This is a genomic window from Pseudomonas fluorescens, assembly GCF_000730425.1.
Taxonomy (GTDB): Bacteria; Pseudomonadota; Gammaproteobacteria; order Pseudomonadales; family Pseudomonadaceae; genus Aquipseudomonas; species Aquipseudomonas fluorescens_X.
Map to the genome: position 1 here is coordinate 344804 of NZ_CP008896.1, position 52293 is coordinate 397096.

General features: G+C 57.2%; 75 protein-coding genes and 2 pseudogenes (2 of these 77 only partly in view). 51 read left to right on the plus strand and 26 right to left on the minus strand.

The window, feature by feature from the left end; translation table 11 throughout:
- The 24 genes from HZ99_RS01240 to HZ99_RS01340 form a co-directional block, all read right to left on the minus strand.
- Positions 1-400: the 5' portion of a hypothetical protein gene (locus tag HZ99_RS01240; protein WP_038440753.1), read on the minus strand. Its footprint begins 23 nt before the window's first position; only the first 400 of its 423 coding nucleotides appear in the window; it begins with the start codon at positions 398-400; its stop codon lies beyond the left edge, outside the window.
- Positions 401-500: 100 nt separating this feature from the next.
- Positions 501-821 carry a hypothetical protein gene (locus HZ99_RS01245; RefSeq protein WP_038440756.1) on the minus strand — a complete coding sequence of 107 codons (321 nt, stop codon included), beginning with the start codon at positions 819-821 and terminating at the stop codon, positions 501-503.
- Positions 814-1320 (minus strand): hypothetical protein, encoded by a 507-nt coding sequence (locus tag HZ99_RS01250; RefSeq protein WP_038440759.1) that lies wholly within the window; start codon positions 1318-1320, stop codon positions 814-816. Before HZ99_RS01250 ends, HZ99_RS01245 begins: the two co-directional genes overlap by 8 nt.
- Positions 1321-1511: 191 nt before the next feature.
- Positions 1512-3146, minus strand: a complete 1635-nt coding sequence (locus tag HZ99_RS01255) for a class I SAM-dependent methyltransferase (protein WP_038440761.1) — start codon at positions 3144-3146, stop codon at positions 1512-1514.
- A gap of 58 nt (positions 3147-3204) precedes the next feature.
- Complete coding sequence (locus HZ99_RS01260) at positions 3205-3516, minus strand: hypothetical protein (RefSeq protein WP_038440762.1); 312 nt, start codon at positions 3514-3516, stop codon at positions 3205-3207.
- A gap of 69 nt (positions 3517-3585) precedes the next feature.
- A complete protein-coding gene (locus HZ99_RS01265) occupies positions 3586-4056 on the minus strand; it encodes a hypothetical protein (RefSeq protein ID WP_038440764.1) in 471 nt (156 codons plus the stop codon).
- Positions 4053-4295, minus strand: coding sequence for a hypothetical protein (locus HZ99_RS01270; protein WP_038440766.1), 243 nt, complete (start codon positions 4293-4295; stop codon positions 4053-4055). Before HZ99_RS01270 ends, HZ99_RS01265 begins: the two co-directional genes overlap by 4 nt.
- Entirely contained in the window at positions 4292-4936 is a 645-nt protein-coding gene (locus tag HZ99_RS01275; protein ID WP_038440767.1) for a lambda exonuclease family protein, read from the minus strand. The genes HZ99_RS01270 and HZ99_RS01275 overlap by 4 nt, the downstream gene beginning before the upstream one ends.
- The gene (locus HZ99_RS01280) at positions 4933-5853 is read right to left on the minus strand and encodes a hypothetical protein (RefSeq protein ID WP_038440768.1); all 921 of its coding nucleotides are present in this window, start codon (positions 5851-5853) and stop codon (positions 4933-4935) included. The genes HZ99_RS01275 and HZ99_RS01280 overlap by 4 nt, the downstream gene beginning before the upstream one ends.
- Positions 5854-5860: 7 nt before the next feature.
- Complete coding sequence (locus tag HZ99_RS01285; protein ID WP_038440769.1) at positions 5861-7057, minus strand: hypothetical protein; 1197 nt, start codon at positions 7055-7057, stop codon at positions 5861-5863.
- Positions 7058-7269: 212 nt separating this feature from the next.
- On the minus strand, positions 7270-7404 hold the full coding sequence (locus tag HZ99_RS29360; RefSeq protein ID WP_268745954.1) for a hypothetical protein: 135 nt from the start codon (positions 7402-7404) through the stop codon (positions 7270-7272).
- Entirely contained in the window at positions 7401-7775 is a 375-nt protein-coding gene (locus HZ99_RS27320; RefSeq protein WP_051902974.1) for a hypothetical protein, read from the minus strand. The genes HZ99_RS29360 and HZ99_RS27320 overlap by 4 nt, the downstream gene beginning before the upstream one ends.
- A complete protein-coding gene (locus HZ99_RS01295) occupies positions 7772-7969 on the minus strand; it encodes a hypothetical protein (RefSeq protein WP_038440770.1) in 198 nt (65 codons plus the stop codon). The genes HZ99_RS27320 and HZ99_RS01295 overlap by 4 nt, the downstream gene beginning before the upstream one ends.
- Positions 7966-8511, minus strand: a complete 546-nt coding sequence (locus HZ99_RS01300; protein ID WP_038440771.1) for a hypothetical protein — start codon at positions 8509-8511, stop codon at positions 7966-7968. Before HZ99_RS01300 ends, HZ99_RS01295 begins: the two co-directional genes overlap by 4 nt.
- Positions 8508-8657 carry a hypothetical protein gene (locus HZ99_RS28920; protein WP_164485197.1) on the minus strand — a complete coding sequence of 50 codons (150 nt, stop codon included), beginning with the start codon at positions 8655-8657 and terminating at the stop codon, positions 8508-8510. The genes HZ99_RS01300 and HZ99_RS28920 overlap by 4 nt, the downstream gene beginning before the upstream one ends.
- Positions 8654-8890, minus strand: a complete 237-nt coding sequence (locus tag HZ99_RS01305) for a hypothetical protein (protein WP_038440773.1) — start codon at positions 8888-8890, stop codon at positions 8654-8656. Before HZ99_RS01305 ends, HZ99_RS28920 begins: the two co-directional genes overlap by 4 nt.
- Complete coding sequence (locus tag HZ99_RS01310; protein ID WP_038440775.1) at positions 8887-9174, minus strand: hypothetical protein; 288 nt, start codon at positions 9172-9174, stop codon at positions 8887-8889. Before HZ99_RS01310 ends, HZ99_RS01305 begins: the two co-directional genes overlap by 4 nt.
- Before the next feature lie 21 nt (positions 9175-9195).
- Positions 9196-9456 carry a hypothetical protein gene (locus HZ99_RS01315; protein ID WP_038440777.1) on the minus strand — a complete coding sequence of 87 codons (261 nt, stop codon included), beginning with the start codon at positions 9454-9456 and terminating at the stop codon, positions 9196-9198.
- A 19-nt stretch (positions 9457-9475) separates the two neighbouring features.
- Positions 9476-9721 carry a DUF551 domain-containing protein gene (locus HZ99_RS01320; RefSeq protein ID WP_034135948.1) on the minus strand — a complete coding sequence of 82 codons (246 nt, stop codon included), beginning with the start codon at positions 9719-9721 and terminating at the stop codon, positions 9476-9478.
- 21 nt (positions 9722-9742) lie between these two features.
- Positions 9743-9988, minus strand: a complete 246-nt coding sequence (locus tag HZ99_RS01325) for a hypothetical protein (protein WP_051902976.1) — start codon at positions 9986-9988, stop codon at positions 9743-9745.
- Between the two features lie 28 nt (positions 9989-10016).
- The gene (locus tag HZ99_RS27490) at positions 10017-10208 is read right to left on the minus strand and encodes a hypothetical protein (RefSeq protein ID WP_080727642.1); all 192 of its coding nucleotides are present in this window, start codon (positions 10206-10208) and stop codon (positions 10017-10019) included.
- 410 nt (positions 10209-10618) lie between these two features.
- Positions 10619-10825: a hypothetical protein gene (locus tag HZ99_RS01330; protein ID WP_038440781.1), complete on the minus strand. Its 207-nt coding sequence runs from the start codon at positions 10823-10825 to the stop codon at positions 10619-10621.
- A gap of 4 nt (positions 10826-10829) precedes the next feature.
- Complete coding sequence (locus tag HZ99_RS01335; RefSeq protein WP_038440783.1) at positions 10830-11042, minus strand: hypothetical protein; 213 nt, start codon at positions 11040-11042, stop codon at positions 10830-10832.
- Between the two features lie 498 nt (positions 11043-11540).
- A complete protein-coding gene (locus tag HZ99_RS01340) occupies positions 11541-12266 on the minus strand; it encodes a LexA family transcriptional regulator (RefSeq protein ID WP_038440785.1) in 726 nt (241 codons plus the stop codon).
- Between the two features lie 109 nt (positions 12267-12375).
- Here HZ99_RS01340 and HZ99_RS01345 point away from each other — a divergent pair, with 109 nt between their 5' ends.
- The 48 genes and pseudogenes from HZ99_RS01345 to HZ99_RS01580 all read left to right on the plus strand — a co-directional run bounded on the left by HZ99_RS01345 (position 12376) and on the right by HZ99_RS01580 (position 48376).
- Entirely contained in the window at positions 12376-12603 is a 228-nt protein-coding gene (locus tag HZ99_RS01345; RefSeq protein ID WP_038440786.1) for a helix-turn-helix transcriptional regulator, read from the plus strand.
- 29 nt (positions 12604-12632) lie between these two features.
- Entirely contained in the window at positions 12633-12821 is a 189-nt protein-coding gene (locus HZ99_RS01350; protein WP_038440788.1) for a hypothetical protein, read from the plus strand.
- Positions 12822-13155: 334 nt separating this feature from the next.
- Positions 13156-14004 carry a hypothetical protein gene (locus HZ99_RS01360; protein ID WP_038440792.1) on the plus strand — a complete coding sequence of 283 codons (849 nt, stop codon included), beginning with the start codon at positions 13156-13158 and terminating at the stop codon, positions 14002-14004.
- Positions 14001-14324 (plus strand): hypothetical protein, encoded by a 324-nt coding sequence (locus HZ99_RS01365; RefSeq protein WP_038440793.1) that lies wholly within the window; start codon positions 14001-14003, stop codon positions 14322-14324. The genes HZ99_RS01360 and HZ99_RS01365 overlap by 4 nt, the downstream gene beginning before the upstream one ends.
- A gap of 5 nt (positions 14325-14329) precedes the next feature.
- Positions 14330-14767 carry a hypothetical protein gene (locus tag HZ99_RS01370; protein ID WP_144243139.1) on the plus strand — a complete coding sequence of 146 codons (438 nt, stop codon included), beginning with the start codon at positions 14330-14332 and terminating at the stop codon, positions 14765-14767.
- Positions 14764-15546 carry a YdaU family protein gene (locus HZ99_RS01375; RefSeq protein ID WP_419178140.1) on the plus strand — a complete coding sequence of 261 codons (783 nt, stop codon included), beginning with the start codon at positions 14764-14766 and terminating at the stop codon, positions 15544-15546. The genes HZ99_RS01370 and HZ99_RS01375 overlap by 4 nt, the downstream gene beginning before the upstream one ends.
- Entirely contained in the window at positions 15527-16300 is a 774-nt protein-coding gene (locus HZ99_RS01380) for an ATP-binding protein (RefSeq protein ID WP_010568085.1), read from the plus strand. Before HZ99_RS01375 ends, HZ99_RS01380 begins: the two co-directional genes overlap by 20 nt.
- Positions 16300-16488: a DUF1382 family protein gene (locus HZ99_RS01385; RefSeq protein ID WP_038440797.1), complete on the plus strand. Its 189-nt coding sequence runs from the start codon at positions 16300-16302 to the stop codon at positions 16486-16488. The genes HZ99_RS01380 and HZ99_RS01385 overlap by 1 nt, the downstream gene beginning before the upstream one ends.
- Positions 16485-16646 carry a hypothetical protein gene (locus tag HZ99_RS28870; RefSeq protein ID WP_158484039.1) on the plus strand — a complete coding sequence of 54 codons (162 nt, stop codon included), beginning with the start codon at positions 16485-16487 and terminating at the stop codon, positions 16644-16646. The genes HZ99_RS01385 and HZ99_RS28870 overlap by 4 nt, the downstream gene beginning before the upstream one ends.
- Positions 16643-16930 carry a hypothetical protein gene (locus HZ99_RS01390; RefSeq protein ID WP_038440799.1) on the plus strand — a complete coding sequence of 96 codons (288 nt, stop codon included), beginning with the start codon at positions 16643-16645 and terminating at the stop codon, positions 16928-16930. Before HZ99_RS28870 ends, HZ99_RS01390 begins: the two co-directional genes overlap by 4 nt.
- Positions 16927-17856 carry a hypothetical protein gene (locus HZ99_RS27325; protein WP_051902978.1) on the plus strand — a complete coding sequence of 310 codons (930 nt, stop codon included), beginning with the start codon at positions 16927-16929 and terminating at the stop codon, positions 17854-17856. Before HZ99_RS01390 ends, HZ99_RS27325 begins: the two co-directional genes overlap by 4 nt.
- The gene (locus tag HZ99_RS01400; RefSeq protein WP_051902981.1) at positions 17853-18329 is read left to right on the plus strand and encodes a hypothetical protein; all 477 of its coding nucleotides are present in this window, start codon (positions 17853-17855) and stop codon (positions 18327-18329) included. The genes HZ99_RS27325 and HZ99_RS01400 overlap by 4 nt, the downstream gene beginning before the upstream one ends.
- Complete coding sequence (locus tag HZ99_RS01405; RefSeq protein ID WP_038440801.1) at positions 18326-18742, plus strand: recombination protein NinB; 417 nt, start codon at positions 18326-18328, stop codon at positions 18740-18742. The genes HZ99_RS01400 and HZ99_RS01405 overlap by 4 nt, the downstream gene beginning before the upstream one ends.
- Positions 18743-18744: 2 nt before the next feature.
- A complete protein-coding gene (locus HZ99_RS27330) occupies positions 18745-19422 on the plus strand; it encodes a hypothetical protein (RefSeq protein WP_051902982.1) in 678 nt (225 codons plus the stop codon).
- Entirely contained in the window at positions 19419-20006 is a 588-nt protein-coding gene (locus HZ99_RS01415; RefSeq protein ID WP_038440803.1) for a recombination protein NinG, read from the plus strand. Before HZ99_RS27330 ends, HZ99_RS01415 begins: the two co-directional genes overlap by 4 nt.
- On the plus strand, positions 20003-20680 hold the full coding sequence (locus tag HZ99_RS01420) for a hypothetical protein (RefSeq protein WP_038440804.1): 678 nt from the start codon (positions 20003-20005) through the stop codon (positions 20678-20680). The genes HZ99_RS01415 and HZ99_RS01420 overlap by 4 nt, the downstream gene beginning before the upstream one ends.
- A 134-nt stretch (positions 20681-20814) precedes the next feature.
- Positions 20815-20979 carry a hypothetical protein gene (locus HZ99_RS28875; protein ID WP_154220638.1) on the plus strand — a complete coding sequence of 55 codons (165 nt, stop codon included), beginning with the start codon at positions 20815-20817 and terminating at the stop codon, positions 20977-20979.
- A 351-nt stretch (positions 20980-21330) separates the two neighbouring features.
- The gene (locus HZ99_RS01425; protein WP_038440806.1) at positions 21331-21660 is read left to right on the plus strand and encodes a phage holin, lambda family; all 330 of its coding nucleotides are present in this window, start codon (positions 21331-21333) and stop codon (positions 21658-21660) included.
- A gap of 3 nt (positions 21661-21663) precedes the next feature.
- Positions 21664-22284, plus strand: coding sequence for a glycoside hydrolase family 19 protein (locus HZ99_RS01430; protein WP_235205547.1), 621 nt, complete (start codon positions 21664-21666; stop codon positions 22282-22284).
- 26 nt (positions 22285-22310) lie between these two features.
- Entirely contained in the window at positions 22311-22538 is a 228-nt protein-coding gene (locus tag HZ99_RS01435) for a hypothetical protein (protein WP_038440808.1), read from the plus strand.
- Positions 22539-22549: 11 nt separating this feature from the next.
- A complete protein-coding gene (locus HZ99_RS27335; protein WP_051902985.1) occupies positions 22550-23029 on the plus strand; it encodes a DUF2514 family protein in 480 nt (159 codons plus the stop codon).
- 53 nt (positions 23030-23082) lie between these two features.
- Positions 23083-23274 carry a hypothetical protein gene (locus tag HZ99_RS01445; protein ID WP_038440810.1) on the plus strand — a complete coding sequence of 64 codons (192 nt, stop codon included), beginning with the start codon at positions 23083-23085 and terminating at the stop codon, positions 23272-23274.
- Complete coding sequence (locus HZ99_RS01450) at positions 23271-23459, plus strand: hypothetical protein (protein WP_038440811.1); 189 nt, start codon at positions 23271-23273, stop codon at positions 23457-23459. Before HZ99_RS01445 ends, HZ99_RS01450 begins: the two co-directional genes overlap by 4 nt.
- Positions 23456-23929 carry a proteasome subunit beta gene (locus HZ99_RS01455; protein ID WP_038440812.1) on the plus strand — a complete coding sequence of 158 codons (474 nt, stop codon included), beginning with the start codon at positions 23456-23458 and terminating at the stop codon, positions 23927-23929. The genes HZ99_RS01450 and HZ99_RS01455 overlap by 4 nt, the downstream gene beginning before the upstream one ends.
- On the plus strand, positions 23895-24518 hold the full coding sequence (locus HZ99_RS01460) for a putative metallopeptidase (RefSeq protein WP_038440813.1): 624 nt from the start codon (positions 23895-23897) through the stop codon (positions 24516-24518). The genes HZ99_RS01455 and HZ99_RS01460 overlap by 35 nt, the downstream gene beginning before the upstream one ends.
- 31 nt (positions 24519-24549) lie before the next feature.
- Positions 24550-25026: a DUF2280 domain-containing protein gene (locus HZ99_RS01465; RefSeq protein WP_038440814.1), complete on the plus strand. Its 477-nt coding sequence runs from the start codon at positions 24550-24552 to the stop codon at positions 25024-25026.
- Positions 25027-25807: 781 nt separating this feature from the next.
- A pseudogene (locus HZ99_RS29465) lies at positions 25808-26224 on the plus strand (terminase); the annotation flags it as partial.
- 224 nt (positions 26225-26448) lie between these two features.
- Complete coding sequence (locus HZ99_RS29470; RefSeq protein WP_080727763.1) at positions 26449-27105, plus strand: HNH endonuclease signature motif containing protein; 657 nt, start codon at positions 26449-26451, stop codon at positions 27103-27105.
- A 129-nt stretch (positions 27106-27234) separates the two neighbouring features.
- Positions 27235-28611: a DUF4055 domain-containing protein gene (locus HZ99_RS01480; protein WP_038440816.1), complete on the plus strand. Its 1377-nt coding sequence runs from the start codon at positions 27235-27237 to the stop codon at positions 28609-28611.
- Complete coding sequence (locus tag HZ99_RS01485) at positions 28612-29727, plus strand: hypothetical protein (protein ID WP_038440818.1); 1116 nt, start codon at positions 28612-28614, stop codon at positions 29725-29727.
- Positions 29728-29881: 154 nt separating this feature from the next.
- Complete coding sequence (locus HZ99_RS01490) at positions 29882-30619, plus strand: DUF6651 domain-containing protein (protein ID WP_038440820.1); 738 nt, start codon at positions 29882-29884, stop codon at positions 30617-30619.
- A gap of 9 nt (positions 30620-30628) precedes the next feature.
- Complete coding sequence (locus HZ99_RS01495; RefSeq protein ID WP_038440822.1) at positions 30629-31597, plus strand: major capsid protein; 969 nt, start codon at positions 30629-30631, stop codon at positions 31595-31597.
- Positions 31598-31646: 49 nt separating this feature from the next.
- Positions 31647-31946 (plus strand): hypothetical protein, encoded by a 300-nt coding sequence (locus HZ99_RS01500; protein WP_038440824.1) that lies wholly within the window; start codon positions 31647-31649, stop codon positions 31944-31946.
- Positions 31946-32320, plus strand: coding sequence for a hypothetical protein (locus HZ99_RS01505; protein ID WP_038440825.1), 375 nt, complete (start codon positions 31946-31948; stop codon positions 32318-32320). Before HZ99_RS01500 ends, HZ99_RS01505 begins: the two co-directional genes overlap by 1 nt.
- Position 32321: 1 nt before the next feature.
- Entirely contained in the window at positions 32322-32708 is a 387-nt protein-coding gene (locus tag HZ99_RS01510) for a hypothetical protein (protein WP_038440826.1), read from the plus strand.
- A 95-nt stretch (positions 32709-32803) separates the two neighbouring features.
- On the plus strand, positions 32804-33097 hold the full coding sequence (locus tag HZ99_RS01515; protein WP_371913999.1) for an HK97 gp10 family phage protein: 294 nt from the start codon (positions 32804-32806) through the stop codon (positions 33095-33097).
- Positions 33097-33501, plus strand: coding sequence for a phage tail terminator-like protein (locus HZ99_RS01520; RefSeq protein WP_038440828.1), 405 nt, complete (start codon positions 33097-33099; stop codon positions 33499-33501). The genes HZ99_RS01515 and HZ99_RS01520 overlap by 1 nt, the downstream gene beginning before the upstream one ends.
- A gap of 61 nt (positions 33502-33562) precedes the next feature.
- Complete coding sequence (locus HZ99_RS01525; RefSeq protein ID WP_038440829.1) at positions 33563-34732, plus strand: phage tail tube protein; 1170 nt, start codon at positions 33563-33565, stop codon at positions 34730-34732.
- 57 nt (positions 34733-34789) lie between these two features.
- Entirely contained in the window at positions 34790-35305 is a 516-nt protein-coding gene (locus HZ99_RS01530; protein WP_051902987.1) for a hypothetical protein, read from the plus strand.
- A gap of 311 nt (positions 35306-35616) precedes the next feature.
- The gene (locus tag HZ99_RS01540) at positions 35617-39735 is read left to right on the plus strand and encodes a tape measure protein (protein ID WP_038440833.1); all 4119 of its coding nucleotides are present in this window, start codon (positions 35617-35619) and stop codon (positions 39733-39735) included.
- Positions 39732-40187 (plus strand): hypothetical protein, encoded by a 456-nt coding sequence (locus HZ99_RS01545; RefSeq protein ID WP_038440835.1) that lies wholly within the window; start codon positions 39732-39734, stop codon positions 40185-40187. Before HZ99_RS01540 ends, HZ99_RS01545 begins: the two co-directional genes overlap by 4 nt.
- Complete coding sequence (locus tag HZ99_RS01550; RefSeq protein WP_051902991.1) at positions 40184-40711, plus strand: DUF1833 family protein; 528 nt, start codon at positions 40184-40186, stop codon at positions 40709-40711. Before HZ99_RS01545 ends, HZ99_RS01550 begins: the two co-directional genes overlap by 4 nt.
- 10 nt (positions 40712-40721) lie before the next feature.
- Entirely contained in the window at positions 40722-41117 is a 396-nt protein-coding gene (locus HZ99_RS01555) for a hypothetical protein (RefSeq protein ID WP_038440836.1), read from the plus strand.
- A complete protein-coding gene (locus tag HZ99_RS01560) occupies positions 41114-43822 on the plus strand; it encodes a host specificity factor TipJ family phage tail protein (protein ID WP_038440837.1) in 2709 nt (902 codons plus the stop codon). The genes HZ99_RS01555 and HZ99_RS01560 overlap by 4 nt, the downstream gene beginning before the upstream one ends.
- Positions 43823-43878: 56 nt before the next feature.
- Positions 43879-45681 carry a hypothetical protein gene (locus HZ99_RS01565; RefSeq protein ID WP_038440838.1) on the plus strand — a complete coding sequence of 601 codons (1803 nt, stop codon included), beginning with the start codon at positions 43879-43881 and terminating at the stop codon, positions 45679-45681.
- A gap of 147 nt (positions 45682-45828) precedes the next feature.
- Complete coding sequence (locus HZ99_RS01570; RefSeq protein WP_038440839.1) at positions 45829-46992, plus strand: O-antigen polymerase; 1164 nt, start codon at positions 45829-45831, stop codon at positions 46990-46992.
- Between the two features lie 323 nt (positions 46993-47315).
- A complete protein-coding gene (locus HZ99_RS01575; RefSeq protein WP_038440841.1) occupies positions 47316-47867 on the plus strand; it encodes a glycoside hydrolase family 19 protein in 552 nt (183 codons plus the stop codon).
- On the plus strand, positions 47864-48376 hold the full coding sequence (locus HZ99_RS01580; RefSeq protein WP_038440843.1) for a DUF2514 family protein: 513 nt from the start codon (positions 47864-47866) through the stop codon (positions 48374-48376). The genes HZ99_RS01575 and HZ99_RS01580 overlap by 4 nt, the downstream gene beginning before the upstream one ends.
- 295 nt (positions 48377-48671) lie before the next feature.
- Here HZ99_RS01580 and HZ99_RS29105 read toward each other — a convergent pair.
- A pseudogene (locus HZ99_RS29105) lies at positions 48672-48839 on the minus strand (integrase); the annotation flags it as partial.
- A gap of 260 nt (positions 48840-49099) precedes the next feature.
- On the opposite strand from HZ99_RS29105, the gene HZ99_RS01585 reads away from it, so the two are divergent.
- On the plus strand, positions 49100-49600 hold the full coding sequence (locus HZ99_RS01585) for a MarR family winged helix-turn-helix transcriptional regulator (RefSeq protein ID WP_235205549.1): 501 nt from the start codon (positions 49100-49102) through the stop codon (positions 49598-49600).
- Between the two features lie 401 nt (positions 49601-50001).
- On the opposite strand, the gene HZ99_RS01590 is transcribed toward HZ99_RS01585, so the two are convergent.
- Positions 50002-51033, minus strand: a complete 1032-nt coding sequence (locus tag HZ99_RS01590; RefSeq protein WP_080727643.1) for an alcohol dehydrogenase catalytic domain-containing protein — start codon at positions 51031-51033, stop codon at positions 50002-50004.
- A 157-nt stretch (positions 51034-51190) separates the two neighbouring features.
- Between HZ99_RS01590 and HZ99_RS01595 the strand changes: the two genes are divergently transcribed.
- A complete protein-coding gene (locus tag HZ99_RS01595) occupies positions 51191-52102 on the plus strand; it encodes a LysR family transcriptional regulator (protein WP_038440846.1) in 912 nt (303 codons plus the stop codon).
- On the plus strand, positions 52093-52293 hold the 5' portion of the coding sequence (locus HZ99_RS28250; RefSeq protein ID WP_144243140.1) for a fimbrial protein. Its footprint extends 165 nt past the window's final position; the window shows 201 of its 366 coding nt (coding positions 1-201); the start codon lies at positions 52093-52095; the stop codon falls past the right edge of the window. The genes HZ99_RS01595 and HZ99_RS28250 overlap by 10 nt, the downstream gene beginning before the upstream one ends.

A 52293-nucleotide genomic window follows, 5' to 3' on the forward strand; every position in this document is an offset into this window, starting at 1 on the left:
CAAGAAATTTAGCGCGGGCGTAAAGTCCGTCAGGGATGTCCTTTGCCTGCTTAAGAATTTGCAGGGTCACTTCTGCAAGGCCTGAATCGGCTGGCGGCGCCAAGTAAAGAGCTGCGCCATCAGGCAATGAGCTTGCCTCATAAAGCGTTGCAACTCTTGGCGCGCCAACCAGCCAGGTTTTAGCAATGACAGTACCGACCTGATCTTTAATACCCTTGGCACGCCGCTCAAGCAGACTCCACACAGTCTCGTATTCCGGCCAATCCGCCTCAACCACCACCGCCTTCACGGTCGGGATGCCTTCGCCGAATATGCAGTTCTTCAGGTATTGAATTTGGCTTTCGGTCAATTGGTTGTGCTTGATGACCGTGTAACGAATTTCTCTTTTGAACTCACGCATAAATCACCTCAGCAAATCAGTTGTGCCAGTGCCAGCAGGCACCAGCAGTAGGCGGGGAGTTGGGCGCGCATCACAGGTTCTCCATGCATTCGCCGTTGCATCAGCGAACAAAATATGCAGAGCAAACAGGGTCGATTTCGTGGTATGTTTCTGCCGTCTGCAAGTCATGTGTTACCTGGCCAGGTTGTGCTGCAAACGCACCTGGCTTTCTTTTGCGCAGCGTCTCCATAAAGCGAAACCTTTCTGCCAGGGAGCGCACCCTGAGCATTGCCTTGGTCGCCTTGCTCACATCACCCCAAGCCCCAAGCCACATTGAGCCGCTGGGCATTCGCTTTGCGCTGCCCGCGTCTTTGAGCATCATTGAAACAGCAATTGCCAGATGCTTTTCCGCTTCATCAAGGTGCTTAGAAATATCACTCATCGCCACCACCCTCTACTGGTTTGTACAGCTTGGCCGTGCAGCCAATCAGGTCCGGGTAGCCGCCAGGTTTGCCCATGCGGTGAGCGCCATTCACAACTGGAATACCAGCCTGGCAGCCATCACACTGGTTGAGCTGTCCCTCTGCTGGCTTGAGTGCGGCGTCGATCTCCAGCCACACATACACGTCGTGCGCCACGTCATTGGTGAATGGGTGGGCCTTGCGCAACAACTCCACACGCGCGTCAGCTGCGGTCAGGCGATGTTGAAGGTCGATAACCTGGCCCTTGTAGGTATTTCGCTGCCCTACGGCAACCTGCAATCGCTGCAATTGCTTCTGAAATTTTCTCTTTCCTCTTTCAGCATTAACTATCAACTTGGCCTCACGCCCCAGCGCCGCGTCACGCTCGGCGGTTACCCGGTCGAAATCGGACGCCAGAACAAATCCGCCGTAGTCATTTTCCTCAGCCAATTCTGCATAAAACCGCTTCACTTCACTCATGACCCACCTCCAAATAATCAGAAATCACAACCGACGGCCTCTGTAGGCAACCGGCATAAACACAAATTGCCTCGGGCATCTTGAATGACCGTCCACTCAGCATTGGTCAGTCGAGCCATTAGCTCGCTGAATCGGTATTGGCGGATCATGGGGTTCTCCAGGCGCTGCTAGGCGGCGCATCAGAGTTGGATTTACATGGATGAGGCGGCGAGGATCACAACTGACACGCTGGTGCCGGCGAATTCGTTGTTGTAGATCTGTGACCATTCATGCTTCAGGCCTGGCAGCACGTCTTTGCCTTTCGCGCTGGCCGGCAAAACTGCGACTAACCTTCCACCGAGCTTGAGCATGGATGCTGCACGCTCAATGTGAGCCTGCCAGCGACCTTCGCTGTATGGCGGGTTCATAACGATACGGTCGTACTTTCCGGCGATCTGCCATTTCAGGAAATCGGCGCACTCGACGTAGTAGCCCTTGGCTTTCAATACTTCGCAGTGAAGCTCGCTGATTTCAACGCAAACGGTTTTGGCTTTCGGCATCAGGTCGGCAAGTCCACCCATGCCGGCGCTAGGCTCAAGGCAGTTGTGATCAGGATCGATGTGTGCCAGCTCCACCGCGGCTTCCGCAACGGTTTCAGGTGTCGGGTAGAACTGGTGAGCCCTCTGGTCGGGAATACAACCGCTCGAGATAATTTCGTCCAAAGCTGAGCGCGGGTTGAAGTCGAACTCGAACCAAGAGTGCCCGACGGCTGTGCGCTTAACTCCGCCGATCATAGCTAGTACCTTCTCCGCTTCTGCCTGGGTGATCGCGCTGTGTCTGTCATAGGCAAACTGCAGGGCGTTGACGTTATCTGTCAGCGGCTCGCGCGGCGGGCTCCAACGATCTACCTGCACCGGCTTGCAAGGCTGCTGCTTCATCCCTGCCAGTGCATTGACTACGGTGAAGGGCAAAGGGCGGCCAACCATCTGGAACTCTTTGGTTCTGCGCGCAGGTTTCGTGCGGAAGCTGGCAGGAATGGCGGAAGGGTAGATGCTGGCCAATACAGAATTTAGGCGCCAGGCCATCTCCGGGTGAATCTCAATGTGCGCTGTGCCTTTCTTGTAAAGCCGGATCTTCATTGCGTGACCATCGACCGAATGCCACTGGCCGGTGTTTCGGCGCAGAATCTCCAGAAGTGGTCCTGTGCTGTTGTGCCCAGGCTCATCCCGACCCATGAACTTTGCAATGATGCAACGCAAGTCATTCAGATAACCCGCACGGTCGTGGTCCACAGTGTCGTAGTAGGTCAGCATACGGGCGACGATCATTCGCTTACCGAAAGCCGAGGGTGAGTTCGTTACGTGCTCGCCTGAAAGCGCCTGGAATATCCCGTCTACCCGTTCAGCAAAGAACTTAGCTCGGGCTGCAAGCAATTCGCTCAGTGTTGCCCGCACCGTGCTTTCTTCAAAGTCTGGTGCTTTGTGCTCGCGAATCTGCTCGTTCCATTCGTTGCGGCGCTTTTGAGGCATTGCGTCGTAAACATCTGTCAGAGCCAGGGCTTCGCCCCAATATGACGAGTTGAGCGATGCTATCGCGCCTGGAAGCTGGAATAAGCGTTCTACCGATATTGTTCCGTGTCTCCCGTTGTCGCCATTGCCGTCGAGAAAGTAGTTCAGCGCACCAGCTTTCCCGCCAGCTATCACGAAATCATGAAGCGCTTCGATGTTCCTCCGGGCTGAGTCGTAGCGACCCAGCAGGCCGTCAATTGCATCGCCAGCCATCGGCGCGAAGAACTCAGCGACATCCTCGACAATCTCCCCGTATGCCGGGGTAGCTATTGCGTGCATGGATTATCTCCAGTCAGGCGCCGCCCTCCGCGTTACCGGATGCAGCGAGTAGGGTGGGTTATTCGTCTACACAGATGCGCAGTGCTTCGCGGTTGTAGGCGAGCTGCAGTTTTGCCGACACGTTTTCACTGATGGTTATTTCGTGTCGCGGCGGTGAGAGAAACTGAGCCGATCCAGCCGGGCCCAGGCCGTGCAGGTGGTGAATCATCAAGGTCATGGCCTCGCCCTGTTCCTCGATGCCGTGCCAGGCCATCAGGTCAGCCAAGGCTTGGCGGGTGCCGGCCATGGTGTGGAGTCGCAATTCTTCCTCGCCGCGAGTCTTTCGCCTCGCCGCAGTCTTTGCTGATCGTTCTTTCTGCGCGGCAGCCATGGCCTACCTCTTCTATTCCGCTGGCCGGCAGTGCGAGCCAGGTTTGACGTTTGCGTTGCTGGGTGCGGGCTATGCGGCGCATGAATCGACCTTTACCTGATGCCAGGCGCCGACGGCTTCAAAGATCCGCGCGGCGTGCGCCTCATCCAGCGAAATCGATTCGGGTATGGCGATCCAGCCCGAAGCCACCATCTGGCTTTTATTGGCCTCAGCGCGCAGCTTCATGTAGCAATGCTCAATCACGTCTTCCAGGTGGTCGGAGAGGTAGACGCCATCGGGCGCAACCTCCACTGACTTGCTGTAGCGGTCGCCGCGGGTGTCGATGCAGAGCGCGCTGAGGTAGATCGTCCATCGGTGGGGGATACCGCAGACGGCCTGGCCAATCTTTCCCGGCGCGATGTTCTTCAGCGATTTGTAGTTGATCATGCCCTGGCGCCCGCTGGGGTCGATGTTGACCACTGCGACGTGGTTGGCGGCCAGCAGCGAGCGGCACGACCGCGCGATTCGCGCCTGCAGGTTATGCGCCTTGCGCTTGCTCATAATGCCTCCGCGAGTTTGCGCAGCGCGTTACGCTCGGCCCAGGTGATGGGCGGCTTGCGGCGCTTGAGAATGGTTGCCGGGTCGATGAATTCCGAACGCTTTGCCGGGTCTGGATTGATCGCCGGACTATCGCCGATGGTGAGTTTTCCGCCAGCGGCAAGGTGCCGTTGTACCTGACTGGAAAGCTCCAGCGCTTTCTCGCGCCGGAACTCGATGTCTGATTTCAGGTTACTGATCATGCTGCTTTGCTCCGCAGTTTCTCCTCGTATCCGTCCACCAGCAGCTTGAACTCCCAAAGCTCCTCTTCAAGCTTGTCGATGTAGTTGTCGTCGCGCTTGAATTCCTGCCACCACAACTGTCGTCCGACCGATTCAAGGGCAGGGCAGTACATCCCGATGTGCCACCACTTGCGACCGGTGATCCACATGCACCCCTGTACCTGGTCCATGATCTCACTGGCGTCATTGTCGATGTGGAACGACCGAAGTTTTTCAGGGGCAAGGAAGCACTTGTACTCCGAGCCGCCATCTTCGCCGATGAAGCCATCTGCACTGGCGCCAAATGCGCCGTCGTCGGTTTTGACCAGTCCGACCTGGGTGATAATCAAGCCGGTTTGAGCTTCATGCTCCATGCGGGCCTGTGGTTCGAGTTCATGCCCGCGGCGCATTTGCCAGGTCTCAAAACCGCCATCAAGGGGCTTGCCGCTGATCCGCTCCACAGCCAGTCGGAATGCATAATCCTGGGCCTTGGCGGTTGGTTCGCCCTTGTTCGGGCCTGACTTCAGTTTGGCTCGAGCATCGCCAAACATGCTGGCGGTGATAACTCCGGCTCGCTCCTGGTGCCACTCTTCCGACCCCTGCGCGCAATTCACGATGATCATTCTGGGACCTCCTCAAATTCAACTTCTTCGTCGGCTGGTGGTTCGGGCTGCTGGTCTGCGACGTCCTCGCTTTCCGGCTTGGCCTCTTCGGCGGCCTTGAGCTTCACTCCGCACGCCACCACCGCAGCCTTGAACAGGTCGTAGGCTGTTGTGTCCTTGGCGTCATTGATGACAGCCACCCCGGCCTTCCAAACTTCTGTCAGCGCGTCGGGCGTGATTGCAGCTTCGGCCTGTGTAATCCAGTGAGCGGACAGGGCAGGATCATGGGGGACTTGTGCGGCCTTCTGGCTTTGCGTCTGAGCCTGAGCCTGCTCCTGTGGCCGCAGCTCCTCGGGTAGATCTTCGATGTCCTGCGTGAAGATGTCCGATGCCGCAGTGACGTTGAGCGTCATGGCGATCATGGCCCGCTTGCAGGCCATCTTGAGGATGGTGTTGGCCAGGTCTGCTGGTTCGGTGCGGATCTGGTCGGCCGTATTGCCGTTTTTGTAATATTTCTTCCGGCGCAGATTCTCCGGAGTGGCGTCCAATTCCGCTTTGCAGATGACGCCGCGCCACTTGTACTTCTCTTCGCTGGACGAGCATTCGCCTACGCCTTCGCCGAGAGCAACACCGGTCATCTGGTGACGACCAACACAAGTGACCCGGTAGCGCGCTACACCTGGGCCGGAAAGATCTTCAATTCGGTATTCCTGCGCAACCCGGAAGGTCACACAAAGCACTTCAGCACCCGGCTTGTATAGGGTTGGTTTCTGGGTGCCTGGGATGGTGCCGTAGTGCGTTTCCCGCTTCATGATGCCCTGCATCACTTCCTGCACCAGGTTAACGCGCTGGCGAATCTCTACGGCCGAGAAACGGTGAACCTCGGCAGCAGTAAGGCCGGCGCTTTCGCGTGCCGGCATTTGAATGATCTCGTTCATGACGACCTCAGTAAGTGATGGCGATGGCTGGAATCTTGCGCTGAGCAATCAAGGTGACTGCCTGTTTCGCGCACTCCACGGGCATACCGCCGGCGATAAATGCGTCCAGCGCGGCGCGGTTGATCTTTGCTTTGTGCGCCTTGTCCGCTTCCCGCGCGGCGGCTTGGCGGTTGATCTCGTCGGCAGCGGCATTTGCCCGGGCGATCTCTGCGAGTCTCGCTCGCTCAGCGGCTTCAGCTTGGCGGCGCTCCGAGTCAATGCGCTCTTGTTCTGCACGCTGCTCAGCAGCTACTCGATCTGCTTCGGCCTGAGCCATCGCTTGCTTATGTCGCTGCTCGTCTTCGATCTTCTGTTGCGCGGCGCGCTGCTCCGATTCGATCTTGTCCCGCGCTGCCTGGGCGGCGGCGCGCTCCGATTGCTCAGCAGCCAGCTTCAACTCCAGCTCGCGGCGATCAGCGGCGGCTTTTGCTTCGGCTTCACGCTTGGCGGCGGCATCACGCTCTGCCTGTGCACGCTGCTCGGCTTCGCGGCGGGCACGATCCTCTGCTTCACGGGCGATCTGGGCGTCGCGCTCGCGCTGGGCCTGCGCTTCTGTTTCGGCGCGCAGCCTGACCAGTTCCGCCTGTTCGGTTTCATATTTCTGGCGGGCGGCGAGGGTGGTGCGCAACTTGTCCAGAACCTGATCCTTGGTGCGGGCAGCATCAGCCTCGAACTCTTCCCAGTGCTCGCCCATCTTCACCGCCTCAACCGAGGCGATAGACTCAAGAAGTTGCGCGGCGGTGACGTCCGACAGATCCAAGGCAAAATCCGCAATTGCCTGTACGGCATCGACGTGCCGATCCTTGCGAGCCTGCTCGGCGGCTTCCCAGTCAGTCAGCGGCTTGCGAACTTCCTCTTGCCACGTGCTCAGCAGCTCACGAACGCGCTTGCGCTCGGCGTCGATCTTTTTCGGTACATCCTTCAGTTCTGCGACGAGCTCTTTGCCCAGGCTGTCGAGTTTCGTTTTTGATCCCGCCAGGCTGTAAGCAATCGAGCGATACGCGTCTTGGCCCTTTTTGGTTTTCACGTCAGGTGCCGAGGCGTTGAACTTGTCGATTTCTTCACGGACGCTCTGAAGGTATGGGTCCAGGCCGTTAGGGGCGCTGAATACTGCCAGGGCTACTTCTTTGGCTGGCAGGATCGCCAGTTGTTGTTCTGCGGACATGGGGAATCCTTGCCGCGATGCTCGCAGCGATTGAAGGTTTGGGGTTTATTCGGTTATCAGGCCGCCGATAGCGGGGCCCAGGAACAGGACGGCGTAGAAGATCAGGCCGGTGATGAAGAAGGCCCAGCGGATGGCGCGGCGCCGGTGCCGCTGGTGGGTGGTCATAGCTTCGGCTCCCAGCCAAAGAACTTCATGATGTTGATGCAGCGCTTTCAGGTGACCTGATCTCGATTCGTTGTCAGTTGCGGATCGCCACTCTCCGTACCGCAAAACAGGGTGTCGGGATGATCCGCATCAGACTCGGTGCCGCCGTCCGAGTCGTAGTAGTGCAGCTTTGGCTTGCTCACGGCTTTTCTCCCATACCCATGAGTTGGTCCACAACCCCTAGCCAGTTATCGCCATAGATGCGCTCAAGGCTAGACTCGGCGTCCTGCGCGATGAACTGGAAGCGAGCGGCGTCGATGCGCAGCGTCTCTAGCTCGTCCTTGATCTTGTCTAACTCGGAGGAACTGGCCGGACGCCGATCTACCCGAGTGTTCCAGTCGTGCAGCAGCAGCGGTAACTGGTCATCGGACTGAGGGCAGTCAAGCTGGAAGTCTTCAAGCGGGCAGCCTGTTACGTGATCTGCTGCGATTCGATACCAGTCGCGAGCGACTTTTGAGAGGCTTGCATGCCCGCCGCAGTACGGGCACGGCTCCAATTCTCTGTGTTCGCTCATAGCGCACCCTCGAAGTCTTCCAGCAGGCCACGGTTATCCTCAGTGAGTCGTGCGCACTCTTTGCGCAGCGCTTCAATCTCTGCATTAACGCTTGCCCTAGAATCCCGCCAGAACTGGAAGTAAATATTGCGCGGCTTGATGAGCTGCTTGTCGCAATACGCCTGGAATTCTTCCAGCAGTTGGTGATCGCTCATTCCGAAACCTGCTTGCGGTAGCCCGCGTCGTAGAGAAGCCTGCAAATAACAAATGCCGTTGTAGTGCCGTCGCTTTGATCGCAGCCACAGCCGCCATACACCATTTCGGCGATGGCTTTCTCACGCTCTTCCGCCGCGATCTGCTCGGGCGTGCGGATGAGGCGGACTTGCGACTCGCCGACAGGGTCGTACATGTGGGCTTCATGCTCGAGTGAGTACCGGAAGACGATTGCCATTTCGCGATGGTGGGCAAGTACCGTCGATTCCTCCCATGTGCCGTCGACGTTAGTTTCACACACCGTCCCAACAGGCGGCAGGCCTTCGCCGGTCCAGAGGGCGGGACGCAACTGCTCAAAATGAAACTCAGACCGGCGCGGGTTGTGACGGTGATCGCTGTTACCGCCGCCGTAGGGAAACGGTTTGGGCTGATCAAGCCTTTGGTATTGATGCTCGCCGACCCACACTTCACGAATTTCACCGCCGAACGCATGCAGCGCATGGCCGACCGCCCAGGCTGGCGCCTTGCTCCAATCAATGTTCATGCCTTCACCTCATAAGCGACAGTCCACTCACCGCACAGGCAGGCCCGGCGGCTCCAGGCGTGGACGTTTTCGATACCAGCGTCATAGGCCAGCGACAGGGCGCCGAGCCAGGACTTGTGGGTAAATGCCAGGGTCATGGTGTTCATTGCGCAGACCTCGCTCGGATATCCGCAAGAAACGCTTCAGCCTGGGTTTGATACAGGCGGTTGTAGCGTTCCTTGTAGTGGAAGAATTCGCCGTCATCGATGGCGCCCAACGCGTAGGCCATTTCCATGGCCATGCTGGTTTCGGCGAACAACTGAGACGACGTGTCGCCGTTGCGGATGCATTCGAAGCGAGCATCGATCATGCCCACCGCGATAACGTTTGCACGGCTCATGCTGCCCACCGTTGCCGGCGCTTGATGGCGTCGATCTCAACCCACAGCGCCAGCGTGATCTGCGGCCCGTACTGGTGGGCCAGCACCGGCAGTTGATAGTCCGGCACATCCATCCGCACGCCGTCTTCGTCGTAGCAGATGCCCGAAACAAGCTTGAATTCCAGCTCGCGACAGCCATGGGCATCCCAGTCGCTGTTCCAGCTGCCATGGCAGGGCGGTTCATTCACGCAATGGGTCACCCCCACCTGGAGGACAAACCCCTCAACAACTATTTCGTGTTCCATGGATGCCTCCAGAGTTGCGGGTTAGTCGTAGTAGTCTTGATCGGCAAGGTATTCGGAATGCTCATTCACAAGCCATTCCTCCATTGAGGCGATCTCGGGTTCAGTCATGAAGCTGGTGTCGTCTTTCGACTCCCACTCGATTTCGCAATGACCGAAGTACTCCTCAGGATCAGCAGCCCGGCAGCTAAAATTCCCTTTCGACTGAGAAAAGGAAACAACGCTCAGGTTGATGGCAATGTCTTCGCCGTCCTTGATCGTCCAATATTCGTAAGTGCTGGCCATAGATACCTCCAAGGTGGCGTTATTCGGTGGGCGGGGCGGGGAGTGGCTGCCAGTGGGTTACTTTTTTGATGCATTCCCGGATAGCGAACTTTTGAACCTGCCCAAGCTGGTAAAACACACCAGCGCCGCGCCAGATTCCGTCCGGATGAAGAATTGCCAAGCCCGTATCCAGGCATGGCTCGCCATCAGCGTCGGAGTGGTAAGCCACGATTACCTCAATCGGAAACCCCGGAAGCCTGTCTTCAACCTTGATCCAATCGCTCATGGCGACCTCCAGTGTTTGGGGTTAGGCGGAACGGGCGGCGAGCATGGCGTCGGCCACGATGTATGCGAGTTTTGCTCTACTGTCAGCATCGGCCTCTGTGAAAAAATTAGTTCCAATGTCGCTGTAAGCAGGCTCAATAAGCGCCGTTATCGCCTTGGCTGCGAAGTAGTCGCGCAGGCTCATGCCGGTGTATCCGTCAGCTTTGCCGTAATGCTCCATTGACGCTTCTGGAGCCGGAAACGCTGGCTCGCTGTTGTCTTTGCTCATGACTCTCTCCATTCGTTGGTTCACCCGGTTAGGCGGTAGCGATGACTGCTTCACGAAAGCGTGAAGGGCTCCAGTCGCAAGATTCGTCAGCTGGGATGTGGCCGAACATCAGCGTGCAGCGGCGGCAATGCACGCAGTCACCGCAGGTCTTGCCCTCGGGTAGGTTCATCTGGTCAGCGTTGTCGACCGACCGTGGGAAAGGGGCTCGTTGCTCGCTCATGAATGTCTCCGTGGATTTGGTTCACCTGTATTCGTCAACACTCATGCCTCCCGCTGGTTGCCGATGGGCGCGGGGGAGGAGTGCTGACGTAATAGAGGCGGGGAAGGGTGCAGGCGCCCGGCACTGCCCGGGATGTGTCGAGTCTGGCCAGCTATGCCCTCGGACTCGCCTGCGGTGTTCTTCGTCATTTGGGTTGGGCCTACCTTTCGGATGATGCGCGGTGACATCGACGACCCTGCTTTCCGCTGCCTGTTAGGGTGTTGGGCGAAGCCTTCAGGCTTGCTACGCCACGCAGGTGAATCGTTGATCTACTTCATGGCGATCACTCCTAACGTTCGCTCACTGGGAAGGCAGTGGCCACCTATGATTTCCCATCTGGCCCTGATCAGAAGGCCAGCCAGTGAAATCGGTTATGCATGCATTTGCACAGTGACGAAGCCATTGCTCTCCACTCTGTGCGTCCAGCGGTTGAACCAGACACCGTCGCCGAACTTCTTCATCGCCGCTCGGCGAACCTCGATGACGATGCTGTCGGCGGTGTCGCCCTTGTCAGGTGCTACGAGCCAGTCGAGGCGTTTACCGTTGCTCAGGCTGCTGTCGATATAGAAACGCGCCATTTGCTTATCCCTCAATACCAAAGTGGCGGCGAACTACCTGCTCGCCGATTTCGTCAAGCAGCGCCTCAACACCAAAGTGATTGACGACTTGCTCAACTTCGAAGTTTTCCAGCACCGTTGCGCCGTCTGCATCGAATGCCGAGACAGCCATAAACGTGCGACTAGTCGGGTTGACGTCGATCTTGCCGGCGTCGAAATTCAAAACTGAGATATTCATTCCTTTCCCCTTTCAATGATTTTCCGGATGACCCTGTCGCCAAGGTCATCGAGGAAATCTGTTTTCTCCACCACGCAACACTTCCGAGTCGTCTCTCACCGGCGTCGCACATTTCGTGTTCGATGCTGTTCCGGTTTGGAAGCGTGGTTTCGCGTACTCACATGTGGGAGTACGGCAGCTACCAGAGGCTGCATGGACGACGGTTTAGCTTTCTCACCACCGGGGTTGCCGGTACGTCGTTGGGTCACGTCAAGTTGTAAAAGAGCGTTCGGCGTCTGCCTGGCATCGCTGCCTGTGTTGCGGCGGGTCTTGGTAGGCCCTGGCGAGTCCCTGTTGGGTGACTCGATGGAGTGAACATTACGCGCTGTAATAATCATCGTCAATACTCGATGTAATAAATTTTTGAGGTTCCGTAATAAATTATGCCGGGGCAGGATTGCCGCCGAATCGCGGGCATAAAAAAGCCCGCTCAGTGGCGGGCCTATTTGGCGGTTTGGTCTACTTCTTTTTGGGGGATCGGCGGACGGTTGACCACCAGAAGACCCGGCCAAGCATCTTGATCTCTTCGCGGTATTGCTCCGAGGTCATTATCTCGTCGGGGAATTCATCGGCGTTCTCGCTGCGTATCCTTATAGCGCCACCAGGGAGCCGGTACAGATATTTTACGCGAAGCATGCCTTCGTGGTTGAAGGCATAGATCTCGCCGTCGATGACCGATGTGTCGGCGCGGTCGAAGCCGATAGCCGCGCCATCCAAGATCAGTTTTTCCATGCTTTTGCCGCGAACCCTGGCCACCGCCGCGTTCTCACACTCAACACCTGCTGCTCTCAAGGTGGCGCTGCTGAAACGAAGCGTCCTGTCTGCAACCTCCATCACAACTGTCATACCGTCTCCGCCGGCAAATTCGACTTCTGCATAGTAGGGGACTGCACACTCATCCTCTTCCAGAGGATCGCCATCACTCCATACCGCCATATCCCCCAGGTACTCAGCATTCGCCTCAACGGGTCGTTGCGCGGGCGAGGGGGCGCCGTTCTCGCGGAACACAGAGGCAAGTCCCAGATATTCCAAAAGGGCGCTGATCTTTTCAAGTGATGGTTCTCTGCGACCGCCAAGCCAATGAGCGACCGCACCCTGGGTGACGCCCATCTGTTCGGCGACCTGATCCTGGGTGATCTCGAGTTCCTTCATTCTGGCCTTTGCCAGTTCGTACCATTTCTTCATCTGCACATCATTACGCCCTGTATACCCTCGCGCCAGTCACAGCGCGTAATGCCGCTTGCGCAATAAAATTACAGAAAGTAATATCTGCTCAAGAATACGGAGAAACCCTATGTCCAACATGAAGACGATTCGCGAAAAGGTCGGCGTCACCCAGGCCGCACTGGCCAAAACGGTAGGCCTGACCCAAGGCGCTATCGCTCATTACGAGAACGACCGCCGCAAGCCAGGACTTGAAGAGTGCCGACGCATTGTCGACGCCCTCAATGCCAGCGGGGCCGCCGTGACCCTGGATGACGTTTTCCCGCCACTGAATATCCCGGCCCTTACAGCCGCTTAATTACTTTTTAAGCCAGGAGCGACACACACATGCACTTCGACCCAAGCCACATGCACGACAAGCCCACAAAGGTCCGCCTCGACGAGGTGGCCGACGATCTGCTCACTGCCATGGCCCGTTTCCAGCGCACACAGAAAGCCGTTCTTGCCCGAGAAATCCTTGAGCGTGGACTGAACCAGATGATGGAAGAGTTTAACGCGAAGACTGATGTGGCCTGAAGTGGCCCAGGAGGCCCTGTGCCTGAAAGAAAACCGCTGGAAATCCAGCTCGATTGGCAGGGAGTCGCTGATCTGGAGTTGTTGGCCAGACGCAACGGAGTAACCCCCGAAGAGCTGGCCGCAACAATTATGAACCGGGCGCTTGATCGAATGACCCGGCCACCAAAGAGCCGGAGCAACGTCGCTTCCATAGGACGCAAGGGCTGATAAGTCCCCCAGGGACTATTGAGGATCTGCCAGTGAAACAACCAAGCAGTAAATCGGACGCACAAAAAAGCCACCGGGCAATGGTGGCTTTTCGTGCAGCACATTCAAAAACGTTCTGGAGCGAATAATGCCTATTCCCCAATCAATCGTCAACACCAACGAATCCGCGCCACGTTTTCTGCAATCGCAAAACGTGGCGCGGACAGTTTCCATGACCAGTCTCGAGCTGGTGGATTTCATAAACTCAACCAAAGAGGACGGGCAGCCTGATCTTCGTCACGATCACTTCATGGCGAAAGTGCCTCGGGTCATCGGGAAAGCAGCTCCCAATTTTTTGGGAACTGACTCCTACGCCAACGGTAGCGGCGGCCGGGTAATTCGTCGCATCTACACCTTCCCAAAACGCGAAGCCTGTCTGATGGCTATGTCGTACAGCTATGAGCTTCAAGCTCTGGTGTTCGACAAGATGACAGCACTTGAAGAGTCTATTTCTTCCGGGGTCTTTTCAGTCCCTAAAACGCGGGCTGATGCACTGCGCCTGGCTGCCGACCTTGAAGAGCAGAACGCCGCCCTCGCTATCGAGAACCACCAGCAGGCCGAGAAGATCGCCAGCCTTGAATCAATCTTCCAGGTGGGCATGACCCCTACGCAGTTCTGCAAGCGCCTGAATGGTGTGAACTGCCAGCAGGTCAACAACGCGCTACTGGCCCGAAAGTGGATCTTCAACTCGGAGCGAGACGAAAAGCGCTCGGTCAAGTTCCGGGTCGGCTCAATCGCCCGCGACAAGTACCTCACCGAGAAAGTTACCAATATCTCGAACGAGGGCATGGATACCTTCGCCAAGTACACACCGATCCTGCTGAAAGAGGGGGCCAAGCGCCTGCACGACCTCTACATGGCACAGAAGCTCCCTATGAAGAAAACGTGGGACGGCCAGTTCTGCCACTGCAAGGCGACCGAGGAGGACCTGGCATGAAAGCCCCTACCTACCAGCAACTGATCGAGCGCGCAGCCCTGACAGCCCTTGAGCTGTTCCAGGCGCAGACCACTAAAAAGGCCCTCAAGGCTGAATTGCGCTCGCTGTACGACACCTACTTCCGAGCCCATGGCCGACCTGATGGGAAGTTCGCCCCCTACAACGACGCCTTCCTTCCTGTGATGGATTTCACCGAGGCGCAGTTCCAGCGTGTTCGCGCTGCCAAGAAGGCCGAGTACAACGCCCAGCGCCGTCACCACACTGCGTTGCGAGCCCTTGACGCATCCAGCCATGCCAAGGCTATGCGGGGTGCCGCATGAGCTACATGAGCGAAATGCAAGACGAGTTCAGCCGTGGCGAGTACCGACAGCTCAAAGCTGCGGCTCTCTCATCGCTTGAATGCCAGCTGCCACAACATCAAGAGGGTTTCGATCAGGCCTTCGCTGAAGCGGCAACCCCTGGCGTTATCTGGAAGCTGGTGGAAAAACATCAGGCGCTGATCGCCGAAAACGAGCGACTGCAAAAAACGAGGATCCCTGCTGGCTTTTATCGCGAGCTGGCCGCTCTCCGCGAGCTTCGCGACCAGGCCAAGAAGTACGTCGATTCCTATCTGCTGGACGAAGTGGAAGACGCTGAATTCTGCGTATCCGAAGACCAACACCTCTGCGCTACTGCCCTTAGTGAATGCCTTATGGATGCCTTCGAAGCGCACTGGGATTCGGCCATGGCCAGCGCCTCAACGAATGCACCGGGGGCCAAATGATGCATTACTTCAAGCGAAACATAGGCGACTACCACAAGAAGGCTGGTCGCCTCACCATGCTTGAGCACGGCGCCTATACGCTGCTCCTCGATGCCTGTTATGACCGCGAACGTTTCCCTACTTTGGAAGAAGCAATTGACTGGTGCTGGGCACGCAACAAGGAAGAAATCGACGCAGTTGAGCTTGTTTTGCGCAAGTTCTTTGAGCTTGTCGATGGCGTTTACGTCCAGGCGCGCATTCAGGATGAAATTGCCGCCTATCACGCTACTGCTTTGAAAAATAAAGAGATCGCAGAGAAGCGCGAGGAAGCCAAACGCACGAAGCGTGCACCACTCGTGCACGAAGCGTGCACGGATGGTCACCTAACCAATAACCATAAACCACTAACCATTAACCAAGAACCAGTAGATCAAAAGACTTGCGCACCTGCGGTGAGCGAGGCGCTCGATCTGTTCCCGAAGTTCTGGGCGCTCTATCCACGCAAGCAGGACAAAGCCAAGGCTCTGAAGGCGTGGACGAAACTCAAGGTCACTGACGACCTGTTCAGCCTGATCGCCAAGGGTCTCGCCGCGCAAGTCGTGTCTGCCGACTGGATCAAGGACGGCGGCAAGTACATCCCAATGCCCACCACATGGCTCAACGGCAAGCGCTGGGAGGATGAGGTCCCTAGCGCGCCGACCAACGTTCACCTGCTGCCTGTGAATCGCCACACCAACTTCGAAAGCCGCGATTACAAGGCCGGAACCAAGGAGAACGCCAATGGCACGTTCCGTATCTGAACTGGCTGATCGCAAGCTGGGGGTAATTGGTCGCAAGGCTGTCACCTGCGCAGAGCATGGCGAATATTCCGCAGTGATGCTCAAGGATGGCGGGTTATCGGGCTGTCCGATCTGCCGGAGCAATCAGCGCGACATGGAAGAGCTTGAGCGCAAGCGCTTCAACTTTCGCATGACTCAGCGTAGCGCCGCCCGAATTCCCCAGCGCTTTGCCGAGAAGACCTTTTCTGACTTCGTGGTATCGAATCCCGCGCAGAAAATCGCACTGGATGCCTGTCTCGACTACGTGGACAACTTCTCGAAGCATCGCCGTGAAGGCCGCTGCATGTTGCTGCTGGGAAAAGTCGGAACGGGTAAGACGCACCTGGCCGTCGCTGCGGTAAACCACCTGATCAACGAGTGCATGGTCAAGGCGATCTATCGAACCGTGGGCGCGATCATCGGTGACATCCGGGCGACCTTTAGCGACCGCACCGGCGAATCAGAGGCCAACATCCTGCGCGAAGTGATAGGGGCCGACCTGCTGGTGCTGGACGAGGTGGGGGCTACCAAGCAAAGCGAGTTCGAGCTAGCAACCCTGTTCAGCATCATCAACGGGCGTTACGAGCAATGCCGCCCAACGATCATTGTCAGCAACCTGGCGCCTGGCGAGCTGAACGATGCCATTGGGGCCCGCTGCGTTGATCGTATCCGCGAGAACGGCTGCATTGGCGTGGCGTTTGAGTGGGAATCGCAGCGCGGCAAGGAGGGCTTCTGATGAAACGAGCAAACCCAGCCCAGCTACGCCAATCCCTTGAGGTGGCAAACACCATGGTCAAGCACGGAATCCGTTTTGTGTGCATGCCGGTGGTGGATGAGGCAGACGGCGTGAACCTTTCGAGCCAGGCTGCCGAGCGACTTGAGCGCATGGCATTGATCGCAGAAGCAGCGGAGCAACGGACATGACCGACAAGATGCGTGAAGCGGTTGCGAGAGCAATCTGGAATATCCGCCGCGAAGAGGAAGACCGGTGCGACATGGAGCTTGAAGACATGGGCGCCAACCATTCCGTGTGGGCCGAGGCTGATGCCGCTATCGAAGCTATGCAGGAGCTGCTGCCATGAGCGACACCAACAAGATGCGCGACGAATTCGAGCGCGAGTGGGGTCAAGTAGATTCCGCTCAAGGCGTGCACTTCATCCCTGAGCTGAACACCTATGGCAGCGAACTTTACGCCCAGCATGAGTATGCGCAGATGAAGTCATCCGCCTGGTTCTATTTCCAGAAGGGCTGGCAGGCATCCCGCGAGGCGCTGGTGATTGATCTGCCAAAGGTAATTGGTTCGCTCATGTATTCGAGTGATGTCTACGAGGCAGTCGAAGCCGCCGGCCTGAAGGTGAAGCCATGAGCCAGTACGACGAACTGAAGCGATTGGCCGAGGCTGCATTGCGCCCAGGATTACGATGGATGACCGAGTTAACTCTTGCGGCAGGCCCAGATGTGATTCTGGCCCTGATCGCCGAGAACGAGCGGCTGAGCACCAACTGTCTTGGTGTGAAATTGGATGTTTTCGAAATTGTTTGCGCAGAGCGCGACCAGCTCAAGGCCGAGAACGAGCGTCTTTCCACGGAAAATAGCGAGATTGAGTCGGCGGCCATCACTTACATCGAGGACATGCAGGAAGCGCAGCGCGAAAACGCGCGCCTCACTGAGCTTTTCACGGTTGGGATGACGCTGGATGGGAATCTGCGTGTTTATGGCGATTGGCAGAGCGTTAGGAAAGCACAGGAGATTCTCGCTGAGCGCGACCAGCTACGCGCCGAAATCGCCGGCCTCAAGACCGGCTACGAAGCCTACGAGCAGGTGAATGCTGAGCTGAAGGCTGAGAACGAACGTCTTGAGCGTAACCGCGACATGTGGAAGGGCCAGGTTGAACGGCAGGCCGAAGAGCTGACTGCGCTGCGCGAAGAAGTCACGGAGTGGAAAGACACAGTCAAGTTCAACGAGGGGTGCTGGAGCGAAGAGCGCGGGACAATGATCGACAAGCTTCAAGAGTCCAGGATGCGTATCAAGGAGCTGGATCTGCTGTTCGGTCGCCACATCCTCGCCATGCGTTCGGCTCTCATCGAGGAAGAGCATGGCAAGGGCCCGGTCGCCGCAATGGAGTGGATCTACAACTCCTTGGCGGGACCGGGTGAGCTGCCGCCAGAAGAGGAGACCGACAGCCAGGCCTACTTCGACCGTGAGATTGTCGCTGTGGATAACGGAATGCAGGACGTAATGGCGTTCCACGAAGGCCGTCGCGCTGCCATGGGGAAGGGAGAACAGTCATGAGCCCGATCATCACTCACCAAATGCAACCGTGCCCGTACAGCTGCGTGTCGACCTGCCTGGCAATGATCGTTGGGCGCCCGGCACAGGAAGTAATCGAAGAAATGCACCAGCCATATCGCGACGGCGATCTGACCTTACGGCAGATGCTCGAGCGCCTGGGCGTTGAATACACGGCGTTCTTCAGTCTGGATTGCCCGCCGCTGGCCGATGAGGGTGTGTACCTGTGCACGTCACCGTCGCTCAACATCGAGGGTGGCAACCACCAGATCCTGATCGAGGTCACCGACGAGAACTACTTCGTCCTTGACCCGGTTCAAGGGCGTAAGGATCGCAAGTACTACGTGGCTCGCGGCAAGGGCGATGGCATTCCGCTGGCGATCGACCTTGGCGGCTTCGTCGTCGACGCCTTTATCTCGCGCGACCATCTTTTGGTCCACCGCAACGGCGAGCCTTTGGCGGAGGTTGCAGCATGACCAGCCTCCAGATACGAAACGAATCAGACCGCAGCAAGGCCATGGGCTACATCGCCGGCCTGGATCTGGCCAAGCCCAAGAAGCTGGCCATCACCGAAGTGGACCGCAGCGGGGAGCAGAACAAGGCCCTGCACGCGGCCCTGGCCGATATCGCCGCCCAGGTCGAGCACGCCGGGAAGAAGTGGGACGTCCTGATCTGGAAGCGCCTGCTGACCGCCGCCTGGCTGCGTGAGACGGGCGACAAGCCGCAGATGATACCGGCGGTAGACGGCAATGGATTCGACGTCATCTACGAGCGCACAAGCAAGCTCACCGTGAAGCAGTGCGGCGAGTTGATTTGCTGGGTTGAGGCGTTCGGCGCCGAGCACCAGGTGCGGTGGACGCAAAAGGACAATTGGGGAGGTAGGTACTAGCCATGGGCAAGATCAATAAATTTAGCACTCATGGGTGCGACAACTTCCGCGATGCAGCTGGTGAGTGGGTTAAGTCTTGGACAATCCGCACGGAAGATTCGCTGGAGTGCCGCTATACCCGACTTGGTAATTTGTGGAACGCGATGGTTGATCGGTGCAATCCAAAAAGCTTTGTTGGGCGAGCGCATCAGTCTTACAGCGATGTAAGCAACGCCTTTGAATCGTTCCAGCAATTTGCCGACTGGGCAGTGGATCAGCCCGGCTTCGATCCCATTGAGGTTGCGGGGAAAAGGTACGCCTTGGACAAGGATTTGCTGAACCCTGGAAATCGCGCCTATTCCGCTGAGTCTTGCTGCTTTGTGCCTCAGCGGCTGAATAACATTTTCGTTCTGCCGCGAGCTTCGCGTGAGATTCCCATCGGCGCCAGTTGGGAGGCTGATCGAAAAAAGTACGCATCGTGCATCAGCATTGAGGGGCGCAAAAAACGTCTCGGCAGATATGAAACTGCTGATGCTGCGCACGCCGCTTGGCAGAAAGCGAAAGCCGCAGAAATTGAGCGTTTGATGACATGGTATCGAGAGGTGCCTGGGTTCAATGAGCGCGTATATGACTCGCTGAAGTCGCGCGCCAACAAGCTCTGCAGTGACATCGAGAGCAAACTCAAAACGGTGGCCCTATGACCATAGAACGGAAGCCTGCCAAGCCGAAGAAATGCCGCGTTGCTACGTGTAGGGCCTCATTCGTCCCGCAGCGCCTGGGTCAGGCGGTGTGCAGCCCTAAGTGTGCGCTGGCCACCGTAGAGGTGCAGAAGGCCAAGGAGAAGAAGTCGCTGGCCCAGGCCGGGCGCCGGGACATCAAGGTGCGCAAGGAGGCCATGAAAAGTCGCGCTGACCACCTCAAGGATACGCAGCACGCATTCAATGCCTGGATACGCCAGCGTGACATCGGTCAGCCCTGCATCAGTTGCGGAACCACTGCTGATGTTCAGTACTGCGCCGGACACTACAGGACGACTGCAGCCGCCCCAGAGCTCCGCTTTGAACCGCTCAACGTAAACCTTCAGTGCAATCGCAACTGCAACATGGGCAAGTCCGGAAACCTGCTTGGGTATCGGCCTGGACTGATCAAGAAGATTGGCATTGAGGCCGTGGAGTGGCTGGAAGGCCCTCATGAGGCCAAGAAGTACACCGTCGAAGACCTGAAAGCCATCACCTCCGAATACCGGGCAAAGACCAAAGAACTGAAGAAGGGGCAGGCAGCATGAAACTGATCAACGCACGTCAAGCGTGGACTGATGCGCAGCACGAATCGAATGCCTCAATCAGTGCTGCGGCGGCTGATCGGGCCAAGTCCGCAACCGTAGTCAGGAAGGAAAAGGCAGCACTGCGCGAGATCATCTTCGCTGCCCAGGGCGAGGATAAGGAAGAGCGCATCATGGCCGTGCGCCAGAAGATCAGCATTGCCGAAACGCGGCGCGCACCGATTGGCCGCTCCACACATCGTGCAGCCCACCTTCTCACCATGGGCAAGGTGCAGAAGGCAATCGAGTCGCTGCCGTTCCAGGTGCAGCAGCTGGGGCATTATCTCTACCACCCGTGCATGACCGTCGTGCACATGCTCAACGCCGAAAAGCTCATTTGGGCGGATACGGACTTTGGCGCGCTTACCGACGCCAAAGCGGTGAAGGTTCATTGCCTCATCACGTGCGCCCTGCAGTCCTACAAGGTGGAGGTGAGCGGCGGTGACGCGTGGGGCCCAGCTCGAGTGTCCGACGCCATGATCAAGCTGTATGGGATCACCATCGAACCAAAGCACTGGGACCGCGACTGGCTCGACATCTGGAATTTCCTGCGAAAGGCAATCGAGGAAGTGGATATTCAGGCGCAAGAGCCAGTTTGGCAGGTGATACACGCGGAAAATTCAGAGGATGCGGCATAAATATGTTGCCATGGTGGGGAATTCGATGTACTTTTCCCACACTGCGCAACTTACCTCCAGCGCACGACCACATCGAAACCCGGCCACAGCGCCGGGTTTTTTATTGCCTTGAATCCAACCTTCTGGAGGTGTACGTGAAGCTGAAAGCCAAAAGCAATCTGCTGGAGCGCGCCAGAACGGCATGGGAGGCGGTCGCACGCCAAGTTGGCGAGACCGATTTCTCGCGCCATCCGCGCACCGGAGAGTATCTGCACCCCGGTGTCGCCATGGGTTGGCGCATCCACAAAAAGAATCTGTAGTTTTACCTGTAGCCAGGGCAGCCTCACGGAAGGCCTGGACGCTGATAAGCCGGTAGTGCAGCGCTACGGAAAAACACCGGCAGCCCGCGCACCCTGACCTCACTGTGCTTCCAGGGTGGCGCGAGACCAGGTCGGCGAGATCGATGCACTTGGGCGTCGACGTTGGAAGGTCTTTGGCTGGCAGCGTGGGAAGACACGCGCACCTATTCAGGGCCTCGACATTGATCGGGGCCTCTTCGTTTTCGGCTCCACCACGCCCATTGCTCCGAGCTGGGAGTGCTGTGTGAGCCGATTCAATTCCGCAGGTCATGGCCTGTCGTATTCCCAACTCCCTGACGGGGAGGAACCGAGATGTCCAACATGCCAGACAAACCAGACACCTGGGCGATAGCGCTTGCGTGGTTGAGCCAGCATTCGCCAATCCTCTATGCGGCTGCGTTGTCCTGTGCGATGGCTGTCCTGCGAATTACCTACGGCGGTGGCACACGGCGCCAGATGATCGTTGAGGGTGCTATCTGTGGCGGCTTGGCCCTGACAATCATTAGCGGGCTTGAGTTCTTCTCGCTCCCACAGAGCATGGCTACCTTTGTAGGTGGCTGGGTTGGCTTCCTCGGCGTGGAGAAGATCCGGTCCATCGCTGATCGGGTAACAGACTTCAAGCTTCCGCGGCGCGAGGGCTGAGCATTGAAAATCACACCTTCCCACCTGGTGGCAATCATGCGCTGCCAGGATGCAACAGCGCGCCTGTGGGCTGACCCGCTGAACAATGCCTGTGCCTTGTACCAGATCAACACCAAGCTACGCCTTGCTGCCTTCCTGGCCCAGATAGGGCACGAAAGCGGCAGGCTTTCCCGTGTGGTCGAGAACCTGAGCTATAGCGCCGCCGCGCTGCAGCGCACATGGCCGCGCCTGTTCGATGCCAAGTTGGCTGCCGAGTACGCCCGCCAGCCAGAGCGCATTGCAAACGTCGCCTACAACGCGCGTATGGGCAACACAGCCCCAGGCGATGGCTGGAAGTACCGCGGGCGAGGGCTCATCCAGATTACCGGGAAGTCGAACTACGCCCTGTACGGCCGCCTGATGGGTCTTGACCTGATCAATACGCCGTCACTGCTCGAATCCCCCAGGAACGCGGCCATCTCCGCTGCCAGCTTCTGGGACGAGAACGGGCTTAACGCGCTGGCCGACGCCGGCGACATCCAGAACATCGGCAGCATCATCAACACCGGTAAGCGCGGACGCACCCCAAACGGGGCGGCTGAACGCGAGGCGCTCTACCAAGTGGCCTTGAAGGTGCTGGCATGAACTCACCAATCACTAAGGATGGCTCCATGGCTGACACCAAAGCACTGACCGAATACCAGCAAGGCGTATTGGCCGATAAGGCCGACGAGGTTAGCAAAATCCAGAAGCTTCAAGCCTTCATGGGCACAGACGAATGGCTCGCGCTTGGTTCTGCGGAACACAACCGGATCGTTTTCAAGCTCGGCGCCCGGAATGAAACGCTGAAGGTGATCGACAAGCAGATCGAGGCGTTCGACGAGCCTCTGGCTGAGTAAGGAGTCCTGCAATGGCCCGCTACCTGATTGCCGCCATCGTTGCGCTGGTGATCGGCGTAGCCATCCAGACTCACCGCCTGGACAACGCCCAGACCGCTCATGCCGAGTACGTCTCAGGCATTGAGACCCAGGCCAAGGAAGCCAGCGAGAAGGCTAGGAAGGCGGAACAAGAACTCCAGGACACCATTGAACAGGTACGCAACGATGCAGCCAATCAAAAGATCAGCGATGACGCTCATGTTGCTGAGCTTGTTGCTATGGGTGTCAGCCTGCGCGAGCAACAGACCAAGCTGCTTGCCGATCGCGCCAATCTCCGTGCCCGCCTTGCCGCAAGAGGCCAGACAATCGAAGACCTTACCGATCTGCTCGCCCAGTTGCGCACAGAAGCTGACAACCATGCGGGCGAACTGGCAGCAGCGCTTGACTCAAGTCGTCGGGCCGGATTCGCCTGTGAAGCCAGCTATGACGCCATGAGCGCAAAGCGGCATTGATTTAATCCGCGCCACGTTTTCAAATGCGCCAAATCGTGGCGCGGAGCTGTCCGATGCATAACGTTACCCGCCTGCGCCACGCGCTCCCGTTGGGCCAAGACATCAACGCCGCAGTAAGCGCTCTCGACAAGGCTATTACCGATGCAGTGGATGCTGCCAAGGCAGCCGGGCTGCCCCAGGGGCTGATCGTGAGCTTGCTCCACGGCCACGCCCATGCGCAAACCCACCAGATGGTGTGCCAATGACCGCTAAAGTCCATGATATCGCCGACCACCGCCCGCACCTTAAGGTGGTAGCCAGTGATGGTGTCCACGTTCTTCCGCGTGAGCTTATCCAATCGGTGGTTGAGGGCAAGAAGCCGTCGACCATCCTGACCGAGTTGGTGGTGCGGCGAATCATTGAAGAGTGGCTACAACAGGTGACCGCATGACGACCATTGCCTACAAAGACGGAGTGATTGCCTATGACTCCCGAGTGACGCGCGGCTCTCTCATCGACCACGACGACTACGAGAAGCTGATCCATAGGAGTGGGCATCAGTTCCTGTTCACCGGTTGCGGTGCGGACTTTGCCGCCCTGATGGATGAGTTTTTCGGCATGAAGTCCAGCGATAAGCCGCTCGATGCGAACGGGCTGGTCGTCACCAATGGCAGGCTTTGCCAGATTGGTCGCGATGCCGAGAGCGGGTTCTGGGTGGACGAGGTGTGGATGGAGCGACCGTTTGCCATCGGTAGCGGGCGCGACTTTGCACTGGCTGCGATGGATATGGGCGCAACAGCCAAGGAAGCTGTCGAGGCTGCGGCCAAGCGCGATGTCTACACCGGCGGCACGATCCGTACTGTGATCATTAAAGAGGGGATGGCTGATGCAAAGACCACTGCCCCCGGCGTCACTGCTTGAGCTGTCCGATCTATCCGACTTCGGCATCCGCCTGACCCCTGCACCTGAAGTGTGGGAGTGGCTCCAGGCCGAGATCCTCGCCGACACCGGCATCATTCACAACGAAGACCATGCTCATCTTCTGGATGCAGACATCCGGATCATGTGGGCGTCGTCGAGCTTCGAGAAGCAGGGCCGCACAGTCTTGGGCCAGGCCGAGCAGGTAGCGTTCCGCGCGGGTGGTTGGCAGAAAGCCCGAATGGAGCAACAGATGCGTGACTGGTTCGGCGATGTGCCGGCCTTCATCATCACGCTTGCAGCTGACTACTGCGCCCAGTGCAGCGACATCGACTTCTGTGCCCTGGTAGAGCATGAGCTGTATCACATTGCACACGCCATGGATAAATACGGTCAGCCAGCCTTCAGCAAAGAGGGTGCTCCAAAGCTTGAGATGCGCGGCCATGACGTCGAGGAATTCGTCGGCGTCGTCCGCCGCTATGGTGCAAGCCCTGACGTTCAAGCGTTGGTGGATGCAGCAAACAGTCCTGCTGAGGTGGGGAAATTGAACATTGCGAGGGCCTGCGGAACCTGTCTGCTGAGATCGGCCTGATTCTTGACAGGCTCTAGACGGATGAGAATTTATGGCAGCCCTGAAAAATGAGGTGAAGAGCTTCATCGTTCAGGCGCTGGCGTGCTTTGACACCCCCTCCCAGGTGGTGGAAGCCGTCAAGAACGAATACGGGGTTGTGGTGAGCCGCCAGCAGGTGGAGACGCACGACCCAACCAAGTCTGCGGGGAAGGGGCTGGCGGTGAAGTGGGTGACCCTATTTCACGATACTCGCAAGCGCTTCCGCGAAGAGACCGCAGAGATACCCATCGCCAACCGCGCCTACCGGCTTCGTGGCCTGGGGCGAATGGCCGAGAAGGCCGAGAGCATGCGCAACCTGGCGCTGACCGCTCAGTTGTACGAGCAGGCCGCCAAAGAGGTGGGCGATGTCTACGTGAATCGCCGCCTCGAACCTGAGAAACCTCTGGGCTCCCAAGCGGACCAGCAGCACGCCGTTGCTGAGTACACCCTGGAGCCTGATGAGAATGTCCCCGCTACCCCGTACCTTTGACCCGCCGGTGAAGCTGACGCCCAAGCAGGCGAACATTTACTGCTGGGGTTTCCAGCCCGAAGCCCGCTTCCGCGATGCGGTGTGTGGTCGCCGGTTTGGCAAGACGTTCCTGGGCAAAGCCGAGATGCGCCGTGCCGCTCGCCTTGCTGCGGAGTGGGGCGTGAGCGTTGAGGACGAGATCTGGTATGGCGCGCCTACGTTCAAACAGGCCAAGCGCGTGTTCTGGCGTCGCCTGAAGCAAGCTATCCCCGAAGCATGGCGTGCGCACCGCCCGAACGAGACGGAATGCTCGATCACCCTCAAGTCCGGCCACGTCATGCGCGTGGTGGGGCTCGACAACTACGACAACCTGCGCGGCTCCGGCCTGTTCTTCGTCCTAGTGGATGAATGGGCGGACTGCCCGTGGGAAGCCTGGGAAGAAGTCCTGCGGCCGATGCTCTCTACCTGCCAGTACTCGATACCGGGCGTTGGCATGCGCAAGGGCGGACACGCGCTGCGTATCGGCACGCCGAAAGGCTTCAACCATTGCTACGACACGTTCCTCGATGGCCGGCCAGGCCATGAACCCGATCACAAGAGCTGGCTGTACACCTCGCTCGACGGCGGCAACGTCCCGGCTGAAGAGCTGGAAGCTGCCCGCCGTAAGATGGACCCTCGGACATTCCGGCAGGAATACGAGGCCAGCTTCGAGAACTACCAGGGCGTCGTCTACTACACGTTCAATCGTGAGGCTAACCGGACCAGCGAGGCTATCAAGCGCGGCGAGGCACTGCACATCGGCATGGACTTCAACGTCATGAAGATGGCGGCGGTGGTCTATGTCGTGCGTGACGGACTGCCCCTGGCGCTGGATGAGTTCCACTCTGTGCGCGACACGCCTGACATGATCGAGAAAATCCAGGCGCGGTTTGCGGGGCACAACATCGCCGTTTACCCGGATGCCAGCGGCCAGAACACCAGCAGCAAAAATGCCAGTGAGTCCGACCTGTCATTGCTCACGAAAGCCGGCTTCACCGTGGTGGTCGATTCCACAAACCCAAGCGTGAAAGACCGAGTGAACTCGGTAAACGCCATGTTCCTGAACACCTATGGCGAGCGGCGCATGAAGGTCAACATCGACCAATGCCCGCAACTTACCCAGTGTCTTGAGCGGCAGACCTACACCGACAAGGGCGAGCCTGACAAGAAGGGAGGCTATGACCATATGTGCTTCTCAGGAAGGACACTGGTTCAAACCCGCAAAGGCTTGGTTCGATTTGATGAGCTTCCCGAGTCCGGGGAGGTCATTGGGCCCATGGGTGAATTCGTTCCTTATCACTCTGCAGGTAAAACCGGCAATAAAGTAACCGTCAGGGTAGAGCTTGCTGGTGGTTACGTAATAGAATGCACTCCTGATCATAGATTCTTGACGGGAGATGGTTCATGGGTAATGGCGAAAGAGTTGTTGGGCCGAGAGTGCGTGTCCTTAGTGATACCGCGCAGGAGTTCGAGGGCGTCATCTATTACTTGTGCGGCAACTACTTTGCCGACTCAAGCTCAGACACGGAGCGCCGATTACACCGAGCCGTTTGGCTCGCCTACCATCTGCACATCCCGGAAGGCTTCCATGTCCATCATGAAGATGAGGACCGAAGCCATAACCAGATTGAAAATCTTCTCTGCCTTCCTGGTGGAGAGCATATTCGGCATCACAATCTGGAGCGAAGAGAAGAGCTTGCTGAGATCGGGCGAAAATATCAGCCTCGAACAAAGGAGTGGCATGCATCAGAGGCTGGAAGGCAGTGGCACAAGCAGCACTACCAAAACACTGCTGAAAAGCTTCACGCGCGCCACGAAGCGCCTTGCTCGTGCTGCGGGAAGGTGTTTCTCGCCAGCGAAAGTGTCAAAAACTCAGATGTTCGCTATTGCTCAAAATCCTGTAAGGCGCATGCGCGCAGACAGAGCGGCGTTGACGATGTTGCTCGAGTCTGTGGAAAGTGCGGAGCAGGGTTCATGGCAAACAAGTACAGCGCTCGTAAAAGCTGTGACACATGCTTTCCCGCTCGAAGAACAAAGCGTTTATTGCCTGACAGTGCCTGATTACGGGTGCTTCAAGTTAAGCGAAGAGTCCCCCATCGTCTCGAACTGCGACGCCGCTGGCTACTTCATAGCCAAGCGCTACCCAATCAACGCCGACATGACAGTCACCCAGCCTTTGAGAATGTAACCATGTCCAACGACCCAAGCATCACACTGGATGCCGTAGACCAGATGAGCGCCTATTGGGACGTGATTACGCCTCTGATGGGCGGGACGCTGGCCATGCGTGCGGCTCAGGCTTTACTGCCTAAGTACCCGGCAGAAGGCGATGAGGTTTACAAAGAGCGTTTGCGCCTGTCCACGCTGCTGCCTGCCTACTCCGAGACGGTCGGAAACATGACCTCCCGCGTGTTCGCTGAGCCGCTGCAACTGGGTGACGACGTGCCTGAGCAGGTCGTGGAGCTGGCCAGCAACATCGACAACGCGAACAACGACATCAACGCTTGGTCGGTGGACTTCTTTCGGGAAGGTCTCAGCCACGGCTTGTGTCACGCGTTCGTTGACCACCAGAAGGCGGAAGGTGTTCGCACTCAGGCCGATGAGAAGGCAGCCGGGGTTCGCCCTTACGTCGTCATGGTGAAGCCTGAGCAGGTTTGCGGGTGGCGCGTGCGTGATGGCGTACTGAGCCAGGTGCGTTACCGCGAAATGATCGAAGAGTCTGACGGAGACTTCGGCACCAAACGCGTCGCACAGATTCGCGTGCTGGAGCCTGGCAAGTGGACGACCTACCGCAAGCCTAAAGAGGGTGGCGTATGGGCGATTCACGATCAGGGGACAACCAACCTTAGCGTAATCCCCTGGGTGACGTTCTACACAGGGCGCACAGGCTTTATGACGGCTAAGCCGCCGCTGCTGGAGCTGGCCCACCTCAACATCAAGCACTGGCAGAGCCAGAGCGACCAAGACAACATCCTGCATGTGATCCGCGTTCCTATTCTGGTGCGTATCGGCGTGCAGGCCCAGTACGACAATCAAGGGAAGGTAATCCCGCCTGAGTTCAAGGTGGGCACTGGGGCGCTTACGGACCTGCCCATTAACGGCGACATGAAGTATGTCGAGCACACTGGCAAGGCTGTAGATGCAGGGCGTCAGGCTTTGTTAGACCTGATTGCGGAAATGCGTATGGCTGGAGCAAAGCTGCTCACGCCTGACAAGTCTGCCACCAAAACGGCCACGCAGGCCGAAGAAGAGGCTGCGCAGGATCTTTCCCCACTGTCGCGCATGGCGAACCACTTCGCCGACTGCCTGGCTCAGCTGCTCCAGTTCATGGCCGACTACCGAAGCCTGGGCGAGGGTGGCACGGTTGAGATGCGCGGCAGCTTCGACGTGGATTACATGCCCGAAGTGTCACTGCCCACGCTGGTGGCCATGGCGAACGCTGGCATGATTTCCAAGGAAACACTGTTCACTGAAATGCAGCGGCGCGGCGTGATCAGCGATGAATACGACTGGGCTGATGAGCTGGAAAAGATCGACTCACAAGGGCCAGCGCTCGGGGAGCTGTAAATGGCAACCGTCAACGAGCAGATGCAGGCAGCCTCCATCGGCCACGCGGTAGACCTACAACACCTCAGCAATGCCGAGGTTCGCAAGGTTATGCGGCTGCTCAATAGCGTGGACGCTGATCTGCGTGTAAAGCTGATGGAAGCGATTGAGCGTCTTGGGCCTGACTCATACACGACCAGACACTTAAACACCGTCTTGGCCTCTGTGTACGAGCTGAATAAGTCGGTTTACGCCTCGATTGGCGAAGCTATGGCCGAATCTGTTGTGAGCATTGGTCAGTACGAGGCTGGCTATCAGGGCGCGTTGTTCGCCAAGGTTATCCCTGCGCAGGTACTGGCTCAGGTCCGCCTGAGCACTGTAAGTCTTGCCCAAGTGCGTGGCATTGCGCTTGCTCGGCCATTCCAAGGGCGCTTGCTCAAGGAGTGGATGGGCGACCTTGAGGCGGGCCGGGCTGCAAAGATCCGCGACAGCATTCGCATGGGGATGGTCGAGGGGCAAACCACAGGCCAGATCGTGCGCCGCATCATGGGCACCAAGGCTCAGGGCTATGCTGACGGGATCATCGAGCGCAGCCGTCGCGACGTAGAGTCGATGGTCCGCACGGCTATTAGCCACACGGCGCAGGGCGTGCGCGAGTCCTACTACAAGGCTAACAGCGACATTGTTGCTGAGGTTAGCTGGCTAAGCACGCTGGATGGTAGGACTAGCGCCCCTTGCAGGCTGCGCGACCGCCTCATTTACACCAATGACGACGATCACGCCCCTGTTGGCCACAAGGTGCCCTGGCTCAGCGGGCCGGGCAAACTGCACTGGTGCTGCCGCTCGACTTCAACCCCGATCATCGCAAGCTATGAAGCCTTGAAGCAGGCCAAGGGGCTGCCAGAAGGTGTCAGGGCTAGCATGGATGGTCAGGTGCCGCAGTCAACGAACTATGGCGAATGGATCAAGTCGCAGGGCGCGGCAAGGCAGGATCAGGTGTTAGGCCCGGCGCGCGGCAAGCTGCTGCGTGATGGTGGTCTCGACCTCGATCAGTTCTACAACGACAAGGGCAAGCTGCTCACCCTTGATCAGCTACGCGAGCAGGACGCCGCGGCATTCGGCCGGGCGGGCTTGTAGTTTTCCGCGCCACGTTTAACGCGCTCACGAAACGTAGCGCGCACTTTCACAGCCTCGGCCATTGCCGGGGCTTTTTATTGCCTGTCTGTTCGGATGAGCGGGGCGCACTGGGCCGGATGGCCCGACAACTGGCCGGATGGCCTAGAGAGACGAAATGAAGCTGAAGCTCGATGAAAACGGCAACGCGGTTCTGCAAGATGGCAAGCCTGTCTATGTCCATGAGGACGGCAAAGAGGTGGCATTTGATGCTCATGGCACCGTGGCCACCATCACGCGCCTGAACTCCGAAGCCAAGGGCCACCGCGAGCGCGCCGATAATGCTGAGAAGGCCGTAAAGGCTTTTGAAGGCATCGACGATCCGGCCGCAGCCAAAAAAGCCCTGGCAACCGTAGCCAATCTCGACGCCAAAACACTGGTGGATGCCGGTGAAATCGAGAAGGTTAAAGCCGAAATCAGTAAAGCCTTCCAGCTCCAGTTGGACGAAGTGACCGGCAAGGCGCAGACCTTCGAGCAGCAGCTGTATGCCGAGAAGATCGGCGGCAGCTTCTCCCGCTCGAAGTTCATCGCCGACAAGCTGGCTGTTCCGGCTGACATGGTTCAAGCCACGTTCGGGCAAAACCTGAAAGTTGAAGACGGCAAGGTGGTCGCTTACGACGCCCAAGGTCAGAAGATTTTCAGCCGCGCACGCCCTGGTGAGCTTGCCGACTTCGACGAAGCTATCGAAACACTCGTCTCGCAGTACCCGCACCGCGACCACATCCTGAAGAGTTCCGGCGCCAATGGCGGCGGCGCTCAGAACGGCGGTGGCAACAACCAAAACACCAAGGGCAATTTTGGCGGGGGCAAAGACGACCGAGTCGCCGCTATCAAGGCCATGACCGCAACCAGTTAAGGAGTCACCATGTCCCTGTCGAACATGAAGGTATTCAACGATTACCTGAAGAAAATCACCATCGAAACTCTGACGCAGGACGTTGCGAAGTTCAACGCTGCCTCCGCAGGCACCATTCGCTTGACTACCCAAGGTATCGACGGCGACTTCCTGCAAGAGTCCTTTTGGGCTGGCCTGCACGGCGCGCAACGTCGTGTAGACCGTTACGCTGCCAACGGTGCTCAGGCAGCAACTCCGCTTGCTCAGAAGCAGTACGACTCTGTGAAGATCGCAGGCGGGTTCGGCCCGATCCTGTGGGAGCCTTCGCAACTGTCGTGGGTTCAGAAGAACCCCGAAGAAGCGCTGGAGGTGATCAGCCGCAACCTGTCCGAAGCCATCATGTCGGATCAGTTGAACACCGCCATCGCCGCCCTGGTCGCTGCCATCGGCAACCAGCCGGGCGCTACCAACGACGTTTCCGCCACTGGCGGCTTGAACTACATCGCTATCAACAACGCGCACGCGCTGTTCGGTGATGCTTCGCAGCGCCTTGTCGCCCAAGTGATGACCGGCGCCATGTACCACAAGTTGCTGGGCCAGAACCTGGCCAACGCTGAGCGCCTGTTCAGCTTCAGCGGCGTGCAGGTGGTCGATATTCTCGGCAAGGCCGTGATCGTTACGGATGCGGCCGCTTTGTTCGAGGCGGGCACTCCTGACAAGCAGAAGGTGTTGAGCCTGGCTGACGGCGCGGCGGTGGTGATGGACGGTTCCGACCTTATTACCAACATCGAAACCTCCAACGGCAAGGAGCGCATCGAAACCACCATGCAGGCTGATTACACGTTCGGCCTGGGCCTCAAGGGCTTCACCTGGGACACCGCCAACGGTGGAAAATCTCCGACCAGCGCTGAGCTGGCCACGGGCACCAACTGGGATCTGGTTGCGAACAGCATCAAGGGCTCGGCGGGTGTAATCACGATTGGCGACGCTGCCAAGTAATCGAGCGGGCGGCCTTCGGGTCGCCTGAACTATCTGCAAGGAGTCCGTCATGGGCGAGAAAGTCATTTACGAGAAACACCCTGTCACTGCTGAGCGTAAAGCTGAGCTGCGCCAGAAGGGCTACAAGATCATTGATGCCCAGTTTGCGCCGGCTGATTACAAGAATCCCGAGCCGATCAAAGCTGGCAAGTCCAGCGGTGGCAACAAGCCGAAAACCGAAGCAGAGAAGCAGGCCGCACACTCCGCAGAAGTCGAAGCGGTCAAGTCTGCGCTGACTGCCAAGAGCATCGAGTTCACCGCAGAAGCCACCCTCGATGAGCTGAAAAAGCTACTGGACGAGGCCAAGTAATGACCATTTACATCACCGTTGCGCAGGTTAACGAACTGCTCGGGGCTACCTGGGTGCCAGAAGACCAGAAAGCGCGCGCGGTGCTGATGGCTAATACCTGGTTAACCAATCTCGGCTTGCCTGAATTCGACCCGGTCCCGGGTGACGTGATCCAGGCAGGTGCAGAGATCGCCCGCGAGGCCGCAGCAGGCAACATTTACGGCAGTGTTGAGACCGGCGTGCTGAGCAAGTCGGTTGATGCTGATGGCGTGTCGAGCAGCAAGTCTTACTCGGCATCGTCTCGCAAAATCAGTGCTGGTGAGTCGTTCGCCATGGCGCTGCTATCCCACTACTTGGGTGGTAACAATGGGCAGACCAAGATCGTGAGGGGCTGACATGGGGCTGCGCGACGAACTACAGGCAGATCTGGCCGAAGCATTCAGCACAGACTTGGCAGACGCTGTACTGCCATTCACGGGCACCTACACAGTGCCCGGCGCATGGGACCCTGTGACCGAGACGGACACCAGCGTCGAGGCGACTTACACCGGGCGCGGCGTGCTGGGCAAGTACGAAACCAGACGCATCGACAATATCAATATCTTGTCGAGCGACCTGAAACTGACGGCGCTCACCAACGAGGTGACTGGCCGCCCGGCCGAGGGCCATACGATCAATGCTCCGGATCTGGCAGACCGCACTCAGTTGGTCAGCTACCTGGTGAAGTCGGTTCAGGTTGACCCGGCGTCCGCGACGTTTCGTATTCAGCTGAGGGCAACCTAATGGCCATACGTGGAAGCTGGAGTGTGCCGCCCAGCCTATTTGCTGACGTAGTTGAAGAAGACCTAACGAAGCGAGTTCGAACTATTGCTCTCGCAATGCTTCAAGAGATCGTGCTGCGTTCTCCTGTTGATACCGGTCGGTTCCGAAACAACAACATCGTAAGCATCGTCAGCCCCGTTTATGCGTCCACGGTTGAGACTGATGCCTCTGGTGCAGGGACTATCTCCCGCGGCGCAGCTGCAATGAGCGGCCTTGAGCCTTATACGACGGTATTCATTCAGAACAACCTCCCTTACGCGCAAAGGCTTGAAGATGGTCACTCTAAGCAGGCGCCTCCAGGCGGAATCTACGCAGCCTCATTCCACGGCGTATCACAGGCGTTCAAATAATGACCTTTGAGCAGATCCGCAACATCATCACCACGCGAATGACTCAATGGACTGGAATCCCTGCAAGTGATGTTGATTACCCCAACTCGCCGCAGCCCTTCAATCCTGCTGGGCGGGCGATATGGGCGCGATTGGCGGATATTCCTGCGCTGTCCTCAACCCCTGAAATTGGCTTAAGCCCGAAGGTGCGCCGTACAGGGTTGATCGTCGTTCAACTGTTTGTCCCGAGTTATAAGGGCACGCTTGCAATCACGCGAGCCGCTGACACGCTTGTCGAGCACTTCGAGTACTACAGCGACCCATCTGGTCCTTTTGATTGCTTCGCCGCCTCAGCGCAAGTTGTGGGCGACGACGGCCTTGGCTGGTACCAGGTCAACGTTCGAATTCCATACAGGGCGTACTAAGCCCAGAACATCCACCGCCACATGGCGGTTTTTTTACGCCTATTGATAGGAGAAACACCCCATGTCCAGTGGTGCCAAGGTCTCAACCGCGTGGAAGCGCGAGATCACCCCAGGAATCACCCCGCCCGGCGACTGGAATGTCCTGACCCGGGTCAGCTTCGGCTTGCTGCCGACCTACAACTCGGAAGAGAACAACGAAATCGGCGTTGATCGCATGGCCCAGGGCACGGCCCAGACTACCGTTGACGTTGGCGGCGACGTGGAGACCAAGCTGCGCTTCGGCGCCCTGGATGAATTCCTCGCGTCCTGCTTCGGCAAGGATTGGGCCGGCAACGTCCTGACCATGGGCAACGACCGGATTTCGTTCTCGATCGGCTCCTACGCCAGCGACGTGGGTATTGCGGCGATTGCCCGCGGCGCCCAAGTGGCGACGATGAACTTCGATATCCCGAACGACAACGAGATCAACGTAACCACCACCTTTGCCGCGATTGCCTGGGACGACAAGGCCGACAACACGTCGTTCATCGTCAACCCTGTGGCTGAGACCAACCAGCGCCGCTACGGCTTCAAGGACGTAACCGGCCTGAAGATCAACGGTGTTCAGTTGGGCGAGGACAATGCCTGCGTCGACAGCTTCAACCTGCAGTTCGACAACGCCGTCCAGACTCAGCGCTGCATCGGTAACGGTAACCCGTTCCCGGGAAACATCATCCCGACCACGTTCACCCCGTCCGGCTCGATCACCATGAGCTGGTCGAAAGCGGCCTACACCTACTGGAAGGCCCAGCAGACCGGTGATGCGCTGAGCTTCGAGTTCACGCTGAACAACGCCGACGGCGGCTACACCTTCTTCCTGCCTGAAATGGAAGTCAGCGGTGATTGGCCAGACGGTGGCTCGACCGACATCATCCAGGTTGAACTGAGCTACACCGGCCGCCGCGTACCACCGACGATCACCCGTCTGCCAGCGCCAATCGTTATTGCTGCCGTAGCGGTAACTCCGGCCACCGCCAGTGTTGCCGTTGGCGAAACTGTCGACCTGGAAGCGGCTGTAACTCCGGTAGGCGCAAGCCAGCTTGTGACCTGGACCACTTCCGATGCCACCAAGGCTAGCGTCAGCGCTACCGGCCTGGTCAAAGGCGTGGCCGTTGGTACCGCCACCATCACGGCTACCAGCAAAGCGGATGTCACCAAAACCGACACTGCTGAAATCACCATCACCGCTTAAACCCTTTGCCCGGCGCGCCCTGCGGTGCGTGCCGGGCCTTTTACCGCAGAGGAATTTATGGCTCTCGTCATTACTCAGGCTCCAAAGCTGGACCTTGAAGGCACGCGCTGGGTCGATATCGACAAGGGTGTGAAGGTCAAGATAGGGTCAGCAGGTAACCCAAAGTTTAAATCTCATCACGCACTGATCCAGCGACACCAGGCCGTGGTGGATTCTCGCTACGGTGTCGGCACGGATGGTTTTGATCCAGCGAACACTGAAATTTCCGAGATTGAGAGCATGGATGACATGCTGGTCGATCTAGTTTGCAAGCACCTGATTCTTGATTGGGAGGGAGTGGAGGAGGCCGAAGCTCCAGGTGTCGACACTCCATACACTCAGGAGCGCGGCAAGCTTCTCATCGCTGTGCGCCCAGACGTGTACTTCATCGCCCTCAAGGTGGCGAGCGACATCGCCACGCGTGCCGAAGAGAAGGTAGCCGGAACCGTGGGAAAGCCCTCGCGGCGTACCAGTGGGGCCGCGACTGGGCAGGCCAAGCCAACGAGAAAAAGCGCTGGAAAGAAGAGCGCTTAGGGGGCGGTGTTCCAGAAGCGCCTGTAATTGATGGCGTGACCTCCGAAATACTTCAGGCCTACGCAATCATCGGCCGCTCTCGGCAGTACGTGGGAATGATGGGGGCGCCCGCTCCAATCGGTCCAGCCGCAATCGGCGATTACTTGAGTAGGTACCCCTCTGCGATAAGTCGTGAGGAGTTCGACTCCGCCATTTTCGCCCTTGACGATGACTTCCGGAAGAGCTGGGAAGAGCAGCAGGAAAGGGACAATCCCAAGCCACCGAAAAAACCGTAACCCGCTCAGCGGGTTTTTTAACGCCTGGAGAAAGTTATGGCGCAGGAATCCCGGCTCTCGATAGTCATCGACTCGCGAAGCGCTCAACAGCAGGTCGACGCACTCAGAGGCAGCCTGAACAGCCTGCAAAACTCTGGTTCCCAGGCTACGGTCAGTGTTCGCGGGCTTGGGTCGGCTGCAAAGGCTGCGGCAGGCGCATTGGCTGGGATCGGTGTTGGTCGCCTAGCCAGCAGCCTGCTGGAGATGACTGATCGATTCAAGACCATGTCCGGCCAAATCAACCTGGTCAGCACCTCGACCGCCGAGGCAGCCCGCACTTTCGAAACACTGAAGGCGATGGCGAACTCCACAGGCTCAAGCCTGGAAAGCACCGTAACGCTGTTCACCCGGATGTCGAACGCCACCCGTGGTGCAGGCTTCTCCCAAGAGCAGCTGCTCAAGGCGACGGATGCGGTCAACAAGGCGTTTCTGGTATCGAGCGCAACGCAGCAGGAAGCAACAGCGGCAAGTATCCAGCTTTCCCAGGCAATGGCATCCGGCGTACTTCGCGGAGAAGAGCTGAACAGCGTAATGGAACAGGCGCCGCGTATCACTCGCGCTCTGTCCGAGTACCTGGGCGTGTCCAATGGACAGATCCGCGCTATGGCTGCCGAGGGCAAGATCACATCCGAAATAGTGATGAACTCCCTGCTGCGCTCGCTTTCGTCCCTGAACAAAGAAGTGGCCACCATGCCGCCTTTGTTCGAGCGTGCATCGCAGGTGCTGAAGAACAACTTTCTCGCCGCAATTGGCCAGGTTGATACCCAGCCGGCCATTGATTCCGTGAAATCTCTGGGAGAGGCGTTTGCGTCTCCCGAGATCATCAGCAACATCAAGGCCCTTTCTACCTCCCTGTCGAGCATCGCAAGCATTGGGGTTCAAGGGTTCCAGGGCCTGGTGTCGAATATTGACGCCCTGATTGCAGTTACCGGCGCCTACGCCGCCCGGGTTGGTACCGGGCTTGTCATATCTTTGGCAGCAGCAGCAAAGGCCCGCTATGACTCGATAGTTGCCACGCAAGCGCAGATCGTCGCAGAGCGCCAAGCAACACTTTCGGCAGCAGATGCAGCCGCACAGGCAAGTCGAAGCGCTGTCGCCGATCAGGCTGCAGCGTTGGCGACTGCGCAGCGGACATTGGCTGAAACGGCTGCGGCCAGAGCCTTCCAGGCAAATGCGCTGGCGCAGATCCAGGCGGTTCAGGCGCAGCTTGTCGCAGATCGAACTCTTGAGCAGCAACGTCTTCGTGCACAGATTACCGATGTTGGTCGTCAGCAATCCTTGGCTCGCCTGGCTGAAATCCGTTTGGCGGAGGCAGCAGTCACCACTCAACAGACAGCAGCTCAGTCGGCACATAATCAATCGTTGAGCGCGGAAGTTATCGCTCAGTCACGCGTAACTGCCGCAAACGTGGCATTGGTTGCATCGCGAGAAGCTGACACGGCTGCAGTCTCAGCACAAAGTGCAGCACAATTACGCCTTAATGCTGCACAAAGCACGGGCGCCCGAGCCTCTTCCGCGTTGCTTGGTCTGGCAGGTGGTCCTATTGGTTTGCTGACCACGGCCATCACTGTGGCCGCTGGCGCGGCGCTGTACTTCGCCACCAGCAGTGATAGCGCAACACAGTCGCTTATCGACCAAAATCTCACGATCGACGACTCGATTTCTAAGTACCAGAAGTTGACAGCTGAACAGCAGCGCTACCAGTCCGCAGCATGGATGGAGTCAGAGCGTAAAGCCCTGGAATCAGCTACGAGCGCACTGAACGACTATTTCAACCGGGCTCAGGCTGGCCTTTCTTCGGTTGGCTCGTCGGGTGTCGAGGCGGTCGGCGAATTCCAGCGGATGTTTGACCAGGTCAAGTCCGGCCAGCGGTCTCTCGACTCCCTGACAGCGTGGATTAGCAGCAACACGCAGGTGTCCGCTGTTTACCGTGATGAACTGGTCAAGCTTGCCGCGTCGTACTCAAGCAGCAGCCAGAAGGCCGCCGACTTCCAGGCACTGCTTGGGAAGAGCAAGGAGCCGCTTGATAAGGCGGCGGCGGGTGCGCGAGCTCTAGCTGATTCTCAGTCTGCATCCTCTGCCGCCGTATCGGGCGGGGCTCAGGCTTGGGATAAGTACATTTCGCAACTGACCCAGACCAGAGACCTGATAGGGGCCAATGCATCCCAGGAAGCCGCGTACAGCGCTGCCAAAGCAGGCTTCAATACACAGCAAATTGAATACGCCCGCCTGATAGGCCAGCAAACCGATCTGCTGAAGAAGTACGAGCAGGCAGTCAAGGACGGTAAAGCCGAGGAGCAGTCGCGCCTCAAAGTCCAGCTGACAGCCTCTATCACTGCTTCGGAGGCGATCAAGGCTCAGACCGAAAGCCAAGCCCAGTCCATGAAAAAGATGGCTGAGCAGGCGGAGTCGAGCGCGAAGCGCCAGGTTGACGCAATTCAGACGGTCATTGATCAAACGGTTCGCTATGCCAAGGGCTTGTCGCTGGTCGAAACCTATCAACCAAAACAGAACCTTCAGGGGTCGTCGCTGCTCACATTCGGACAGGCGCAGCCACCGAAGCAGGAGGCGAAGGCGCAAACGAAGACCGTCGCGCAGATGGTCCAGGATGTTCTGGACCAGATCGACGGCAACACCGACACAAAGACTAAAAAGCCAAAGGCTGAAAGTGGCCTTGCCAGCAAACTAAGCGCCGCTCAAACGGCGTTTGACGGGCTGTATAAGGCAGCACAGCCAGCCAAGTTTGCGCTTCAGGAGTACGTAGAGAAGCAGGGCCAGCTGGCTCTTCTGCTGTCCAAAGGCAAGATCACTCAAGACGAATACAACCAGGCGCTCGCCCAGGTATCCGTCAACTACGCCGCCGCCATCAAGGGCGCCCAAGGCCTTACCCAGGCCGAGCAGTACCGGGCGCAGCTTGAGAAGCAGCTCAGCACCCAGCGCACGCAGTACAGCCTGGAGGCTGCCGGCGTAGGTATGGGCGACCAGCAGTCCGCCCGACTTCAGCAGCGCGTGCAGCTTGAGCAGCAGACCAATGACCGAATCCTGCAACTGCGTACCGAGCTGGCCAACGCCACTACGGAGAAGCAGCGTCAGGACTTGCAGGCGCAGATCGCGCTAACTCAGGAGTTTCTGCCGAAGCAACAGGCAGCGCTGACAGCGGGATGGGCGCAGATGGATCAGGCAATGCTCAGCCCGCTCAATGGCTGGACTGCCGCCCTGCAGAACTTCCAGGCCAGCGCCACCAACGTTGCTGGACAGACCCAGGCAATGTTCACCGGGGCGTTTAGCAAAATCACCACCAGCGTCGGAAGTGCGTTTGAAAAGATGACCTTCGATGGTCAGACGTTTGGTGAGTCTGCAACCCAAGTTATCCGGGGGCTTGCGGGTGGTGTGGTTAACAGCCTTGGTCAGATGGCCGCTCAATGGCTGGTCAACCAGGGCATCCAGCTTGCATTCGGGCAAACCTCCGCGGCGCTCGCGGCGCAGCAGATTGCTCAGGTAGGCGCAGTGACCGCCGCTGGAGCTACCGGCGCGGCTGCCGTGGCCACGGCGAAGGTTGCCGCAGACGGTGTCGCTACAGCCTCAAGCGTGGCAGCAACAGCTACTACGACGGCGGTACAGACAGCAGCAGCCGGGACAACGCTGGCGGCCTGGCTGCCGGCGGCACTTGTCGCGTCTATCGGCTCGTTCGGTGCTGCCGCGGTGGTTGGTGGTGGCGCTCTGCTGGCTGCCTTCGCGCTGATCAAGGGGTTTTCGACTGGCGGGTATGTCTCTGGTTCTGGCACAGGGACCTCGGACAGCATCCCGGCACGATTGAGCGACGGTGAGTTCGTTGTAAATGCCAGGGCCACCAAGAGCAATCGTGCGCTTCTTGAGGCAATCAACTCTGGTGAGCGTGTATCGACGTCCAGTGGCGGTGCGCTGAATGTCGGTGTTACCCAGTCGCAAGCGCCAGTGGTGCAGCTTTTCGAAGATGCTTCAAGGGCCGGGACCGCGCAGACAAGCAGAGAAGGGGACCGCGACTTCATCAAAATATGGGTAGCGAACATCTTTTCTGATGGTGAGGCTGACCAGGCAATGCGCGCTAAATACGGACTCCAGGGGCAAGGCTCATGATCGAATACCCAGCAGAGCTACCGCTCCCGCTGCAAGACGGCTACGCGCTCGAAACCCCTGTAGACCCCATGCTTCGCACGCAGATGGAGTCAGGCCGAGCGCGGCAGCGGCTCAACTTCGACGAGGTTCCCTACCTGATCAACGCCAAATGGAATTGCGACAGCAACCAGATGGCGTTTTTTCAGGGGTGGTACGCGAGGGCGCTTTCACAGGGCGTTGAGTGGTTCAAGGCCACGCTCCTTACGCCGACCGGCTTCAAAGAGTACGAGTGCCGGTTTACCGGGCACTACACCGGGCCGACGCTCGTTCAGGTCAGGCGCTGGGAGTTCGCCGGCACCCTTGAGCTTCGAGAACCGCCACTGATCCCGCCTGGCTGGGAATTGTTCCCGCAGTACTGGTTCATGATGAACATCATCGATATGGCAGCTAATAGGGAGTGGCCAGAACCATGACCCCTATATTTGTACCAACGGTGGCGGTATCCATTCTTGAGCAGACCTATCGCGAGGCAGTTGCTTCGGGCGGTAAGGAGGCATTCGTTCGAACGCTGGAGATTACATGTCCAGCGTGGGACGAGCCGGTCCTCATATGCAACGGGTTCAAGGATAGAGTCTGTGGAACCGAGGATGGGCGCCTGCTCGCGTTCACTGCGGCGAACATCGGAATCGCTCTTCCCCAGAAGAATAACAAAGGTAATCAGGCGCTGGCCTTTGCCATAGACAACACTACGGGAGTGGTCCAGCAAAGGGCCGACGAAGCCCTGGATGCAAACAAGAAGGTAACGGCTGTTTATCGAGTCTACCTGGCCAGCGATACATCTGCGCCATGCGATCGGCCTTACCGCATGACTCTTCAAAGTGACGCCTTCGAAGGAAACTCCTCGAATTTGCCGTTTGGTTTCTTCGACCTGATTGGCACCTCCTGGCCGCGCGAGCTTTACAGCACCAACTTCACCCCCTGTCTCAAATACCTCTAAAGGCCTCCTTATGGAATGGATCAATTCGTACCTGTCTTGCAGGTATGAGGATGGCGCGCGCGGGCCTGAAAAGTTCGATTGCTGGGGAATGGTTCGGGACGCACGCCATCGGCACCAGGGCATGCGCCTCCTGCCTAGCTGGGGCCATGTGCGCAACACCGAGCCGAAGGAGTTCACCCGGGCGTACCGCAATGAGGCTGAGCACATGGAGGTTTGCCAGCCGGAGCCAGGGGCTATTGCAGCGGTCATGCGCGGGCACATCTGCATCCACGTAGCCCTAGTGGTCGATGCCGGAGACCGCCTGAAGGTCTTGGAGATCAACCCTACGCGCGGCGCCCGATGCCTTCCGCTGAGCCAGTGGGAGCGCGACCACAACACCGTCATCTATTACCGGGACAGACAATGATCTCAATCTATCCAAACAAGATCGTTCCGTTCCCGGCCGAGACGCGTGAGGTGTCTCAGCGACAGAGTTTGCTTTCGTGGTTTCACGCAGACGGCATGTCAGAGGAAGTTGAGCCCGCGGCGCTGCCGGTGAGCGTGTTCATCAATGGTGAGCGCGCGCTGCCGACTCAATGGGCAACTATCGAATTCGGCCCCGAGGACTGCGTCGAGATCTACCGGGAGCCAAAAGGCACCGACCCGTTCTCTATCACCCTGGCGCTGGTGTTTGGCGCCAAGGCCGTGATGAGCGCGCTGATGCCAAAAATGCCATCGCTGAACAATGGCGGCGGCATGAAGCGCGGTAATGATCTCGGCTTGGCCACCGTCAAAGGAAACCAGGTAAAGCTGAACTCCCTAATCCGGGAGATTGCCGGCAGACAGCGCCCTTACCCGGACTATGCGATTCCGCCAAACCGTTACTTCCGAGACCCGCGATCTCAGTGGATTGAGATGCTCTTGTGTGTTGGGCGCGGGAAATACCAGATTCCTGTCGGCAACATCACTATCGGCGATACGCCGGTAATCTCCTTGGGGGCTGATGCCGAGATCAAGATCTATGGCCCAGGCGCCGACTTGACCGCTGAATCTGCCGCCAAGTGGTGGCACTCAGCGCCAGAGGTTGGGGCTACCTCGACCGGTACCGCAGGCATCGAGCTGAAAGCAACGTATGCCGTTGCGCCGGTGCCGGTGGCTCAGTCCTACCAGTTTGCTGGTTTCACCATCTCTATTCCGGACGGCGCAGGCGAATTCCCACTTGGCTGGGCCGCCGGCATGCTCGTTCGTGTCGAAGTTGGCTATCCCTACACCGTCGTTGATGGTGGTGCGGCTCGGGACATTATCAAAGGAGACCTTGGCCAGGTCGCCCCATTCGTTGGGATGGAGATCGAGATCGTTGGTGCAAGCGCCGGCAACTACGTTGTTCACTCGTATACGCCAGGCGTTGGCGGTGCACCAGATGAGATGACCCTCAACTGGGCGGATGGCGGTGCTGCTGTTGGTCTGCAAACCGGCGATGTGTCCATGGGTATAGGCTTTCGCGGCCTTCGCTACAGGATCACCTCTGCGAGTACATCGGCGATCACAGTCGATCGCCTTACGAGTGATGGCGAAGATGATGAGGCGTGGCCAGGGTTTGACGCACTTTCGACAACGCTTGCAACGCTGAGGCTTGATGGCTCCACGCAGGAGGGTGATTGGGCCGGGCCATTTCCTGCCTGTCCGGATGGCGTCACCACCAAAACTATTGCATGGGACGTCTTCTTCCCCCAGGGCCTGGCGATTGTCGACTCAAAGGGATGGGTAGGGCAGAACGGCGTACAGGTTGAGCTGCAGTACCGGGATATCACCACTGCAGGTGCTTGGACCTCCGTCTCAATACCGTACTACGCCGCCACGCTCGACCAACTTGGGTGGACAGAAACCATCACGATTCCTGTCGCTATGCGTCCAGAGGTGCGCATGCGCAGGATTGGGGCGAAGTCCACAAGCACCCAGCACGCCGAGACAGTCCAGTGGTACGGGCTTCGGGCGAACCTCGCGGCTCCAACGAGCTACGCCGGCGTAACCATGATTGCTCTGAGGGTCAAAGGCGGCAACAGGATTGCCTCGCAATCTGAGAGCCAGGTATCCCTCATCGCCACCCGTATCCTGCCGGTTCGTCGTGGCGGGGCCTGGGCAGCCGAAGAGCCAACGCGCGATATTTCGGCCTGGATTGGCCATGTTGCGCGCAGTGTTGGGTATTCGGTTGACGACGGGAATTCTGACATCGATCTTGCCGAGCTGGATCGCCTGCACGCCATATGGACGGCGCGTGGCGATTATTACGATCGGTCAATAGACACGCCCAGCACCGTCAAGGCCTGCATGATCGAGGCGCTGCAAGCCGGGTTCGCTGAGCTTACGATTGATCGGGGGCTGATCCGCCCGGTGCGTGATGAGCCGCGCGGACCAGAGTTCGACCACATCTATAACCCGCAGGTCATGACCAAGCCTCTGAAACGTGAGGCTGAGCATGTGACAGCCGATGATTTCGATGGGATCGACGTCGAGTACCTGAGCAGCAAGACCTGGCAGGTCGAAACGGTTGAATGCCGACTTGCAGGTGACCAGGGCTTAAGGACCGAGAAGGTTCGGCTGGAGGGCGTAGGCGATGAAACACGGGCCTGGCGCTGGGGGATGCGCCGCCGCCGTCAGCAGGTCTACCAGCGTAAACGCTACAGCTTCACGACGGAGCTGGACGCACTCAACAGCGGCTACTTGGACTATGCGCTGCTTGGAGATACAACCCCAGGATACGGCCAGAGCGCCATGCTCAAGGGGTATGCCCCGATGGGTTCCGAGCACATGCTGGTCTCATCCGAAAGGCTCAACTGGTCCGCCGGAGGTGAGCACTGGATTGCATTGCGCCGCCGCGACGGGAGTGCATCCGGGCCCTATAGGGCAGCCCGCATTGACGACTACCGACTGACCATTCCAAGTCTGGACTTCACGCCAGTACTTGATAGCGCCATGGACGCGCCAGTGCTCCAGTTCGGGCCCAAGACAAAATTCTGCTATCCCGCGCTCATCAAGGAGGTGAACCCAAGCGGAACTGTCAGCTGCAGCGTCACAGCCGTTAATTACGATGCTCGCGTCTATCTAGACGACAACAACTTCCCGCCGGCATAGCCGGACACCTTGCGCAAGCCCGCCACTGAGCGGGCTTTTTTTCGTCTGGAGAAAACATGCGATACAACACTGGCAACCCCGTAGAGCCCGATGGCTCCAGCGATCCACGCGATCTCTTTGACAACGCAGGAAATATCGACCTCTTCGCCAATGGTTCAAACCCTTCATATCTGGACCGCAAGGGGGTCAGCAGGAAGTCCATTCGCGGAATGGAACAGGACTTCTCCGACTTCCTGGCCAACTCCGGTTTTGAGCCGGTGCACCTTGTGTATGTCGATGGCCAGCCACTCACCGTAAGCAGACCGACCCAACTGATTGATCGGGACGGTCGGACCTACAGAGTTAAGTTCCCGGCCGCCTTCCCGGTAACGCTCACAGGTACCTGGGCAACCGACCTGACCAAGCTGGTTGAGATTGACGATCAAGCCTTGCGGCAGGACCTGGCTTCAGCCGAAGGCTACGACCAGATCGGCGCAACACTACCGACCGGCGTCGTATCCACCGTCAAAGGCTTCTTCAACTGGATCCTCGATCGAATCACGCTGAGCACTTCGGGCTCGGCAAGCATCGTGGCCGCCGTGGCGAAGGGTGAGAAGGTCGTTATTAAAAACGGGGTGCATTACATGTTCGCCCCTGCGATTTGCGATTATGGAGTGGAGCCTATAGTTGGATTTGCCGGTCACCCTTCAAAAAGATATGACATTTCGGGCGAAACTCCGGGTGGAACAATTCTCAGCAACCAGCATTCTGATAACGCTCTAAGATTGATTGGGAGCTATCCGGTAACTCAGAATTTCGGTGGGTTTGACGCGGTCGGAAATCTTACGGTTGTCGGGCCAAATGTTACTACCCCGAATACCGATAATACTGGTGGGTCCGGTATATTTGTGCAGTCCAAGGCATATACAAAAGTTTATAACTATGCTGCTATTAATCTCCGTATAGGCCTCCATTTTGATGGGGTACTTACCAGCTCCGTCGAAGACGCTACTATTTCTGGATGTTATGAAGGTTTGATTTTTGAGGACACAAATACCACGTCCGGGCCAAATGCTATAAATCTGCGTCGTGTTAAAGTTGGGGAATGTCCTTTTCAGGGGGGTAGAATTGAGCTGGCCTCATCATTCCAAGCTGATAACCTTACCGTTGAAGGTTGCGGTACCATGGGCGGTATTGGGGTCGGCCTATTATGGCAAAGCAAGGCCGGCTCGCTTGGGGTTAATGTAAATCTAAACGCCACCTACAATGAGCTTAACGCAGGACCAGCTGATACATACATTTACCATGTATCCTCTCAGCCAATGGTTTTTAATATCAATGGAGGTTTATATCACCGCTCAACTCCTAACAGATATGTAGAAACTAACTTACTTGTTCGCAGGGAAGTAGGTGCAGGGAATGTAACCGTCAAAGTTAGCGGTGTTACATTCTTGAGCAGTTTTGGTTATGTTTCATCTGGTAGTCGACCTTATTGGGATGTTGGGCCTGGGTGCGAGGTGATATGGGACGAGTCATGCATTTTCTCAGATCTGGTTGCAATGAATTACTGGATCTGCCTTGATCGTTCCTATGAGTTCGTTGTTAGTGCGGCTGGCGATATTTTGGCTGGGCCCGAAGGGTTCTTCTGTACTAAGGTTTCAACCGGTAAATACCGTTTCGGGAGAAACGCCGGCAAGGCCGAGTTTGCAAAGTTCGCCACTGACTACACAGTTACCGGCACCTCAGAATACCCAGGTTCAAACCTCTATTTGAGCTATAGGCAGGAACAGTTTTTCGAAGTGTCGATAGACAACGGGAGCACCTTAATTGACGCTCCATTCTCAGTAATAGTTAAGCGTGTCAAGGGGTATTACAGCTAATTTTTACAGATTTTCGTTAACAGAGACCCGCCTACGCCTACCTGGATTTGGCGGGTTTCATCTCGTCGAGGCCCTCGATATGGTCTGCGTTAAAAATAATAAAACAATGTGCTAGAATCTAAGCGTCTAAATTGGAATCTAGAATTTATGAGATATCTTTTTGTAAATCCGTTCTTCATATTTGTAGTAAGTATTTCATCTTCGTTTATTCTTTATAGAATGGGGCTTTCTGGTTTTTATGATGGTGCTTTTTCTTCTGCTGATTATATGATGTGTTTTGTTTTGTTTGTGTCATTAATAGCGAGCATAGGATTTCATAAGTTTGTTAAGAGAAGGCTTGCTAGTCAAGATGATGCGGATAGGTTGCCAAAATATAATTTATTTTTTCTGGTTTTGATAAGTATTTCTTTTTTTGTTTTGGAGATTTTGCATGCTGGTGGCATTCCAATAATATACATTATGCGCGGGGTTAGCTATGACTATACTCAGTTTGGCATACCTACGCTGCATGTTGCGTTTCTTGGGTATTACTCTGTTGCTGCGGTTGTTAGCTATGAAAGATATATATCGATTAAGGAAAGGAAGTATTTGATTCCTGTGGCGCTGGCTATTATTTATAATGTTTGTATTGTAAATCGTGGCGCTTTGCTGATAACCCTTGCAAGCTTGTTGTTTGTTTATATGTATAGCTCAAGGAAAAGAGTTAAGGCTTTTCTTGTGATGCTTATTATGCTTTTCTGCATAACAATAGTTTTTGGGTATATTGGCGACAAGAGAATGGTTTCGTCAGGTTATGAGAACTCTGACGCAATTTATGATATTGGTCGAGCTGACCCAGCATTCCGAGAGTTGCCTACCGGTTTTTTTTGGGTTTATATATATGCGTCATCAACCTATGCAAACCTAGTAAGTCAGGAATCAGAGGGGAATATAAACACTGGCGGGATAATGGATTTTATTAATTTCTCAATTCTTCCTGACTTTATTTCAAAGCATACAATCAAAGAGGGGGAGTCGTTTAATTTAAAGTTGATAGCTCCTGAGCTTACTGTCGGGACTGCGTTTGGTCGCGCCTTTGTTATTCTTGGGTATGCGGGGATTGTTGCGCTTGCGTTTTGGTATTCTGTTGTGGTTTGGCTGGTTGTCTTGGTTAATAGGAATAAGAAATTAATTTCTGCGTGCTCGATTCTTTGCTCTGTGTCTCTGTTTATGTCATTTGATAATATGCTGGTATTTGCTAGTTTTGTTTTGCAAATGATTTTTTTGAGTTTGTATAGTCGTCTTAGATTTGGTCGCTATAGGCTGCTTTAGGAGGGTGGTGTTTTATATTTGGCGCCATCTTTCGAGGGCGCCAGTTTTAGTTGTAGTTCGCTATGTATGCAGCGGCGGAAACTATGAAAAGCACTATGCATATAATGATTGTGGCCTTTTTGCTTGGTATTTGATCCTCTGGTGGGTCGTTGAACATTGGGTCTCTTTCGTATTTTTCCATGTCTTTCCCCTCGGGTGGAAATACTCAGGCTTCGGTTGGTTGGCGCATTCTACAAGCGAACGCTGGTCTGTGTCAGCGATGATACTCAAAGAAGCTTTACGCCCGGTCATCGATCCGGGCTTTTTTTTGCACGGAGAACAACATGCCGATCACCGAGCAGCAGTTGCTGCAGATCCTCCCCAACGCCGGCCGCAATGCCGGCGTTTTTGCATCTGCGCTGAACCTAGCCATGGACCGGTACCAGATCAACACCAGGCTTCGGATGGCGGCTTTCATCGCCCAAGTGGGCCATGAGTCGGGACAGTTCCGATACGTGCGCGAGTTGGGCGGCGACCAGTACCTGAGCAAGTACGATACCGGCACCCTGGCCAAGCGCCTTGGAAATACTCCAGAGGCTGACGGTGACGGGCAGAAGTACCGCGGGCGTGGCCTGATCCAGATCACTGGGCGCGACAACTACCTGGCGTGCAGTAAGGCGCTGTTCGGTGACGATCGTCTTCTGCGCACCCCTGAACTGCTGGAGCAGGCAGAGTGGGCGGCCAAGTCTGCGGCCTGGTTCTGGAACTCCCGCGATCTGAACAAGCTGGCTGACTCTGGGTCGTTCGAGATGATCACGCGGCGAATTAATGGGGGAGTCAACGGCCTGGCCGAGCGCGTTTCCTTCTATAACACTGCGTTGAAGGTGCTGGCATGAACGCTATCTGGCTGCGGATCCTTCCTTATATAGCGGCGGTGTCCGTCGTCCTGGCCGGTCTGTTCATGGCCTACAGTCACGGCAAGTCGGTCACCGATGCTGAGTGGCAGGCAAAGTGGAACGCCCGGGATACACGGGACGCCGCAGCGAAGACCCTCAACGAATCCACCGAGCGCGCCAAAGAGCAGGCCCGGCAACAGACAATCAACAAGGTGATCCAGGATGGCCAGAAAGTCATTGACCAAGCATTTGCTGATGCTGCCGCTTCTCGCGATGATCGCAGCTTGCGGGACGCAGCCGACGAAACCGCCGGTCGAGTCGCAGCCAGTCAAGCCGGCGGCCATTCCTGCACTGCCGCCGCAAGCGCGGCAGCTACCCGTGCCGTCATGGTGCTTGCCGACGTGCTCAAGCGCGCTGACCAGCGAGCGGGTGATCTGGCAGGATATGCTGACCAAAGCCACGGCCGGGGAGTAACCTGCGAGCAGGCGTATGACAGCTTGGGGAAATAGGGGATTGTGTTCGGTCGGCAGGACGCCGGTGGATGGCGCATCAGGCGTGGGACAATCCTGGGACACAAGATGTCCCAAATAGCCATGAATGCAGATGAAGCATTATCAGGCGAAAGCCAATAGATACAGGTGGTTTAGTCAGTTCGCCCAATAAAATAGCAGATCGAAAACGGATTGCAAATCCGCCTACGCCGGTTCGATTCCGACCTCGGCCTCCACTCTTAGAAACCCCGTAGATTAACGTCTACGGGGTTTTTTATTGCCTGCTGGAAAGTGCTGGCGTTCCGAAACTATCTCATTTTGAAGGCTGCGCTACCGCACCGATGCGCCGGTACACGCGCTTGCTGATCTCCTGTTCCGAGTGCCTGAGGAGGAGGCTGGCGTCTGCGATATCTGTAATTTTGGATGCCGCCTTCGGTTGGATATCCTTGAACTGAAACTGTTGGATCTTCTCCGCGTCATCCTGGCTGGGGAATGCGTCGGGAGGTGATGAGCCGGAGCTGCACGATAAGGCCTGATCGGCTGTGATCTATTGCGTGCAAATGAGGGGTGTTGTGTTTGGTTGGCAGGACGCCGGGGAGGGGGGTGATCTTGTACCACTTCTCAGACATTGCTTGATGACTACGTGTGCGGCGCATTGCGGTGATACGGGTTAAGATTTTTACGATTATTTATCTTCAAGTCGAGATATAGGGGCAGATTTTGAACCGCCAATGCGACTCAGTGGATAAGATTCTCGACCAATGGAGGCGTGAACGCCCAGATTTGCAGGTCGATATCATGGGGCCAATCGGTCGCTTGCAACGTTGTGCCGCGTTATTACAAAGTCGGCTCGAAAACACGTTCGAGGTGTTTCAAATCACCATGTCGGAGTTCGATGTGCTAGCAGCGCTTAGACGTTCGGGCGCTCCGTATTGCCTTACGCCGACCGCTATTTTTTCAACATTGATGATCACGTCAGGCACCATGACGTATCGCCTGAAACGACTAGAGAAAGCAGGGTGGGTGATTCGTCTACCCGATCCGCAAGATGCACGGAGCATGCTTGCACAGCTGACAGACTCTGGCCGCGAGCTTATCGACCGGGCTGTGGAGGCCCATGTTCAGAATGAGCGTGCGATTTTGAAGCTGTTGGACGCATCGGCGGTGAAAGAATTGAATACCCAGCTTTCCGATCTGCTAATCGGTCTGGAGAACGGGATAGGAGGCCCATCGAAAAAGTAGCGTCGGCTTCGGCTTTTGTAAGTCATCTTTAGTGATGCTGGAATAACCATAAGCCCTTGACTGTGAAAGGGCGGAAACAGGGGTTCAGCTCAAGCCCGGTGCATGCTTAACGAGTTATCGCCATCACCGACAGCGGCGATCAGGGATTGATCGCGTTGCGGGCGTCTAAGTGAGAACAAGGGTAATAGCGCTCTGGCGCCTGATCAGTCGGGCGTCATAAGGACAGCCAAGGTTAGCTTGATGAACTCTTCGTTCCTGTCGATCTGTAGATCGACTCCCGGAGTAATTCGCCACGACGTGGGCAGATGAGCACTCCAGAATATTGGTGATCTAGGTGCCAAGCCATCCCTCCGATTAACACGATTCCGGCGACCGGGCGGTCGCCGGAATCGTGCTGGGTATCAATTTGCGCCGTGAGGCAGGAACACTCCACGGAATCGCATCTTCCCGGAGGACAGGCGGTCATAAGCCTGCGTTGCTTGGTCAAGCGAGAAGGTTTCGACAATAGGCTTGACCTTACCCTTCGCGGCCAAGTCGAGAATTTCGGCGAGGTAGTGCTGTCCGCCATGCGTGGAGCCAACCACCCGTTGGCGCATCATATGAAATGGCTTGCCGTCGGACGGAATCGAGAACGGCTTGCTGAAGTCGAGCCCGCAAAGGACGATGCGACCGTCAGGATTGACTCCCGCGAGCGCCTTTTCGGCAGTTTCGAAGTCGTTGGTGGTGATCAGCAACACGTCGGCACCACCGACCGCCAGCAGCTCCTCGGCATTGGTGACGACGTGGTCGGCACCCAAGTCGGTCGCAAGCTTGTGCTTGTCTGGGGAATGCGTGATCGCGATGGTCTCGAATCCGCACGCCTTTGAGAACTGCAGGGCGACGTGGCCCAACCCGCCGATACCCAGCACCGCGACCCTGTCACCCAGTTTCGGCTCTGCGTCGCGCAGGCCGCTCCAGGTGGTATAGCCCGCGCACATCATGGGCGCGGCGTCCGTGTAGGACAGCCCATCGGGCAACAATACGGTGCCTTCCGCAGAAATTGCGATGTACTCTGCGTGCCCGCCCTGCGACGCGAAGCCGGTCGTTCTGGGCGAAACGCAGTTCATGGCCGTCTGGCCGGTCAACGGGCGGTTCTGGCGGCAGTAGGGGCATCGACCGCACGAGGACTGTACCCAGGTGGTGCCGACTCGGTCTCCAACCTTGCGCGTGTGGACGCCCGCGCCGACTTCGACGATTTCGCCGACCACTTCGTGACCCGGGGTCTGGGGATAAATGTCACCGCCAGCCCCCTGAGTTGCCCACACGTCCGTGTAGCACATGCCGGAGGCGTGAACTTTCACCAGGACCAGCCCTGGCTCTGCCTTGGGCATGGGAACCTCATGGATCTCCCAGGGCTTGTTCGCCCCAGTCATCACAACTGCCTTCATCTTCATCGCATTGTCCTTTCGATCAGGTGATGATTACTGTTTGGGCTGCGGACGAGATGCTCTCAGAGCGACACCGGCCATTTTGGACCCGCGATGCTGCAGCTTCATTCGAGTCTATGGCTCATTGACTGTCGCGACAATCTGGTTAATATTTGATTCCATGATGAAATCAATTCACCAATCCAAGGGCAATGACCTGTCGGCCTTTGCCGCATTCTTAGCGGTCGCAGCCCACCGAAGTTTTCGCGGCGCCGCAATCAATCTCGACATGACGCCCTCGGCGATCAGTCACTCGATCAAGGCTCTCGAACAGCGGTTGAACGTCCGCCTTTTCAACCGGACGACTCGAAGCGTCTCCTTGACCGAGGCGGGAGAGCGTCTGGCCATAAAACTAAGACCGGCAATGGCCTCAATTGAAGAAGCCGTTCGGGAGCTGGAGGGCAATGACCACGCTCCCAGCGGTACGGTGCGAATCAATGCCAGTGAGGGCGCCATCCGGTTTGTACTGTGGCCAGTGCTTGCGCGCTTTTTGCGCGAGTATCCTCGCGTCCATCTCGACATATTCAGTGATGGCAAGCTGAGCGATATCGTTGCCGATGGTTTCGATGCGGGTATCCGATTAGCGGAAGCCGTACCAAAAGATATGGTGGCTATCCCAGTCATGGGAGAGGTCCGCTTTGCTGCAGTGGCGTCGCCCGAGTATTTCGAGCAGCGCGGATATCCAATGGTGCCGCAAGATCTGTACGACCATCATTGCATCCGCTTCCGGTTTGAAAGTGGTGCAATCTACCGATGGGAGTTTGAGCGCCAGGGCGCTGTCGAAAGGATCAACGCTCCCGGCCCTCTCACATTGACTGATCAACCGCTGATGGTGGAGGCAGCAATCGATGGAATAGGCATCGCCTTCGTGCCCGACCATCTTGCAGCAAATGCGCTCAAGGACGGCCGACTCAAACGAGTTCTGGAAGAGTGGTGTCCCGCGTATCCGGGACTGTGCCTCTACTACTCGGCGAATCGCCATGTACCCTCCGGCCTGAGAGCGTTGATCAATATGCTGACTCGACCTTGCGCCTAAGAGGTGGCGGCTCGATCGTTGGCCAAGCGTTTCGGACGCGCAAGAATGCTGGGGGCTGGGGCGGCAGTTTTTATTTTCTAAAACCAATGCCTAATGTTGAAGTGAACATGGGAACACACAAAGTCAGCGACCTCACCCAAGCAAACAGCGCTACTCCCTGGAAAGATTTTTCTATCGCCCTTATGAATTGC

Coding starts and splice junctions, on each gene's coding strand:
- HZ99_RS01335 (WP_038440783.1), bottom strand. CDS start 11,042: ATGAATATCTCAGTTTTGAATTTCGACGCCGGCAAGATCGACGTCAAC.
- HZ99_RS01560 (WP_038440837.1), top strand. CDS start 41,114: ATGATCTCAATCTATCCAAACAAGATCGTTCCGTTCCCGGCCGAGACG.
- HZ99_RS01480 (WP_038440816.1), top strand. CDS start 27,235: ATGTCCAACGACCCAAGCATCACACTGGATGCCGTAGACCAGATGAGC.
- HZ99_RS01540 (WP_038440833.1), top strand. CDS start 35,617: ATGGCGCAGGAATCCCGGCTCTCGATAGTCATCGACTCGCGAAGCGCT.
- HZ99_RS27490 (WP_080727642.1), bottom strand. CDS start 10,208: ATGAGCGAGCAACGAGCCCCTTTCCCACGGTCGGTCGACAACGCTGAC.
- HZ99_RS01275 (WP_038440767.1), bottom strand. CDS start 4,936: ATGATCATCGTGAATTGCGCGCAGGGGTCGGAAGAGTGGCACCAGGAG.
- HZ99_RS28920 (WP_164485197.1), bottom strand. CDS start 8,657: ATGAACACCATGACCCTGGCATTTACCCACAAGTCCTGGCTCGGCGCC.
- HZ99_RS01250 (WP_038440759.1), bottom strand. CDS start 1,320: ATGAGTGAAGTGAAGCGGTTTTATGCAGAATTGGCTGAGGAAAATGAC.
- HZ99_RS01405 (WP_038440801.1), top strand. CDS start 18,326: ATGACCAGCCTCCAGATACGAAACGAATCAGACCGCAGCAAGGCCATG.
- HZ99_RS01265 (WP_038440764.1), bottom strand. CDS start 4,056: ATGAGCAAGCGCAAGGCGCATAACCTGCAGGCGCGAATCGCGCGGTCG.
- HZ99_RS01375 (WP_419178140.1), top strand. CDS start 14,764: ATGATGCATTACTTCAAGCGAAACATAGGCGACTACCACAAGAAGGCT.
- HZ99_RS01570 (WP_038440839.1), top strand. CDS start 45,829: ATGAGATATCTTTTTGTAAATCCGTTCTTCATATTTGTAGTAAGTATT.
- HZ99_RS01270 (WP_038440766.1), bottom strand. CDS start 4,295: ATGATCAGTAACCTGAAATCAGACATCGAGTTCCGGCGCGAGAAAGCG.
- HZ99_RS27335 (WP_051902985.1), top strand. CDS start 22,550: ATGGCCCGCTACCTGATTGCCGCCATCGTTGCGCTGGTGATCGGCGTA.
- HZ99_RS01320 (WP_034135948.1), bottom strand. CDS start 9,721: ATGAGCGATTGGATCAAGGTTGAAGACAGGCTTCCGGGGTTTCCGATT.
- HZ99_RS01565 (WP_038440838.1), top strand. CDS start 43,879: ATGCGATACAACACTGGCAACCCCGTAGAGCCCGATGGCTCCAGCGAT.
- HZ99_RS01325 (WP_051902976.1), bottom strand. CDS start 9,988: ATGAGCAAAGACAACAGCGAGCCAGCGTTTCCGGCTCCAGAAGCGTCA.
- HZ99_RS01590 (WP_080727643.1), bottom strand. CDS start 51,033: ATGAAGATGAAGGCAGTTGTGATGACTGGGGCGAACAAGCCCTGGGAG.
- HZ99_RS01515 (WP_371913999.1), top strand. CDS start 32,804: ATGCTTCAAGAGATCGTGCTGCGTTCTCCTGTTGATACCGGTCGGTTC.
- HZ99_RS01420 (WP_038440804.1), top strand. CDS start 20,003: ATGAAACTGATCAACGCACGTCAAGCGTGGACTGATGCGCAGCACGAA.
- HZ99_RS01450 (WP_038440811.1), top strand. CDS start 23,271: ATGACCGCTAAAGTCCATGATATCGCCGACCACCGCCCGCACCTTAAG.
- HZ99_RS01255 (WP_038440761.1), bottom strand. CDS start 3,146: ATGCACGCAATAGCTACCCCGGCATACGGGGAGATTGTCGAGGATGTC.
- HZ99_RS01330 (WP_038440781.1), bottom strand. CDS start 10,825: ATGGCGCGTTTCTATATCGACAGCAGCCTGAGCAACGGTAAACGCCTC.
- HZ99_RS27325 (WP_051902978.1), top strand. CDS start 16,927: ATGAGCCAGTACGACGAACTGAAGCGATTGGCCGAGGCTGCATTGCGC.
- HZ99_RS01315 (WP_038440777.1), bottom strand. CDS start 9,456: ATGGCCAGCACTTACGAATATTGGACGATCAAGGACGGCGAAGACATT.
- HZ99_RS29470 (WP_080727763.1), top strand. CDS start 26,449: ATGGGTAATGGCGAAAGAGTTGTTGGGCCGAGAGTGCGTGTCCTTAGT.
- HZ99_RS01280 (WP_038440768.1), bottom strand. CDS start 5,853: ATGAACGAGATCATTCAAATGCCGGCACGCGAAAGCGCCGGCCTTACT.
- HZ99_RS01485 (WP_038440818.1), top strand. CDS start 28,612: ATGGCAACCGTCAACGAGCAGATGCAGGCAGCCTCCATCGGCCACGCG.
- HZ99_RS01520 (WP_038440828.1), top strand. CDS start 33,097: ATGACCTTTGAGCAGATCCGCAACATCATCACCACGCGAATGACTCAA.
- HZ99_RS01285 (WP_038440769.1), bottom strand. CDS start 7,057: ATGTCCGCAGAACAACAACTGGCGATCCTGCCAGCCAAAGAAGTAGCC.
- HZ99_RS01425 (WP_038440806.1), top strand. CDS start 21,331: ATGTCCAACATGCCAGACAAACCAGACACCTGGGCGATAGCGCTTGCG.
- HZ99_RS01245 (WP_038440756.1), bottom strand. CDS start 821: ATGAGTGATATTTCTAAGCACCTTGATGAAGCGGAAAAGCATCTGGCA.
- HZ99_RS01370 (WP_144243139.1), top strand. CDS start 14,330: ATGAGCGAAATGCAAGACGAGTTCAGCCGTGGCGAGTACCGACAGCTC.
- HZ99_RS01500 (WP_038440824.1), top strand. CDS start 31,647: ATGGGCGAGAAAGTCATTTACGAGAAACACCCTGTCACTGCTGAGCGT.
- HZ99_RS01350 (WP_038440788.1), top strand. CDS start 12,633: ATGCACTTCGACCCAAGCCACATGCACGACAAGCCCACAAAGGTCCGC.
- HZ99_RS01490 (WP_038440820.1), top strand. CDS start 29,882: ATGAAGCTGAAGCTCGATGAAAACGGCAACGCGGTTCTGCAAGATGGC.
- HZ99_RS01340 (WP_038440785.1), bottom strand. CDS start 12,266: ATGAAGAAATGGTACGAACTGGCAAAGGCCAGAATGAAGGAACTCGAG.
- HZ99_RS01495 (WP_038440822.1), top strand. CDS start 30,629: ATGTCCCTGTCGAACATGAAGGTATTCAACGATTACCTGAAGAAAATC.
- HZ99_RS01580 (WP_038440843.1), top strand. CDS start 47,864: ATGAACGCTATCTGGCTGCGGATCCTTCCTTATATAGCGGCGGTGTCC.
- HZ99_RS27320 (WP_051902974.1), bottom strand. CDS start 7,775: ATGAGCGAACACAGAGAATTGGAGCCGTGCCCGTACTGCGGCGGGCAT.
- HZ99_RS01345 (WP_038440786.1), top strand. CDS start 12,376: ATGTCCAACATGAAGACGATTCGCGAAAAGGTCGGCGTCACCCAGGCC.
- HZ99_RS01400 (WP_051902981.1), top strand. CDS start 17,853: ATGAGCCCGATCATCACTCACCAAATGCAACCGTGCCCGTACAGCTGC.
- HZ99_RS01365 (WP_038440793.1), top strand. CDS start 14,001: ATGAAAGCCCCTACCTACCAGCAACTGATCGAGCGCGCAGCCCTGACA.
- HZ99_RS01380 (WP_010568085.1), top strand. CDS start 15,527: ATGGCACGTTCCGTATCTGAACTGGCTGATCGCAAGCTGGGGGTAATT.
- HZ99_RS01510 (WP_038440826.1), top strand. CDS start 32,322: ATGGGGCTGCGCGACGAACTACAGGCAGATCTGGCCGAAGCATTCAGC.
- HZ99_RS01505 (WP_038440825.1), top strand. CDS start 31,946: ATGACCATTTACATCACCGTTGCGCAGGTTAACGAACTGCTCGGGGCT.
- HZ99_RS01305 (WP_038440773.1), bottom strand. CDS start 8,890: ATGAGCCGTGCAAACGTTATCGCGGTGGGCATGATCGATGCTCGCTTC.
- HZ99_RS01445 (WP_038440810.1), top strand. CDS start 23,083: ATGCATAACGTTACCCGCCTGCGCCACGCGCTCCCGTTGGGCCAAGAC.
- HZ99_RS01360 (WP_038440792.1), top strand. CDS start 13,156: ATGCCTATTCCCCAATCAATCGTCAACACCAACGAATCCGCGCCACGT.
- HZ99_RS01555 (WP_038440836.1), top strand. CDS start 40,722: ATGGAATGGATCAATTCGTACCTGTCTTGCAGGTATGAGGATGGCGCG.
- HZ99_RS01525 (WP_038440829.1), top strand. CDS start 33,563: ATGTCCAGTGGTGCCAAGGTCTCAACCGCGTGGAAGCGCGAGATCACC.
- HZ99_RS01295 (WP_038440770.1), bottom strand. CDS start 7,969: ATGAGCGATCACCAACTGCTGGAAGAATTCCAGGCGTATTGCGACAAG.
- HZ99_RS01390 (WP_038440799.1), top strand. CDS start 16,643: ATGAGCGACACCAACAAGATGCGCGACGAATTCGAGCGCGAGTGGGGT.
- HZ99_RS01460 (WP_038440813.1), top strand. CDS start 23,895: ATGCAAAGACCACTGCCCCCGGCGTCACTGCTTGAGCTGTCCGATCTA.
- HZ99_RS01530 (WP_051902987.1), top strand. CDS start 34,790: ATGGCTCTCGTCATTACTCAGGCTCCAAAGCTGGACCTTGAAGGCACG.
- HZ99_RS01310 (WP_038440775.1), bottom strand. CDS start 9,174: ATGGAACACGAAATAGTTGTTGAGGGGTTTGTCCTCCAGGTGGGGGTG.
- HZ99_RS28870 (WP_158484039.1), top strand. CDS start 16,485: ATGACCGACAAGATGCGTGAAGCGGTTGCGAGAGCAATCTGGAATATC.
- HZ99_RS01385 (WP_038440797.1), top strand. CDS start 16,300: ATGAAACGAGCAAACCCAGCCCAGCTACGCCAATCCCTTGAGGTGGCA.
- HZ99_RS01455 (WP_038440812.1), top strand. CDS start 23,456: ATGACGACCATTGCCTACAAAGACGGAGTGATTGCCTATGACTCCCGA.
- HZ99_RS01465 (WP_038440814.1), top strand. CDS start 24,550: ATGGCAGCCCTGAAAAATGAGGTGAAGAGCTTCATCGTTCAGGCGCTG.
- HZ99_RS01300 (WP_038440771.1), bottom strand. CDS start 8,511: ATGAACATTGATTGGAGCAAGGCGCCAGCCTGGGCGGTCGGCCATGCG.
- HZ99_RS01595 (WP_038440846.1), top strand. CDS start 51,191: ATGAAATCAATTCACCAATCCAAGGGCAATGACCTGTCGGCCTTTGCC.
- HZ99_RS01575 (WP_038440841.1), top strand. CDS start 47,316: ATGCCGATCACCGAGCAGCAGTTGCTGCAGATCCTCCCCAACGCCGGC.
- HZ99_RS01415 (WP_038440803.1), top strand. CDS start 19,419: ATGACCATAGAACGGAAGCCTGCCAAGCCGAAGAAATGCCGCGTTGCT.
- HZ99_RS01260 (WP_038440762.1), bottom strand. CDS start 3,516: ATGGCTGCCGCGCAGAAAGAACGATCAGCAAAGACTGCGGCGAGGCGA.
- HZ99_RS01435 (WP_038440808.1), top strand. CDS start 22,311: ATGGCTGACACCAAAGCACTGACCGAATACCAGCAAGGCGTATTGGCC.
- HZ99_RS01550 (WP_051902991.1), top strand. CDS start 40,184: ATGACCCCTATATTTGTACCAACGGTGGCGGTATCCATTCTTGAGCAG.
- HZ99_RS01545 (WP_038440835.1), top strand. CDS start 39,732: ATGATCGAATACCCAGCAGAGCTACCGCTCCCGCTGCAAGACGGCTAC.
- HZ99_RS27330 (WP_051902982.1), top strand. CDS start 18,745: ATGGGCAAGATCAATAAATTTAGCACTCATGGGTGCGACAACTTCCGC.